General features: G+C 53.8%; 46 protein-coding genes and 1 other RNA gene (2 of these 47 running past the window's edge). 35 read left to right on the top strand and 12 right to left on the bottom strand.

The features are described 5' to 3' along the window. Positions 1 to 856: the 3' portion of a hypothetical protein gene (locus tag ACFO5Q_RS09030; protein ID WP_068151904.1), read on the top strand. 350 nt of this gene lie to the left of the window's left edge; 856 of the gene's 1206 nt are visible here — the last part of the coding sequence; the start codon falls outside the window, past its left edge; it ends in the stop codon at positions 854 to 856. A gap of 68 nt (positions 857 to 924) precedes the next feature. Here ACFO5Q_RS09030 and ACFO5Q_RS09025 read toward each other — a convergent pair whose 3' ends face one another. After that, the gene (locus ACFO5Q_RS09025) at positions 925 to 4065 is read right to left on the bottom strand and encodes an efflux RND transporter permease subunit (RefSeq protein ID WP_068151907.1); all 3141 of its coding nucleotides are present in this window, start codon (positions 4063 to 4065) and stop codon (positions 925 to 927) included. 12 nt (positions 4066 to 4077) lie between these two features. Next, positions 4078 to 5208, bottom strand: coding sequence for an efflux RND transporter periplasmic adaptor subunit (locus ACFO5Q_RS09020; RefSeq protein WP_068151910.1), 1131 nt, complete (start codon positions 5206 to 5208; stop codon positions 4078 to 4080). Positions 5209 to 5526: 318 nt separating this feature from the next. Between ACFO5Q_RS09020 and ACFO5Q_RS09015 the strand changes: the two genes are divergently transcribed. Continuing rightward, the gene (locus tag ACFO5Q_RS09015) at positions 5527 to 6189 is read left to right on the top strand and encodes a TetR/AcrR family transcriptional regulator (protein ID WP_197421273.1); all 663 of its coding nucleotides are present in this window, start codon (positions 5527 to 5529) and stop codon (positions 6187 to 6189) included. A gap of 74 nt (positions 6190 to 6263) precedes the next feature. On the opposite strand, the gene ACFO5Q_RS09010 is transcribed toward ACFO5Q_RS09015, so the two are convergent. Continuing rightward, positions 6264 to 6476, bottom strand: a complete 213-nt coding sequence (locus ACFO5Q_RS09010; RefSeq protein ID WP_068151917.1) for a hypothetical protein — start codon at positions 6474 to 6476, stop codon at positions 6264 to 6266. A gap of 118 nt (positions 6477 to 6594) precedes the next feature. On the opposite strand from ACFO5Q_RS09010, the gene rnpB reads away from it, so the two are divergent. The 3 genes from rnpB (at position 6595) to ACFO5Q_RS08995 (ending at position 11546) form a co-directional block, all read left to right on the top strand. Further along, positions 6595 to 6960: RNase P RNA component class A (rnpB, locus tag ACFO5Q_RS09005), an RNA gene on the top strand. Between the two features lie 188 nt (positions 6961 to 7148). Beyond that, positions 7149 to 8921: a DUF885 domain-containing protein gene (locus ACFO5Q_RS09000; protein ID WP_068152534.1), complete on the top strand. Its 1773-nt coding sequence runs from the start codon at positions 7149 to 7151 to the stop codon at positions 8919 to 8921. A 162-nt stretch (positions 8922 to 9083) separates the two neighbouring features. Then, complete coding sequence (locus tag ACFO5Q_RS08995; RefSeq protein ID WP_068151919.1) at positions 9084 to 11546, top strand: zinc-dependent metalloprotease; 2463 nt, start codon at positions 9084 to 9086, stop codon at positions 11544 to 11546. A gap of 626 nt (positions 11547 to 12172) precedes the next feature. Here ACFO5Q_RS08995 and ACFO5Q_RS08990 read toward each other — a convergent pair. The 3 genes from ACFO5Q_RS08990 to ACFO5Q_RS08980 all read right to left on the bottom strand — a co-directional run bounded on the left by ACFO5Q_RS08990 (position 12173) and on the right by ACFO5Q_RS08980 (position 16354). Then, on the bottom strand, positions 12173 to 12652 hold the full coding sequence (locus tag ACFO5Q_RS08990) for a GNAT family N-acetyltransferase (RefSeq protein WP_068152538.1): 480 nt from the start codon (positions 12650 to 12652) through the stop codon (positions 12173 to 12175). A gap of 355 nt (positions 12653 to 13007) precedes the next feature. Further along, entirely contained in the window at positions 13008 to 15071 is a 2064-nt protein-coding gene (locus ACFO5Q_RS08985; protein WP_068151922.1) for a hypothetical protein, read from the bottom strand. Between the two features lie 35 nt (positions 15072 to 15106). Continuing rightward, positions 15107 to 16354 carry an MFS transporter gene (locus tag ACFO5Q_RS08980; protein ID WP_231727330.1) on the bottom strand — a complete coding sequence of 416 codons (1248 nt, stop codon included), beginning with the start codon at positions 16352 to 16354 and terminating at the stop codon, positions 15107 to 15109. A gap of 163 nt (positions 16355 to 16517) precedes the next feature. Here ACFO5Q_RS08980 and ACFO5Q_RS08975 point away from each other — a divergent pair, with 163 nt between their 5' ends. Both ACFO5Q_RS08975 and pgmB read left to right on the top strand, forming a co-directional pair. Further along, complete coding sequence (locus tag ACFO5Q_RS08975) at positions 16518 to 18866, top strand: glycoside hydrolase family 65 protein (protein ID WP_156432054.1); 2349 nt, start codon at positions 16518 to 16520, stop codon at positions 18864 to 18866. Between the two features lie 20 nt (positions 18867 to 18886). Next, the gene (gene pgmB / locus ACFO5Q_RS08970; RefSeq protein WP_068151926.1) at positions 18887 to 19534 is read left to right on the top strand and encodes a beta-phosphoglucomutase; all 648 of its coding nucleotides are present in this window, start codon (positions 18887 to 18889) and stop codon (positions 19532 to 19534) included. Between the two features lie 18 nt (positions 19535 to 19552). On the opposite strand, the gene ACFO5Q_RS08965 is transcribed toward pgmB, so the two are convergent. Further along, positions 19553 to 20575, bottom strand: a complete 1023-nt coding sequence (locus tag ACFO5Q_RS08965) for a LacI family DNA-binding transcriptional regulator (RefSeq protein WP_082720058.1) — start codon at positions 20573 to 20575, stop codon at positions 19553 to 19555. A 240-nt stretch (positions 20576 to 20815) separates the two neighbouring features. Between ACFO5Q_RS08965 and ACFO5Q_RS08960 the strand changes: the two genes are divergently transcribed. Beyond that, positions 20816 to 23083, top strand: coding sequence for a TonB-dependent siderophore receptor (locus ACFO5Q_RS08960; protein WP_068151929.1), 2268 nt, complete (start codon positions 20816 to 20818; stop codon positions 23081 to 23083). A 487-nt stretch (positions 23084 to 23570) separates the two neighbouring features. After that, positions 23571 to 24724, top strand: a protein-coding gene (locus tag ACFO5Q_RS08955; RefSeq protein WP_380084332.1) for an IS3 family transposase whose coding sequence is annotated in 2 segments (ribosomal slippage) — positions 23571 to 23826 and positions 23826 to 24724 — 1155 coding nt in all. Because the reading frame shifts where the segments join, the coding sequence is not laid out codon by codon here. 55 nt (positions 24725 to 24779) lie between these two features. On the opposite strand, the gene ACFO5Q_RS08950 is transcribed toward ACFO5Q_RS08955, so the two are convergent. After that, on the bottom strand, positions 24780 to 25856 hold the full coding sequence (locus tag ACFO5Q_RS08950; RefSeq protein WP_156432055.1) for a FecR family protein: 1077 nt from the start codon (positions 25854 to 25856) through the stop codon (positions 24780 to 24782). After that, a complete protein-coding gene (locus tag ACFO5Q_RS08945; RefSeq protein WP_197421277.1) occupies positions 25841 to 26467 on the bottom strand; it encodes an RNA polymerase sigma factor in 627 nt (208 codons plus the stop codon). The genes ACFO5Q_RS08950 and ACFO5Q_RS08945 overlap by 16 nt, the downstream gene beginning before the upstream one ends. 286 nt (positions 26468 to 26753) lie before the next feature. On the opposite strand from ACFO5Q_RS08945, the gene ACFO5Q_RS08940 reads away from it, so the two are divergent. From ACFO5Q_RS08940 to ACFO5Q_RS08925, 4 genes are all read left to right on the top strand, one after another. After that, complete coding sequence (locus ACFO5Q_RS08940; RefSeq protein ID WP_197421279.1) at positions 26754 to 29966, top strand: TonB-dependent receptor domain-containing protein; 3213 nt, start codon at positions 26754 to 26756, stop codon at positions 29964 to 29966. A 79-nt stretch (positions 29967 to 30045) separates the two neighbouring features. After that, entirely contained in the window at positions 30046 to 31086 is a 1041-nt protein-coding gene (locus ACFO5Q_RS08935; protein ID WP_068151952.1) for an osmoprotectant NAGGN system M42 family peptidase, read from the top strand. Further along, a complete protein-coding gene (locus ACFO5Q_RS08930) occupies positions 31083 to 32852 on the top strand; it encodes an OPT family oligopeptide transporter (protein WP_068151955.1) in 1770 nt (589 codons plus the stop codon). Before ACFO5Q_RS08935 ends, ACFO5Q_RS08930 begins: the two co-directional genes overlap by 4 nt. 223 nt (positions 32853 to 33075) lie before the next feature. Next, positions 33076 to 33867, top strand: coding sequence for a metallophosphoesterase (locus ACFO5Q_RS08925; protein ID WP_068151958.1), 792 nt, complete (start codon positions 33076 to 33078; stop codon positions 33865 to 33867). Between the two features lie 118 nt (positions 33868 to 33985). Here ACFO5Q_RS08925 and ACFO5Q_RS08920 read toward each other — a convergent pair whose 3' ends face one another. Both ACFO5Q_RS08920 and ACFO5Q_RS08915 read right to left on the bottom strand, forming a co-directional pair. Continuing rightward, positions 33986 to 34774 carry a metallophosphoesterase gene (locus ACFO5Q_RS08920; RefSeq protein ID WP_068151962.1) on the bottom strand — a complete coding sequence of 263 codons (789 nt, stop codon included), beginning with the start codon at positions 34772 to 34774 and terminating at the stop codon, positions 33986 to 33988. A gap of 89 nt (positions 34775 to 34863) precedes the next feature. After that, positions 34864 to 35121, bottom strand: a complete 258-nt coding sequence (locus ACFO5Q_RS08915; RefSeq protein ID WP_068151963.1) for a hypothetical protein — start codon at positions 35119 to 35121, stop codon at positions 34864 to 34866. A 126-nt stretch (positions 35122 to 35247) separates the two neighbouring features. Between ACFO5Q_RS08915 and ACFO5Q_RS08910 the strand changes: the two genes are divergently transcribed. The 5 genes from ACFO5Q_RS08910 (at position 35248) to ACFO5Q_RS08890 (ending at position 39688) form a co-directional block, all read left to right on the top strand. Beyond that, positions 35248 to 35598, top strand: coding sequence for a helix-turn-helix domain-containing protein (locus ACFO5Q_RS08910; RefSeq protein WP_068151966.1), 351 nt, complete (start codon positions 35248 to 35250; stop codon positions 35596 to 35598). A 393-nt stretch (positions 35599 to 35991) separates the two neighbouring features. Then, positions 35992 to 37593: a Mu transposase C-terminal domain-containing protein gene (locus ACFO5Q_RS08905; protein ID WP_068151970.1), complete on the top strand. Its 1602-nt coding sequence runs from the start codon at positions 35992 to 35994 to the stop codon at positions 37591 to 37593. After that, complete coding sequence (locus ACFO5Q_RS08900; RefSeq protein ID WP_068151972.1) at positions 37593 to 37826, top strand: Mu transposase C-terminal domain-containing protein; 234 nt, start codon at positions 37593 to 37595, stop codon at positions 37824 to 37826. The genes ACFO5Q_RS08905 and ACFO5Q_RS08900 overlap by 1 nt, the downstream gene beginning before the upstream one ends. A gap of 9 nt (positions 37827 to 37835) precedes the next feature. Further along, positions 37836 to 38711 (top strand): TniB family NTP-binding protein, encoded by an 876-nt coding sequence (locus ACFO5Q_RS08895; protein ID WP_068151974.1) that lies wholly within the window; start codon positions 37836 to 37838, stop codon positions 38709 to 38711. Further along, on the top strand, positions 38708 to 39688 hold the full coding sequence (locus ACFO5Q_RS08890) for a TniQ family protein (RefSeq protein WP_068151975.1): 981 nt from the start codon (positions 38708 to 38710) through the stop codon (positions 39686 to 39688). Before ACFO5Q_RS08895 ends, ACFO5Q_RS08890 begins: the two co-directional genes overlap by 4 nt. Here ACFO5Q_RS08890 and ACFO5Q_RS08885 read toward each other — a convergent pair. Then, positions 39642 to 40679, bottom strand: coding sequence for a tyrosine-type recombinase/integrase (locus tag ACFO5Q_RS08885; RefSeq protein WP_197421281.1), 1038 nt, complete (start codon positions 40677 to 40679; stop codon positions 39642 to 39644). The genes ACFO5Q_RS08890 and ACFO5Q_RS08885 overlap by 47 nt on opposite strands. 282 nt (positions 40680 to 40961) lie before the next feature. On the opposite strand from ACFO5Q_RS08885, the gene ACFO5Q_RS08880 reads away from it, so the two are divergent. The 17 genes from ACFO5Q_RS08880 to murB form a co-directional block, all read left to right on the top strand. Beyond that, entirely contained in the window at positions 40962 to 41525 is a 564-nt protein-coding gene (locus tag ACFO5Q_RS08880; protein ID WP_068151981.1) for a 7-cyano-7-deazaguanine synthase, read from the top strand. Further along, entirely contained in the window at positions 41506 to 42504 is a 999-nt protein-coding gene (locus ACFO5Q_RS08875) for a hypothetical protein (protein ID WP_068151983.1), read from the top strand. Before ACFO5Q_RS08880 ends, ACFO5Q_RS08875 begins: the two co-directional genes overlap by 20 nt. After that, the gene (locus ACFO5Q_RS08870) at positions 42504 to 43439 is read left to right on the top strand and encodes a CBASS oligonucleotide cyclase (RefSeq protein ID WP_068151984.1); all 936 of its coding nucleotides are present in this window, start codon (positions 42504 to 42506) and stop codon (positions 43437 to 43439) included. The genes ACFO5Q_RS08875 and ACFO5Q_RS08870 overlap by 1 nt, the downstream gene beginning before the upstream one ends. Next, positions 43432 to 43986: a hypothetical protein gene (locus ACFO5Q_RS08865; RefSeq protein ID WP_068151987.1), complete on the top strand. Its 555-nt coding sequence runs from the start codon at positions 43432 to 43434 to the stop codon at positions 43984 to 43986. The genes ACFO5Q_RS08870 and ACFO5Q_RS08865 overlap by 8 nt, the downstream gene beginning before the upstream one ends. Before the next feature lie 3 nt (positions 43987 to 43989). Beyond that, complete coding sequence (locus ACFO5Q_RS08860; RefSeq protein ID WP_068151989.1) at positions 43990 to 44655, top strand: hypothetical protein; 666 nt, start codon at positions 43990 to 43992, stop codon at positions 44653 to 44655. A gap of 404 nt (positions 44656 to 45059) precedes the next feature. Continuing rightward, positions 45060 to 45527: a division/cell wall cluster transcriptional repressor MraZ gene (locus ACFO5Q_RS08855; protein WP_068151991.1), complete on the top strand. Its 468-nt coding sequence runs from the start codon at positions 45060 to 45062 to the stop codon at positions 45525 to 45527. After that, positions 45524 to 46531, top strand: a complete 1008-nt coding sequence (gene rsmH, locus ACFO5Q_RS08850; protein ID WP_068151993.1) for a 16S rRNA (cytosine(1402)-N(4))-methyltransferase RsmH — start codon at positions 45524 to 45526, stop codon at positions 46529 to 46531. Before ACFO5Q_RS08855 ends, rsmH begins: the two co-directional genes overlap by 4 nt. Then, on the top strand, positions 46531 to 46923 hold the full coding sequence (gene ftsL / locus ACFO5Q_RS08845; protein WP_068151996.1) for a cell division protein FtsL: 393 nt from the start codon (positions 46531 to 46533) through the stop codon (positions 46921 to 46923). The genes rsmH and ftsL overlap by 1 nt, the downstream gene beginning before the upstream one ends. Further along, on the top strand, positions 46920 to 48602 hold the full coding sequence (locus tag ACFO5Q_RS08840) for a peptidoglycan D,D-transpeptidase FtsI family protein (protein WP_068151999.1): 1683 nt from the start codon (positions 46920 to 46922) through the stop codon (positions 48600 to 48602). The genes ftsL and ACFO5Q_RS08840 overlap by 4 nt, the downstream gene beginning before the upstream one ends. Before the next feature lie 10 nt (positions 48603 to 48612). Beyond that, positions 48613 to 50076, top strand: a complete 1464-nt coding sequence (locus ACFO5Q_RS08835) for a UDP-N-acetylmuramoyl-L-alanyl-D-glutamate--2,6-diaminopimelate ligase (protein ID WP_068152003.1) — start codon at positions 48613 to 48615, stop codon at positions 50074 to 50076. Between the two features lie 49 nt (positions 50077 to 50125). Further along, positions 50126 to 51529: a UDP-N-acetylmuramoyl-tripeptide--D-alanyl-D-alanine ligase gene (locus ACFO5Q_RS08830; protein WP_068152007.1), complete on the top strand. Its 1404-nt coding sequence runs from the start codon at positions 50126 to 50128 to the stop codon at positions 51527 to 51529. After that, entirely contained in the window at positions 51519 to 52595 is a 1077-nt protein-coding gene (gene mraY / locus ACFO5Q_RS08825) for a phospho-N-acetylmuramoyl-pentapeptide-transferase (protein ID WP_068152016.1), read from the top strand. Before ACFO5Q_RS08830 ends, mraY begins: the two co-directional genes overlap by 11 nt. A 7-nt stretch (positions 52596 to 52602) precedes the next feature. Continuing rightward, complete coding sequence (gene murD, locus ACFO5Q_RS08820; RefSeq protein ID WP_068152018.1) at positions 52603 to 53967, top strand: UDP-N-acetylmuramoyl-L-alanine--D-glutamate ligase; 1365 nt, start codon at positions 52603 to 52605, stop codon at positions 53965 to 53967. After that, entirely contained in the window at positions 53964 to 55115 is a 1152-nt protein-coding gene (gene ftsW / locus ACFO5Q_RS08815; RefSeq protein ID WP_068152020.1) for a putative lipid II flippase FtsW, read from the top strand. Before murD ends, ftsW begins: the two co-directional genes overlap by 4 nt. A 5-nt stretch (positions 55116 to 55120) precedes the next feature. Then, the gene (gene murG, locus ACFO5Q_RS08810; RefSeq protein WP_197421284.1) at positions 55121 to 56227 is read left to right on the top strand and encodes an undecaprenyldiphospho-muramoylpentapeptide beta-N-acetylglucosaminyltransferase; all 1107 of its coding nucleotides are present in this window, start codon (positions 55121 to 55123) and stop codon (positions 56225 to 56227) included. Beyond that, on the top strand, positions 56224 to 57633 hold the full coding sequence (murC, locus tag ACFO5Q_RS08805; protein WP_068152024.1) for a UDP-N-acetylmuramate--L-alanine ligase: 1410 nt from the start codon (positions 56224 to 56226) through the stop codon (positions 57631 to 57633). The genes murG and murC overlap by 4 nt, the downstream gene beginning before the upstream one ends. Positions 57634 to 57655: 22 nt before the next feature. Next, on the top strand, positions 57656 to 57671 hold the 5' portion of the coding sequence (gene murB, locus ACFO5Q_RS08800) for a UDP-N-acetylmuramate dehydrogenase (protein WP_231727334.1). 902 nt of this gene lie beyond the right edge of the window; the window shows 16 of its 918 coding nt (coding positions 1-16); the start codon lies at positions 57656 to 57658; the stop codon falls past the right edge of the window.

The raw sequence follows: 57671 nt of genomic DNA, 5'->3' as shown, positions 1-57671 counted from the left end.
GGGGGATGGTGCTGGCGCTTTGGCTTTGGCCGAGGAACTTCAAAATGACGGCATCCGTGATACGGTGCTGGCCAAGATCGCCGAAGAAGCCATCTCGGCGGGTAAATTGGCTGATGCACGCGTGGCGCTTGGCCAAATGACCAATCAGGTGAAAGCCTTCTGGCGGGAACTGTCGCTGCTGCCCCGGGCGCCACGAGAGGCTCTCGCAATCGTGGATCTCGCGGGTCTGGAAGCTAAGGTTCAGGAAGTGACGGTTCCTGACCAGCGCTATCTGGGTGTTATACAGCTTGCGATCATTTCAGACCGTATGGGCCGCCCTGGGGACCGGAATGCGTATCTCGCAGAAGCAGAGGAGCTTTTCAGCAGCATTGTCGGTATTTCCTCCCGTGCCACCATTGCGGCACAACGGGCTCGCAGCATGTTTGATGCGGGAATGGACGAAGCGTTCGTACAGGAAAGTTACGAACTTGCCCTGCTGCATGGTGGGCGGCTCAGAAACAATATGGCGCTTGTGGATTTTGCCAAGAAAGTTGGCGTGATCGAAGCAGCTCGCGGTGATCTTGAAACCGCCTTGTCACGGCTTGAGTATTTTATCGCTGTGGATGAGAAAGCGCAGTATCTCGCGTCACTGAGGGCCGGGTCCAACCAAAGCATTTTTGCTGCCGAAATGCGGGAGCTGCTGAATGAAGTTGAGGAACTGCAGGGGGCATATGAACGGGACCTCGTGCGGTTGACCCTTCTTGAGGGCGCGCTTGGCAATTCAGACATGTATCTGGCCCGCCACGTTGTGGAAGCCATGGAAGACGACGACAACCAGGCCCTTGCGCTTGCCTTGATGGCGCCGCTTCTTGATTAGACCTGGCGGACATCGCCTGAAATAGAAAGGCCGATCCCATGTGGGTCGGCCTTTTTATTTATATCTGATCAGTTCCCTGAAGGTGCCTTTGCCGGTGCGGGAGGTTCTCCGCCCGGGGCGGTCACCGGCTTGTAGCGGGTTATCCAAAGGAAGGCGGCAGGGGCGAAATAGAAGCTCACAATCATTGAAAGGAACGCGCCGCCTGCTATTGCCACAGCAAAAGGCGGCCAGAAGGCGCCGCCCGCCAGTATAAGGGGGGTGAAGCCGCCCACGGTAGTGATCGTTGTTGATACGATGTGCCTGCCCGTGCTCATCACGCCCTCAACCACAGCATCTGGATCACCGGCGCGCGCGGCCTTGATGCCCCTAAGCTCCGACTGGATTACGATGGTCGCGTTGATGGCCAGGCCCACAAGGCCCATCAGGCCGAAAATCACAACGAAGCTGAGTGGAAAATTGAAAAACCATAGGGAAAACAGGCCAAGACCCGCTGCCTGAACAGCTGCTGCGAAGGTTACAAACGCCATACGGAAGCTGTTGAAGGTCAGGACGATCGCAAGAAGCATCAGCACCATCAAAAGGCCCGCGGTGCCGAACAGTTTGGTCATGGCTTCATTGCGCTTTTCCGATTCACCGCCGAATTCGATCTTGTATCCCGGCGGGACTTCCAGGGGCTCGTTTTCAAGCGCCTTTTTCAGGGCTTTGAAGGCGGTATCCGGCAACACACCGAAGTCCAGGAAAGCCTGCACCTTGTTCAGGCGAACACCGTCATGGTGCTCGATGGTGCCTACCTTCGTCGTCAGTTCCACGTCTGCCACGGCAGAGACCGGAAGGTCGGTCAGGCCCCGTGAGGATGTGCCCTGAAGGGGGCGCCCGGTCAGGCTCATGTCGGCGATCGAACTGATGTTGGACCAGTTGGCCCGATCCGCGATCAGGCGTACCGGCACCTGTTGGGTTTCTTCAATCACATAGGTGGCAACTATGCCGCCAGTCAGCGCCTGAAGCTGTGCCTCCACCTGGCTGAGCGTCAGGCCGGTGACGGACACATCGTCTTCCCGGGCTCTTACGTTGATCATCGGGCGCCCGGCCTTCAGCGTGGTCTTTGTGAAAGTCACGTTTGGCAGGCGGCTGACAATAGCACGCATGTCTTCACCAAGGCGTTCAAGAACAGCCAGGTCTGGGCCCTCAATGCGCACCTCAAGCGGGGCGGCGATTGGGGGGCCGGTGCCAAATTCGCGTACAAGCACTGTCGCTTCGGGCAGCAGCGTTGTCAGCTCAGTTTGCAGTTTGGGAATCAGCCTTGGGATTTGGTCGAATTCTTCAACGGTAACAACAGCTTCTGCGGCATTCACGAGGCCATCGTTCTTGGCCATCATGCTGTAATAGAACTTTGCGGCCCGCGTGCCGATGAACCAGTGGGTTGTCTGAATTTCCGGGTTGGTGCGCAGGTCCATATCCAGCTTTTCAACCACACGGCGGGTTTCCTCGATGGACGTCTGGGCGGGCATCTGTATCTCAACACGGAACTGGTTCCGGTCGCTTGTGGGGAAAAACTGTTCGGTCAATTGACCAGCCAGTAAGAAGCCTAAAAGCGGAATGGCAGTCGCAACCACCATCGACCGAACCGGGCGGCGGACGGACCATTCCAGGCTTTTCCGAAACGGCGTGGACAAAAGCTTGCCTTCAACACCGTCCCGCCACCAGACGCGTTTGATCGGCCCGGCATCCGGCGCGCGCCCTTCCACCACACGCCCTGCAACAGCAGAAATGATGGTGAAGGCGATCACGTAGGAGGCGATCAGCGAGGCAATTACAGCGGCCGGTACGCCGATCAGGAAGTCACCAGCATTGCCTGGCATCAGCACAAGCGGCATGAAAGCAATAATGGTGGTGAGAGTGGACCCCAGCAGTGGTAGCCACAGCTTGCGTACCGTTTTCGCAACGGCGACAGACCGGCGTTCGCCCTTGAGACGCAGGTGCTGGATTTCGTCTGTGATTACGATGGCATTGTCCACCATGATGCCAAGCGCCACAATCAGGCCCGTTACCAGAACCTGTTCGATCCTTTGACCCATGGCGTCAGTAATGGCCAGTGATGCCAGAAGCGTCAGCGGCAGGATGGAGGCAGACACAAGAGACGCCCGCCACCCCAGCGACACCAGAAGCACCAGAAGTACCACCAGCGCCCCCTCGGCCAGGTTGCCCATCAGGCCATGGAGGCGCTCATCGGCATATTCGCGCTGATCGAAAATGCGTTCCAGATGCACACTCGAAGGCAAGGTTCCCTTTGCGTCTTCAAGCAATGCACCCAATTGTTCGGACCAGGCATCAATGCGGTAATCTTCGAACATGCGGGCGGCGATAACCACACCGTAGTGGCCGTTCAGATAGGTCAGGCGGCTGGGCGGGTTTTCAAACGCGCGCTCCACCTTTGCCACATCGCCAAGGCGCAGGCTGGCACCGGAGGCATCCAGCCCCAGGGGAATGCGTCGGATGCGGTCGAGGCTGTTGAGCGCGCCTGAAACCTGCACCACCATGCGGTTCCTGTCATCGGATACCACACCAGCTGCACCCCGTGCGTCGGATCCCCGAATACGGGCGGCCACGTCTTCCATTGTCAGGCCGTAAGCCGCGAGTTCCGCGTCATCGATGCTGACCCTGATTTCCTCCTGTGGCAGGCCCAGGACATCAACGAAATCCGTACCCGAAAGGTTCCTGATCTGGCTTTCGATTTCGCGGGCATGACGGCCAAGAATGGCATAGTTGATTGGCGCATCCGCGTGCCAGGTGAGCGCCATGATGGCGGAATGGGCATAGATGCGCGTATCGGAAAAGTCGGGTGCCAGGGCGCCTGTGGGCAGGTCGGTTACTTCCGATACCTTGTCGCGCAGGCGTGCGGTAATGGGCTTGGCGTCATCGACCCGGTCTTCCAGTTCCACAGTAATCAGCGATACCCCGGGGTTGGAGACGCTCCAGACTTCTTTTACTTCCGGTATTTCGCGCATCTTGCGCTCGAGTTTTTCGGAAATTTCCGCTTCAACCCGCTCGGCGTCCGCGCCGGGATAGAAAGTCGTCACCTGAATGACACGGCTTTGCATGTGCGGGTCTTCAAGGCGCGGCATGGTGTAGAAGCTGTTGAAGCCGGCGATCACGATCAGAAGGAGGATCAGCCAGACCACCCGTGGGTGGTTATAAAGGGAACCTTTCATCTGACGTCTTCCTTAACCGCGGGGTTCTGGGCTTGAGGGCAGGATGGTCACGCGCTGCCCCGGGGCCAGGCGTTCAATTCCGTCGGCGATGACTTGATCACCAGCTGAGATGGTGCCGGTAACAAAGACACGGTTATTGTCCGTGTAGAGGATCTGGACATTTTCGAACTGCACATGGGGCCCTTCGGGGCCGTCTACAATCTTGTTGACGCGCCACAAACCACGTACGTCCGAAGACAGGGCGCGAAGGGGTAGCCATGCGCCTTTCGCCTCTTCCCAGTCGCTTACAACAGCGGTGATTAGTTCACCTCGCGCGGCGGTGCCTGTCGGCAGGTCGAACGTGACCATCATTGTGCGGGTTTGCCCCTCGATCGAGGGTACAACGGATCGGAGGGTAGCACCGCTGATGGTGTTGCGGCGTCCATCGCGGAGTTCTATCGGTGCGCCGTCCCGTGCCGCCTGGGCATATTTGGGCGGCATGCCGACATGGGCTTCCATCCGTTTGTTTTCTGAAATTTCAACTATGCTGGTGCCTGCAGCCACTACCGTGCCCTCATCCAGGAAGCGGGCGGTGATAACGCCGTCAAACGGGGCGGTTATGCGCGATTTGGTCAGGTCTACGTCGAGTGCGGCGATTGCGGCTTCCAGTCGCTTCTGATTTGCCCTGAGCGAGATGGCGTTTGCTTCGGCTTCGTCCAGGTTTTGGGCTGATGCATGACCCTGTGCATAGGTTTCCTGCGTCCGCTTCAGCGTGCGTTCGGCAAGATCGAGGCGGGCTTTCACTTCATCTTGCTCCGCCAACAGTTGCGCCCGTTGGGCAGCAAGGCGGGCGGTGTCAAGCGCGGCCAGCGTGTCACCCTTCTTGACGCGCGAGCCAAGGTCGACCGCGATGGCGCTTACGCTGCCGCCTAGCTCGAAGGCCATCTGGCTGATCCTCCCAGGGACCGCGCGACCGGTGAAGGTTCGTTTTGCGTGGTAGCCGTGTTCCAGCACAACCTCCGTAGTGCGGACCGGCAGTGAGCGGCTCTGCCCGCTTTCAGGAATGCTCTGCGCCGTAATTCGAGCGGCAAGGATGCTGCTGAAGATGCCTACTGCGGCCAGAATACCTGCCGCCTTGAAGATTTTCGCACGCTGTACTGTCATCTTGTGTCCTGCTGTCGCCCCTCGGGCCTTATCTTGCAACTGCCTGATCTTGCAACTGTCTGTCAGGCTGCTTTTCCGCTTGTATATATAAACTAGACTGCATAGTCTAGTAAATTATCGAGGCAATGGTTCCGTAACGTAAAATTATGCCCGATGCGTTTGATAGCTTGCATATGGGGCAATTGGTTTGGTATTTGTAGACTATCTAGTCTAAAAAATATGCATAGCTGACTTGTCAGAAATTTGCATGTTCGGGAGTGAGGGGCTATTGAAGCCCAAATGGACTGGAAAGTCGGAACAGAAAAAAGGCTGATAACCGTGTCGAATACCGCACTGGCGCAAAAGGGCGCAGAAGATCAGAGTAAGCCCTCGCGCGGGCGTCCACGCGATGTGGAAAAAAACAGAGCTATTATAGATGCCGCGAGCAGGCTGTTTCTTGAGAATGGTTTCGACGGTACCAGCATGGATGAAGTGGCGAAAAGGGCCGGGGTATCCAAGCAAACTGTCTACAGCCATTTTTCGTCGAAAGAGCAGCTGTTCGGTGAGTCGATCCACATTACCATCGAGAAATATTTCCCAGATCAGGCATTGCAGGAAGTGCGCAGTCATACGCTGGAGGCCGACTTGACAGCCGTGTCTATGCGTTTCGCTCATCTGTTAATGAGCCAGGATGCCATGGCTATGCACCGTGTGCTGGTGTCTGCTGCACCGCGGGGGCCGGAACTTGCCCAGATTTTCTGGGAAGCAGGGCCGGCCGAGATGATCGTCAAGCTATCCGCGTTTCTCAAATACTGGGTGGACAAAGGCGAGCTGGAAATCGATGATCTGGAAAAAGCTGGCGCGCGCCTGATCTCGCTTTTGAAAGGCAAGCCTCATTTCGAAATGGAAATCGGTCTGCGTGATAGTGTGAGCGATGATGTCCTTGAAGCCCATGTAGTTGACGTGGTGAAGTGCTTTATCAAACTATATCGTAAAAGCTGACGGGGCGATCACCCCATAGAAAAAGCCGCCTGGTCAAACCTTGGGCGGCTTTTCTTTTGATATCTTTGGGCGTCTTATTCGGTGCCGTCGGTCGATTCCATCCCGGCGCCCTTCAGGTCCTCGCTTGAATAGCGGGCGTTGTCGCTATCGCCCTTCAAGTTAGACGGCAGGCTTTCCACCTGCGCTTCGGTCCGTGGGCCAAGCGTTGTGTCGAACACGATTTCATCGCCATCGCTGGAGCAGGCCGCAAGGGCAAACAGGGCTACAGCTGGGATCAGTTTTTTCATGGGTACGTCCTCAATCATGATTTGCGGCGGACTTTGCCCTAAAATTATGGCGGCTTCAAGCCCGTGTGCGTGCTTATTTTCTTGACCCCGCAGGGCGCTGGTGCTTGAGTGCCGCCCGGCAGATGGCTGGATGGCCGCCGCTACCTCAGGGTAGGGGAGGAAAGTCCGGGCTCCACGGAAACACGGTGCCGGTTAATGGCCGGCGAGGGCGACCTCAGGGAAAGTGCCACAGAAAGCAAACCGCCTGATCCGTCAGGTAAGGATGAAAGGGTGCGGTAAGAGCGCACCGCGTCCCTGGTAACAGGGATGGCAGGGTAAACCCCACCGGGAGCAAGACCAATAGGGATGGTTGCCTTTAGTGGCAGGCGAGTTTCTGCGCCACCGTCCGGGTCGGTTGCTTGAGCGGCATGGCAACATGTCGCCTAGAGGAATGGCCATCACCAGCTTGCTGGTACAGAACCCGGCTTACACGCCATCTGCCGCTATTTCCTCAGCGTTATACTGTTGCGTAAAATTACTGTTTTACGATAATTTGTCGCAAAGCATGCACGGCCTGTCGCAATTTGCTGTCGGGGCCCCTATCTATTTCTATGGTTTAACCCAGCGGGGCAGGGGTGTGATGTGTTTGTCCCGGTGAAACAAGAACAACAAATCAACAGCGAGGATATCCTGATGAAATTGAAATCAGTTGCCAGAAATGCGCTGGCGGGCGCCAGCATGCTTGCCATGTCTCTTTCCATGTCGACCGGCGTGTTCGCCGAAACTTGGGTCGAAAAAAGCAATGAATACTCCCAGCAGCTCCTGAACCTGATGGGCAAATATCAGCCTGAGTTCGCGGCCCAGGTGGGCGTGACCGGCGTTGAGGCGAATGTCTTTGACCTCAAGGAAAACGTCGTGGACCGTTACCGTGCGGACTCGATGGAAATTGTCGCCACGCTGAAGGCTCAGATGGCCAATGAAACTGATCCCGCGCTTTTGCAGGATATGGCCATTATGGTGAAGGCACTCGAAGACGGTGCCAAAACACTTGAGCTACAGAATAGCGCGCAGCTGCCATACTTCAATGTGCCGCAGATGATTTTCGGTGGCTTCCAGGCGCTTCTGGGGCCCGGCAGCGATGCATCGCGCCACGCTCAGGCGGTCACGCGCCTGAAGCGCTATGCCGGCCTTGAGGACGGCTATACCCCGATCGTTGAGCTCGCGATGGCCCGCACGCGCGAGCGGATGGGCAACATGGAGCTGAAGGGGCCCTATATCAAGGAAGTCGAGCAGGACCTGGAACGTATGCCGACCTTCATTGATGGCATCGACAGCCTGTTTGAAGGTGCGGGCCTTGAAGGCTGGGAGGATGCCGTCGCGACACTGAAGGAACAGCTGGCCGACTACCGCGCCTTTATTGAGGATGAGATCAAGCCCCGTGCCCGCCAGAACGCGCGCCTGCCGCGTCCGCTTTATGAAGACGCCCTGAAGGCAACCTGGGGCGTGGATGCAAGCCCTGAGGAACTGATCGAGCTCGCCACCCTTGGCTATGCCAACATCAAGAATGAAATGAAGGCGCTTGCGGTGCTTGTCGCTGAAGAAAAGGGATACGCGAGCCACGACTACCGCGACGTGATCGCGAAACTGAAAGAAGACAATATCCCTGGCGATCAGTTGAAGGAATTCTATGAGGACGTCATCGCCAAGCTTGAAGAGATCGCGATCCGCGAAGGATTGGTGACGATCCCTGAGCGTGACGCCCAGGTGCGTATCATGACAGCGGCAGAGACGGCCCAGCAACCCGCGCCGAACCTGCAGCCGCCACGTTTTGTGAATTCCGGCCCGAAAGAATATCCAACCTTCCGCCTGCCGCTTCTGAAAAAGAACGAGGACGGTAGCTGGAAGGCGACCGATGAGACATTCCGTGCCAACGCCTGGACCCTTTCGGCCCACGAAGCGCGCCCGGGGCACGAGCTTCAGTTCGCATCCATGGTTGATAACGGTGTATCGCTTGCGCGTCAGCTTTACGCTTTCAACAGCACCAATGTGGAAGGTTGGGCGCTTTACGCTGAGGCAATCTCCAAGCCTTATATGCCACTGGATGCCCAGCTCGTATCGCTGCAGCACCGGCTTCTGCGTGCAGCGCGTGCATTCCTCGACCCAATGCTGAACCTTGGTCTGATCGATGCGGTCGAGGCCAAGCGCATTCTGACCGAAGATGTGATGCTGTCGGATGCGTGGGCACAGAATGAGATTGAGCGCTACACCTACCGCATCCCGGGGCAGGCGCCCGCCTATTTCTATGGCTACAGCAAGCTGCAGGCCTTGCGGACAGAGGTTGAACTGGCACTCGCTGACAAGTTCGACGCCAAGGCTTTCCATGACTTTATCCTGGCCCAGGGCCTGCTGCCGCCAATGCTTATGCGTCAGGCGGTGATGGAGCGGTTCGTGCCGTCCCAGCTTTAAAAGGCACAGGTACAAGAAATCAGCGAAGGGGTGGCCAGTGGCCGCCCCTTTTGCTTTGACCTGTCACAATTGTATACAATTGGCGCGATAGGTCTTCCAATTTCGCTTCTGCGCGCTACAGTCTCTCCTTGTCAGAATTCTTGCAAGTTTCAGGGGAAGTAAATGCGCCGATATATGTCCATGATGGTTGCGCTCGTATGGGTGGCCTTGGTGTCTGTGCCGTCAACTGCGGCTGAGTTCGCAGAAGAGATCAAGGGGCTGGAACATAAGCCTGGGTTGATCGATCTGTATGTCGATCACGCGAAAGCTCGTGCGCTTTTGGCGCTGGATGGGCCGGATGGAGACGGTCAGATGGGCCGCTATATCTACGCCACCTACCTTACAGGCGGGCTTGGATCGAACCCTATGGGTCTTGACCGCAGCGTGCCGAATGGCAGCGACATCATCCAGTTCCGGCGGGCCGGTGCAAAGGTCATGGCAGTGATAGAGAATACCCGTTTCCGGGCGACCGCAGACAATGTTGCGGAAAAGCGCGCAGTGGAAACAAGCTTTGCCAAGTCCATCATCTGGTCCGGCGACATCATTGCCACGGACGAAGTTTCCGGCAAAGTGCTGGTGGACATCAGCAGCCTTCTGATGCGTGACGCAACGGGCGTTGCAGCGCGGTTGGGTGATACCGGGCAGGGTAGTTTCTCCATCGATAAGGACAGATCCTATATCGACACGCGTGCAGCCTTCATGTTCCCTATCAATGGTGAGTTTGATGCCCATGTGACATTCTCGGGCAAGAAGCCTGGGCCGGAAGTGCAGGCGACAACGCCTGTGCCGGAAGCTGTGACCCTGATCGCGCATACGACCCTGCGTGAACTGCCGGCTGATGGCTACAAGACACGCCGCTACGATGCCCGTGCAGGCATTCTGAGCATGGGGTATATTGATATGTCTGCAGGCCTGGACGAGGATGTGGTGACCGTTCTTGCACGGCGCTACCGTCTTGAAAAAGATGAAAGCGGTAATGTCATCAACCCGATCGTCTTCTATATCGATAACGGTGCGCCGGAGCCAATTCGCAGCGCGCTTCAGGAGGGTGCAAGCTGGTGGGCCGATGCATTCGCGGCCGCTGGCTTCCCCGGTGGCTACAGGGTGGAGATATTGCCCGAAGGCGTGCACCCGCTGGATGCGCGCTATAATGTGGTGAACTGGGTACACCGGGCCACGCGCGGTTGGTCCTATGGTGCGGCATTATCTGACCCGCGTACCGGCGAAATCCTGCGCGGTGTTGTGCTGCTGGGCTCCTTGCGTGTGCGCCAGGATATCAAGATTTTTGAAGCGCTCGCGGGAGCCGGAAAAACCGGCACAGGTGTGGCTGACGATCCTGTGCAGATTGCACTCGCGCGTATTCGCCAGTTGGCGGCCCATGAAGTCGGCCATGCCCTTGGCTTTGCCCACAATATGGCAGCCAGCACCTATGGCGGTCGGGCCAGCGTTATGGATTATCCTGCACCTGATGTTCGCGCCAACCCTGATGGGACGCTCGATTTTTCAAATGCCTACGGCGTGGGCATCGGCGCTTGGGACAAATGGACCGTGAATTTCCTGTATGGCGATTACGGCAATCAGGATGACCAGGCAGCGCAGGCGGCCCTTGTGGCTGAAGCCGATAAAGCGGGGCTGATTTATGTCACTGATCCAGATTCCCGCTCTGTTGGCACAGGCAATATTCGTGGTGCCTTGTGGGACACAGGTGAAGATGCGCTTGAAAGCCTCGCGAACACCATGACTGTTCGCCGTATCGCGCTGGACCGCTTCGGTGACGGCAATCTGCGACCGGGTGAAGATGCGACAGCGCTTCAAACCAAATTCGTGCCGCTCTACCTCTACCACCGCTATCAGCTGCAGGCAGCGGCGAAGCTTATTGGTGGGGCCGATTTCGCTTACCGCGCTGAAGGCGATGGGCGAGCGCTTCCAGTGCGCGTGTCTTGGGATCGCCAGCAGGCGGCGATCGATGCGCTTCTGGATACACTGTCCCCGGAAACGCTTGATGTGACTGAGCCGGTTTTGCTTGCCCTGTCGCCCCTTGGATACGGCGAGGGCGATCCGCAGTTTGGCCGCGAAACTTTCACGTCCGCGACCCGGCCAATGTTCGACCTGATGGGCGCGGCATCCGTGGCGGTGGATCTCAGCTTCGACGCGCTTCTGGCGCCCCGGCGATTGGCACGCCTGCATCAGCAGGGGCTGTTGGCAGACTATCCCGCGCTTGAGCAGGTGATGGCAGACATCACCGGGGATATGTTGGGCAAGCATCGCTCCGATGCCCGCTCAGAAGCGCTCCGGCAGCTGGTTGTTGGCCAATATGCCGAGCGGCTGATCACCCTGACACTTGGTCCGGATATTGCGGTCGGGGTGCGGCAGGCAAGCCGCGCCGCGCTGATGGGTTTGAAGAGGCAGGTCTCCCGTGCCCGCCGTGCGGCTCCGGCCTTCAGTGACGGCCTAGTGGCGCGGATCGATGATGCACTGGCTCGTGCGCGTACCCCTGCGGTAAGTCAGCCTGTGGCGCCAACCATTCCGCCGGGAAGCCCCATTGGTGGGGCCGAGACCTGCTGGCACTGTGCGCCTGATCAGTAGGCGATGCATATAGTCGGACCGGATGAAGGAGCCTGCGGGCTCCTTTTTTGTTGCCCGGTGCGATGGCCTTGATGGTTCCGGGCTGGTTCAGCATGGGCCGCTGTCACGCGACAGTAATTATGTCCCAAAAACCTACCAGATGATGTAGCCGCGCCAATTCCGATACATATTCGATCAATTTGGAGCAACTGCACTTGGTGGAAAAACGACATTAATTCTGTCCTGAAAAAATCGGACAAAATTAGTGTCGTTCACGCATTTCGGAGATGTTAGCGTGTCCGCAAGGGCAGGGGAAGCGGACCTCTAGCTCTGGTGAGCTGAATGTCGGCCCATCGCCAAAAGCAGTCCAGATTCATTGTGGACCAAATAAAGATCGATTGCAGGACCCTATTGACTGGGATAACCGCAAAGCAGATCCTTGCGGCGTGGATTGTTCCCAAGAGTGGCCCACCCAGGAAATCTGTGAGACCGTGTCTGGAAGTCTTGTCATCCAAGCTAGGTAGAAACTGTCTGCGCAGTAAGAACTCCTGAATTTCCAGAAAGCATAGCTCGATTTAAAACTGGGCTTTTGATGTTTGGATCAACCGCATGGACTGCCGGATTATAGTGAGTAACTGAACGGCATCCTATGGGTTATTCGGCTTTCCGTCGCTCAATTGTCGTTCCATGAACACCGAAAGTGGATCTGCGGCATAGGGAGGAAATGCCTCCCGCTCATGATAGCCCTGACGCCGATATAGTCCGAGCGCCTCTGGCTGGCTCACTCCAGTCTCCAACTGAATCAATTGAATGCCTGCCGCGAGTGCGTCAGCTTCGATTGCATGAAGTAGGCGCCTGCCAATTCCTGATCCCCTAGCGGACGGAGACACGAACATTCGCTTAATCTCTGCAGTGTCTTGGCCGGTCTTCTTCCAGCCGCCGCAACCCACCAGCTTGCCATTGTCCCGCGCAACAAAGAGGCGAAAGTCAGCGCGCTCCAGCTCATCAATATCTATCATATGATTGCTCTCTGCTGGATACAGGCTTGCCATGTAAGCGTCAGATGCAGCTATGAGTTCTAGGACATCATCCTGGCGGGCTGGTTCAATTTGAATAACGATCACCACAAATTCCAATCTGTTTTTCGATTAAGGCTGTTTGCCAAGTTGAAAGATTCCATGGACCTCAATCGAAACGAAGGGGCCAATTTTAAACGCTTGTCGTGTGAAACCTAGACACGGGGCATCATCTTGGAAATGTACATACTGGCCACAAGACGTTCAATCCGGTGTCGACAGGTCGCGGCGCCGCATAGTGGGGCACCTGCCGCAAACGCTATCTGTTCCTTTGTTCCTCGATACCGTGCTCGGATCATCAGAACTATTGATCACTACATTTCGTTAAGGCGAACCCCTGTGTCCAATGGTTCACAACCGGCCACCAAAAAACAAGGGGGCTCTATGGCGTTAATGGGAGCCAATTCTATCTAGGTGGCGATATGGCAAGGAACACGGTACTCCAGAGTTGCGCAGCGTTTGACTCAGTCAAGTGCGCTTGTCCTTGGCCGTAGGGTGCTGGATGGAAGGTGCCGCCTTCGTAGTTCCAGGACCACAGTTCAGCAGTTTTAACAGGATGGCCATTTTGGATAGCTGTCCACAGTTCTTTTTGGAAGCCAAGTAGTTGGTCGCGTGTCGATTTTGGCAAGTCCTTACGGTTGATCTGGCGGTCTAGTCCAGCAGCCATCATGGCTTGTTGCCATGGCCATACTACTGGCCCGTGATAGTGGCCCTTAGTGAAGATCGATTGCACTTCCGCATCTGCAAAAGCCGGGTTAGATACCAGCATGCCGACAGGGGTCATAAGCCCGGCAGGAAACGGTTGCCGTATTTGAAAAATGACTTTTTCAAGTTGGTCAATTTCGGGATCACTGAAAAATAGGAGGAATGCCGGATCTGAGTGAACTACGGAAACCGGTTCACCGTTGGTGTCTAAAGATAGGGCTGGGAATTGTACCAGTCCTTCAGACATCGATTTTGCTGCGATTGAGGGTATGCCGTTTTCTTTGGCATATTCATCGATTTTGGCCTGTGCTGTAGAAGGCTGCAGTGAAACTTCAAACAACGCTGGCGCATGATCGGTCCAAACTTGGGCCATGACTGCGGCTCTTTCTGCCAAGCCTTCGTCAGCAATGAGATTAGCGCGAGCCAGGTCAGCTATAGCCTCCAACGCTGCAGGAACTAGTACAGCGTTTACATTATATGGGTAGCGGCCATTCCCAAGGCCTTCTTGACTGTCGCGCCATTCGCCAACTCGGGAGCCATCCTTGATCCGAATCAAATTCTCGAAAACAGGATCATTCACAAAAGGCTGGGCGTGGTTTAATACATATTCCACGTTGCGCGCAAAAAGGTCGCTAAAAGTTGCTCCACTTGGAGATTTTTGGATTAGAAGTTCTTTTAGATGAGCAGCCTGATGTTCCCCCATAGCCATATACTTGGCCAACATAGGGGCGAGCAAGTAGCCCTCGTCGATCATGGCATAATCATAGACAGGATCTGCAGCGGCATGACCTGTTTCGTCCATGTGTCGCATGACAGCAAATTCTGCGATCTCTTCTTCGTGTGCCACTTGCCCATTTGGCGCCAGCCGGTTGAGGACCGAGATAATGGCGGCGTCTATTCCTTGGGGCTTGAGCGTCGGCATTAGAAGGGATGTAGACAGAAGAGTGTCTCGACCAAAGTATGTGTTGAACCGCCAGGAACCTGCGAGCATTTTCTCCTTATATGTGAGAAACGCAAGTATGTTGCGGGACAAGGGATCGTCTGCGGCTGTAGCGTTCAGCAGTTCCCCAGGCGCAATGGGTGTGAGAGGGGTATCGCCGGTGAGTGCCTGCATCTGAAATCGGATCAGAGAATCTTTGCCTGCAATTAATGTAATCCGACCGTCGTCTGCATGGCTAATTGAACCCGAAAGCATCTTAAGAGATAGTGCATATCCGCCCAAGCCGTCCAGCCGTTCACGAGACCAAACAATATCGTTAGCTTGCTGCTTCACTGAAGGGGTCAATCGAGAGTCAACCGTGGCCTCATGCATATATGTGCGAATGGCTCGGATATTGCCTAGGACAGCACGATTTATGGTCAGGGAGGAGGCTTGAGCCGTAACTGTGGCTTCGATGCCATATAGAGGTCCCGCAGGCGTTTCTTTGCTTATTGGCGAAATAAACTCTAGCGGACGCCAGTTTGCCGCCTGCTGCTGTTCATCGAACCATAGGCTTACGCCACTATTTCCGGCAGGAAACGCGACAATCAGCCGTGGTTTTGTGCCAGATGTCAGCACTGTATGCGCTGCCGATGAGCCGGAGCGATAGAACTCGTTGTAGATTTTGCCCTCGGTAACGGAAAAATGTAGTGGTGCCTCTTGGGGCTGGCTGGATGGCGATAGAGGCTGTTCCGCCATTGCAGGATCGGCAACGCAAGCCAACCCGGCCTGAGATAAAGCAAGTGCAAAAAATGCTGCGGATAAATGCTGAGGTATTCTTATCATGAAAATTTCGTCCTTAAATCCGATTGCAGCTCATTCTAGTGGGCTTCAATGATTGTAGTGGTGCTTTTACGGAACAGAAAAAGCGTGATCAAAAGCAGCGTCATTGGAACGAGGGACAGGTAAAAAGCCTGGGTCCCGCCTACTGCTTCGAAAACAGCTCCCGTGATCAGGGATCCGGTCGTGCCGCCCAAAGCGGAAAAGATGACAATCAACCCAGTCATTTCAGAGTGCTGGTACGTCGGAAGCGCTGTCAGTACGGCCGAATTGATCGCCGGATATATCGGCGCCAGAAAAAGCCCGATCAGCGGAAAGATATAGGTGGCCGGTGGCGCGTCAAACCAGGTGACATCCACGTTGGGGACGACACCTTCTGCCATTGGCAAGCTGATTAGAACCAGCGCACCCACGGCCAGGACACAGACATTCAGAACCGGGTACCAGTCAAACCGCGCCATCAGGGCCCCTGCGGAAAACCGCCCAAGCGCAAGGCTTGCGGCAAAGATGCTGGTGGCCTGAATGCTCATGCTGGACGGCAGGTGCAGTACCTCTCGGTTGAAGGTTGGCAGCCATGTGCCGATACCCTGTTCGATCAACACATAAAGGAAAGCCGACATAACGAAGATATAGCCAATGGGGCGGATCACGAGCCGTAGCATATCCATGAAATCCTGCGCAAGCGTGCTGCCCTCATGGTGCGCGCCGCTTTCATCAAACGGCGTCAGGTGAATAAACAGAATGCTAAGCGCCGTCAGACCGGCTAGCCACCAGTAGACATCAAGCCAAACAGGCGAGCCAGGCGCTGCATCATCGACGAAAGAACTGAACAAGGCGTAGCCCACCAGGACGCCGACCATGAACATGCCCTCAAGCGTATTCATGAAACTGGCGTGTTCCTTCCGGCTATAGGTGATCAGCCCGACGGAGGAGTAGACCGACACTTTCACGAGGGCGAACGACACGCCCACAGACAGGAACAGAATCTTGGTGGTCAGGAATGCAGGCACCAGCGGCATAGCGAGGCATGCCAGCGTTACGATACCAAGCCCCGTCATCATCGAGTTGCGGAAACCGAAGCGCGGCAGGAAGGATGCAACCAGAAAGGAGACGATCGCGATCGGCAGATCCTTGAAGCCTTCAAGAATGCTGGCACCAACCTTGGAAACGCCAAACGATTCCTGAACTTGGAGGATTACGGTCCCAACGCTGTTCAACAGAATGGCGAAAACAAAATAAACCAGAAACAGAGCAAACTTGATTCGCCAGTTATGCGTGAAACCTCCCACGGAACTCTCCTGTATTTCTCTTGCATGGTTTTTTGACATGCGCACTACAATAACAAGCTTGCAATCGATTGCAAGCTTGTTATTGTAGTGCGCCTCTTCTTCCGCCTCACGGTTCGTAGCGGAAGAATGCAAAAGGGATGCCGTAGTAAAGGATTGGAGTATTGTGAATTTGAAGCGCCTCAATAAACCGAATGCGCCAACGTTTCTGCCGGATGACTGGCGGCTGATGGAGAGCGGTTTCACGCCCAGCACCCAGGCTGTCAGTGAAACTCTTATGGCCCAGGCCAATGGCTATCTGGGCACCCGTGGCACCTTTGAAGAACCTGTGGCACCCGGCACCCATTCGATCGAGGGCACTTATCTGAACGGTGTCTACCTCAGGGAACCTATCCACTATGACGAATCCGCGTTTGGTTTCGCCAGCCACAACAACAAGATGATCCTAGTGCCCGACGCCAAGCGAGTGACCCTGACTGCCGGCGGCGAGACATTTGTTCAGGGCGACAGTGAACTTGACGGCCAGATGCGCGTCCTTGATATGCGCGACGGAATGCTGACCCGCACTAGCCGCTGGGTGACGCCGAATGGTATGCTGAAGATCAACTGTCGTCGTTTTGTATCGATGGCTGAACCTGGGCTGATGGTCATTGACTATCAGGTCAATTCTGTCGACTTTGTAGGGCCTGTCTCGCTGACCACGGGCGTCGGAGCCAACTATGGTGGCGCGCGTGAGGGCTTTGATCCGCGCGCCGGCGCCCTGTCTGTAGGAGCGTGTCTCGACAATCCTGTTGCTGACAAGAAGGCGGGTACGACGCTCGTCCTTCATGATGTGCGCGACAGCGAGCACGTCGTTGCCTCAGCATATCAACTGAATATCGAAAGCGATGCCGAAATCCTTGAATCGAAAAGCTGGCGCGAAGATAGTTGGGCAACGTGCCTTGAAGGTGTGCTGTCCCCCGGCCAGTCGCTCCGCGTGATCAAGTTTGTTGGTTATGGTGACTTTGACAAGGCCTCAAAGGAAAGCAACACCCAGCGACTAATTGCCAATTTGACCAACTGGGCAAGCACCGGCTTCGACACACTTTACCGGGCGCACAAGACCTGTTTTGACAGCTTCTGGAGTGGCGCTGACATCTCGGTGGACTCCGATGACCCGGTCGAGCAGGGCATCCGGTTCGGCCAGTATCATTTGTTCACCAGCGTTGGCAAAGACGGCAAGCGGGCCTTGGGTGCCAAGGGGCTGACTGGCCCCGGGTATGATGGCCACTATTTCTGGGACACTGAGATTTATGCTGTGCCTTTCTTTGTGTTTACCGACCCCGCTGTCGCCCGCTCGCTGATTGAATATCGTATCGGCACACTTGATGCCGCCCGCACCCGCGCCCGTGAGATGGGGCACAAAAGCGGTGCTCTGTTCCCCTGGCGCACCATCGGGGGGGAGGAATGCTCAAGCTTCTTCCCGGCGGGCACAGCGCAATATCACATCAATGCCGCCATCGCCTATGCCGCCATCCAATATGTGCTGGCAACCGGCGATAGTGACTTGTGGCTTGAGGGCGGTGCCGAGCTTTTGTTTGAAACCGCTCGGCTTTGGATGGGCCTTGGGCACTTCAGCGCCCACAAGGGCGACGCCTTCTGCATCCATGAGGTTACAGGGCCGGATGAATATACCGCCATGGTAGACAACAATCTATATACCAACATGATGGCCCAACATCACTTGCGCGAAGCTGCCGAACTTGCGGGACACATGGCGCAAGAAACGCCAGATACCTACAAGGCCCTTTGCAAGTCCATTGGTCTCACACAGACTGAAGTTCAAGCCTGGTTGCGTGCGGCTGACGCCATGTATCTGCCCTATGACGAGACCCTGGGCATTCATGAACAATGTGACGGCTTCCTCAACCGCCCCGAATGGGATTTTGACGGAACACCCACCGAGAAATACCCCCTGCTGCTGCATTATCATCCGCTGGTGATTTACCGCCATCAGGTTTTGAAGCAGCCGGACGTGGTGCTGGCGCAGGTCTTGCTGCCACACCTTTTCAACGAGTCTGATAAGCGTCGCAACTTGGCCTATTATGGGCCGCGCACCACACATGACAGTACGCTGTCTGCCTGTATGCATGCTGTGGCACACGCGGAAAGCGGTGACCGCAAAAAGGCCTATGCTTTCTTTGAAGAGACCTACCGCATGGACCTGGAGAACCGTCACGGCAACACCCACTATGGCAACCATATGGCCTGCATGGCGGGGTCCTGGATGGGGCTGACCTATGGATTTGCCGGCATGCGGTTCGTGGGCGGGAACCTCTCGTTCCAACCCTATCTGCCCGATGGCTGGTACCACTATGCCTTCAAGGTGCAGGCTGCAGGTACCACACTAAAAGTTCTGGTCACCGAGGATGAGACCCGATTTGACAATGAGGGTGCCGCCGAGCTTCGCTTCACCCACTATGGCAACACCGTCACCTTGCGGGGCGGCGACAATATCGCCCTGCCTAATGCATGAGTTTTGTTTGGAGTATCCACATGGCACAGAAAGCCTGCATCTTTGACCTGGACGGCGTGATCACCGACACGGCGCATTATCATTTTCTGGCCTGGCGGCGCCTGGCACAGTCGTTGAATATTCCTTTCGACGAAGAGGACAATCACCGTCTCAAAGGCGTGGGACGGATGGAATCGCTCGCCTATATCCTCGACAAAGGTGCGCGCACGGTCTCGGATGACGAGCTCGCCAGCCTTGCCCACCAGAAAAATAAAGACTACCAGGACCTGATCACGGGCATTTCGCCTACAGATCTGCTGCCCGGCATACTGGACGCTTTCGCATGGCTGAAGTCACATGGCTGGCTGGTCGGGTTGGCCTCCGCTAGTCGAAATGCGCCACAGGTGTTGGCAGGACTAAAGATCACCGAACAGTTCGACTATGTTGCCGACGCCGGTGCCATCCCGAACGGCAAACCCGCGCCCGACATCTTCCTTGATGTAGCCAAAGCCTTCGGCCTGTCCGCCAGTCAGTGCGTGGGCGTGGAAGATGCTGTCGCTGGCATCACGGCCATCAAGAGCGCAGGCATGTATGCTGCGGGCATTGGTGACGCAGCAGTCCTCACTGAAGCCGATATTGTGCTACCGACGCCCGAGGGCCTGCCGGAGCAGGTGTTTTCAATATTCTAAAGGTGGGGACGCCGGGCGTTAGCCTGACCCGCATGTGTCGCGAATTACGAGTTCCGTGGGCATAGCCACATGCTCGACTACCTGGCCGTCAAGTATTTTGATCAGGTTCTGCACTAGCAAGCGTCCGCCCTCGCGTACATTCTGCCTGATGGACGTCAGCCCCGGCATGCTGAAAAGGGCAGGTGGATTGTCGTCAAATCCCACTAGGGCAACGTCATTGGGTACCTGGATACCTAATTCTGCAAAACGCTTTAGTACACCGAGCGCGATATTGTCGCTGACGCAGAACACTGCGTCGCACACCGGCCTTCCATTACTGGTTAAGGATTCCGCTTTTCTGTAGCCGTCTGATTGAGAAAAGTCTGTTGGCACCACAAGCGCATCGTCAAGAGGAAGGTCTGCTTCATCATGTGCCTTCTTGTAACCCTCCCAGCGTTGCTCCATCTCCGGATGACGAACATCACCCATAAAGGCGATATGGCGGCGACCATTCTGTACGAGGAGGCTGGTGGCGTCATAACCGCCCTTCCGGTTGTCGCTGCCCACGGTGAAGTAATTGTGGCCTGCTATCTCGGCACCCCAGACAATGAAGGGAGCTTTGGCGTCTGCCAATCGGTCGAGTCGCGGGTCGTTGCGGCCTTGGCCAATAATAATTAGGCCATCGGCGCGCTTCGATTCGAGAAAGTAAGTATTCAAATCAGCTATGTCCTGCTGATTGGTTGACAGCAGAAGATCGTATCCGTGATGTGCGGCTTCATCCGCGATACTGCCCAGAAGAACCATCATGAAGGCGTTCGACAGGTCGTGACCCCATTCTCTATCAACCAGTAGCACAACCGCCAGCGTGTGTGTTTTCTTGGTGCGGAAGTTGCGCGCTGCAGCATTGATTTCATAGTTGTTCTCGCGCGCGATGCGCTGCACCTTTGCCCGAGTGTCCTTATTGATCAGCGGACTATTCCTGAGTGCGCGCGACACGGTCGCTTCGGATACACCGGCAAGCTTGGCGATATCCGCCATCGTTAGATTTTTGTTTTTTTCCATTTAGTTTTACTACATGCGTCAACATAGCTTTGTCGAGTTATATTACAAAATTATGCAATCGATTGAAATTTTGTATTGCAAACGATTGCAAAGCAGCGTAGAAACGAATCCATTCACCGCTTTGATGTGAGTGCAGACACGTGTGTGCGACTACAGCCGCCACACAGTCGGGGTGGAAGCCGGCTTGTTGAGCATCGCTTAAAAGCATACATTTTTGTGAAGTGTGGGAGGGCCAAACACATGCGTTTTACACTGAACCACCTAAAATCCAGTACCGCCCTGGCGACATTTATCGCTTTTTCGGCAACAGCCGTTTCAGCACAAGATACCAGCGCCGATACTGAAACTGACAACATGGCATTTGAAGAGATCGTAGTTCTGGGAACACCAGGCGGCGCCGGCGTTGCTAAGCAGGATGCCAGTTTCGCCATTACGACAATGAACGAGGATGCGATCGGTCTAGCCGGCACCAAAAGTACGGCGGAGTTGTTCACGCTCGTACCCGGTGTGTGGGCTGAAAGCTCCGGCGGTGTGGCTGGTGCGAATATTGACGTGCGCGGCCTGCCAGGTGGAGGTGATGCCCCTTTTGTGACCATGTCCATCAACGGCTCGCCAATCTACGGAACAGAGTCTTTGTCTTTCTTTGAGCAGAGCTCGATTTTCCGGATCGATGAAACCATCGCCAGCGCAGAGGCACTGCGTGGTGGCCCGAACGCCGTCTTCTCGAACGGTGAGCCCGGTGTAACGCTGAACTTCAATCTGAAGAAAGGTGGCGATGAGACCGAGGGTCGCGTCAAATACACCACCTCTGACTATGACCTGCAGCGCGTTGATGCGGTAATGTCCGGCCCTCTTGGCAATGAGCTTTATTATATGGTCGGCGGTTATGTTCAGTCATCCCCGGGTGTGCGCGACGCCGAATTTAACTCTGAAAAAGGAAAGCAGGTAACCCTGCAACTGACCAAGATTCTTGAGAATGGCGAGATCAACGCCTGGACTCGGGTGACCGATGACCATGGCCAATGGTACCTACCGATGGCGCTGTTCACTGGGAATGACTTGGGCGATTTCTCGCAACTTGGGAATGCCACGCGCTTCCGCACCCTGCAGGTGAATAGTAACGGCGATACCGAAACCTTCGACTTTGCTGGTGGGCGCGGCTGGGACGGTAGCGTCTCTGGTCTGAATATTGACTTTGATCTGGGTGATGGCTTCGCCGTCCGTAACAACATGTCCTACACTAAGGGTAACGCTGATACATATGGCCTTGTGCCGGATGGTAGCCCAATCCAGGTGTCAGCTCTTGGGCTGGCCTCTGTGTCTACACTGGGCGGTGAGGCTTTGTCCGATAGCGACTATATCCAAAACTATGGCCACTGGGTTGTCCAGAAAGATCTGGAGTCCTTCACCAATGACCTTAGCCTTTCGAAAGAATTTGGCGATCATGAGGTGACCGTCGGTTATTACAAGGCTACATGGTCTTCAGACGATTTCTGGACACTCGGTAACTTTACGCCAGTTCACAACGTGGCAAATGGCGATTTTCTCGAGGACAGCATTGCTTGTGCTGATTTGCAAGCCGCTGGTTCAGGTTCAGGTTGCTGGGCATACGGCATCAGCTCTGCCGGCGACGCCTCCGCTGACGCGCTCTACTTCGCCGACAGCTGGCAAGCTACGCCTGACCTTCGCGTCGATTTCGGCCTACGCGAGGAATGGCTCGATATTGATTATGTCCTTGATAGTGGCCCAGGTTACCCTGACGGTGTGCGCGATATGTCAACCAACCTCAAGGACAATGCCTTTTCCTACACGGCTGCCGTGAACTATGACATCAATGACGATCTTGGTGTATTCGCTCGCTATTCGAAAGGCTCTCTGTTCCCCAACTTTGACGGTGTGCGGGAAAGCAGGCTCAATGTGAATGGCATCAAGCAGCTTGAAGGCGGCGTGAAATATTCGGGAGACCACTTCGGGTTGTTTGCTACTGCCTTTTACAACAAGAACGACAGCTTCTCGAGCACTGTTGGCAGTGTAGTTTCTGCTGCAGCTTTCAAAACGCGTTCGCTTGGCGTCGAGCTTGACGGACGCTATACTTACAATGCATTCGATCTCGCCTTTATCATCACGTTGCAGGATGCAGAAATTACTGACTCGACAACCACGAGTGACATTGGCAACCGCGTGCATCGGCAACCGAAATACCAGTTCCGTATCAGCCCAAGTTACGAATTCGAACTTGGTGACATGACAGCTACTCTCTATGGAGCCCTGCAAGTGGTAGGTGACCGGTACGGTGATCGCGGCAATACAGTTGAACTTGCTGGCTATGAGAAAATCGATGCTGGATTGCTCGTAAATACCCCCTCAGGTCTCTTCTTCCAGATCCATGCTGATAACTTGAATAACAGCCATGGTATCACGGAAGGTGACCCCCGTAACCCTGCTGCACCAAACGGTCGCCCCATCCTGGGCCGTTCGGTGAAATTCAGCATCGGCTACGACTTCTAAGTCCCGAGTAAAGGCCCGCCTTTCCTCCCCTTGAAGTAGGCGGGCCTCTTCCCCTCTAAACAATAGATTTCCCATCCAAGTAATTGGGGCCTAGGGCGTTTCCGGAAGCATCCGGAGGCGCCCTCTTTTTCAGAGGACGCATGCCAAGAAACTGCGGACAGTAGCGCGGGTTGAAGTTTAGCTTTGGTTGTACTCTACTTCGAAGGTGCCAGCTTTCGGCCGGGCAATTAAATTGTCAGTCTGGTCGTGTGACTTCCTTCTTCGTCCCCCTCTATAACGGCTTCTGAAACACCGACTTTTGAGGACACTACTCGCGAAATGCAGTGATATTAATAGCGAGCGCCTAGGCCAAGCTCGCTGCCTGATACTGTGTTTTAAATCGCGGAAGGTAAGTTTCCCCAAAAAAGTAGTAGGCGAGAAATAAGATTGAATAGCCCCTAGATTTCTAGACACCTTGCTTGGTAAAAATGAAGCAAGGAGTTCAAGTATGTCATCAGGTGTTCGTTATACGGAAGAGTTCAAGCGTGACGCAGTCGCGCAGGTGGTTGATCGAGGCTATTCGGTGCTTGAGGTTGCGACGCGGCTGGGGATCAGCACCAAGTCGCTTTACGATTGGAAGAAGCGCTATCACAAGCCGGAGCGACAGATCAGACAGGAGGCTGCGGAGACGGCCGAGATACGTCGCTTGAAGGCGGAACTAGCCCGGGTTACCGAGGAACGGGACATCCTAAAAAAGGCCACGGCGTACTTCGCAAGAGAAGCCAAGTAAAGTACGCCTTTATCAAAGCGCACCGGGGCCTGTTCCGGGTGTGCGTGATGTGCCGCGTGCTGCTGGTGCATCATAGCGGCTTCTATGCCTGGCTGCGGTCGCCCTTGAGTGACCGGACGAAGGATGACAGACGGCTGACCGGATTGATCAAACAGGCCTGGTTGGAAAGCGGCTGTGTCTATGGCTACCGCAAGATTCATGATGACCTGCGGTCAATCGGCGAGACCTGTTCACCGAACCGGGTATGGCGGTTGACCCGTCTGGCTGGTATCCAGGCGCAGGTTGGCTATCGTCGCCGACCCGGCAGCTATGGTGGGGCGCCCGCCATTGTGGCCCCCAATCAATTGCAGCAACAGTTTGACGTAGCACAGCCTGACAAAGCTTGGGTGACGGATATCACCTATATCAAGACCCATGAGGGCTTTCTGTATCTAGCTGTCGTGATTGATCTCTATTCCCGGCGCGTCGTCGGTTGGTCGATGCAGTCCCGCATGCATATGGATCTGGTTCTGAGCGCGCTTCTGATGGCTGTCTGGCGGCGCAAGCCAAGGTCGAAGGTCATCATCCATTCAGATCAGGGCAGCCAGTTTACCAGCCATGAGTGGCAGAAGTTCCTGCAGACCCACAATCTGGAAGCCAGCATGAGCCGGCGGGGGAACTGTCACGATAATGCTGTCGCCGAAAGCTTTTTCCAACTCCTCAAGCGAGAACGGATCAGGCGAAGGACGTATCGGGACCGCACAGAGGCTCGGCAGGACGTGTTTGACTATATCGAGTTTTTCTACAACCCAAAACGCAAGCATGGTAACAACGGGATGCTGTCACCCGTCGAGTTCGAACAGCAGCAAAATTGGAAAGCCCAAGGTGTCTAAGAAACTAGGGGCTATTCAGATAGCTGTCCTGACGCACCTGTGAGGTTAGTACATATTACTTATTTTTCTTGTAGGTTAAGACGTAGCCTTTGTCGGTTTCGATGTGCTGAATAGGGTAAAGCACTTCTATGGCTTTGATAAAGCTATCGGTATCGTCAAGTCGGAAAGAACCGTATATTGGCAGTGGTTTCAGCCTCACGTCTGAAATGGCGATCTGCTTCTGGGATTGCCTATTGATACGGTCAATTGTCGTGCTGAGAGGTTCACCATTGAGGTGTAACACTCCGCTCCGCCAGGAAGAGAAATGGTCGGGGGGACTTGTCTCTTTTTCCAGGATATAGACCCCAATTCTCTGATTCATACCCACTTCTTCTTCGACGCTAGGTCGGTGAATAGTAGGAACAGCCTTTCTAATGGCTATCTTCTCTCCAACAGTCGCATAAAGCATTGGGCTTCTTTGGTCAGTTGGGAGTTGTGCCTCGTCAGCTACACCTATTCTTACAGTTCCCTCCGTTACACTGACCGTCACGTCGTTGTTTGTGTAGTCAATGTTAAAGGCCGTTCCCACGGCTTGAACCAAAACACCACCTACTTCCACGATAAATTCGCGCTCTTTGTCTTTAGCAACCTCGAAGAAGGCTTCTCCTTCATCAAGGACAAGGTATCGTTGGTCTTTCTGATAACTAACGGTTACCAGTGAGTCGCCATTTAGGTGTACTTTAGAGCCGTCTTCCAAGGCTACATTCCGTATTTCACCGATGCCGGTTTGATAGTTTTGGCTGTCAGGTGCAAATTCCAGAAAATATCCAAACATGAACAGCGCTAATGTGGCAGCAACTAGTCCAAATGTCCTGATTGGGGAAGTAATCCACATTCGGCGAGTTGTTGTTTTCCAAAGATCAGATGGCCTATCGGGAGCGTGAATGATTTCCTCTGCAGGTCTCACATTGCCGATAGTTTCATAGAGGTTGCTTAGTTCCTCCATTTCATCAAGTTTTTCCGGGTTGTCTACCGCCCAGTCCATCAATTGACGTAGGTCATCTGCCGTAGATTCACGTGTTTCCATACGGATATATAATTCAGCCACATCCTTTGAAATATGGCTTTTTCTTCTTGTTAATCTTCGGAACACCGTTTTCCCCCCTTCAGGTCAACAGCAAGGTGACGTAGAGCATTTCTTAGATGTTTATAGACCATTCGCTCTGACATGTTCATTCTGTTGCTAATATCTTGGATCGAATGTCCCTCGTAACGCCGATAATAGAACACCTGCCTCATTTTTCTGGGCATTTTTAACAGGGAGGCTTCGAGGGATACTTTGGTTTGGTTTAAGATTGCTTGGTCTTCAGGCGAGGCATGGGGACTTTCTATCTCGTCTTCCTGAAAATCCCTCTTCTTGTCAAAGATACCCCGGATGTCTCGTCTGATGAAGTCAATGGACAAATTAGACGCCGTACGAAACAAATAGGCTCTGGGGTGGGCAATCACTTTTTCGTTCTGCTTTTTCAGGAACTTCAAATACGATTCCTGGGTAATTTCCTCGGCTACCTGTTCACATTTGACAGTTGTCATGACAAACAATTTCAGGGCCTTGTGATATCTATTATACAGTGCGATCAGATCCTCAGCGCTCTTGGCACGCTGCTGCTGTTCTTTGCTTTGGACTACAGCTTGCGGGGAAGCGTCGTTAGGCAAAGCGTCATCCTGATTTTCCAGATTTCTTTTTTTAAATGAAATAATCATTCCTAGCTCTGGCTGTTCGATCCATATTTTGTGTGCGGCATACAGACCCGCACTTCTACCCATATTTTCATATAACGATTCAGCGAAACAAACCTGAACCCAAATCCATGAAATTTTTTAGTTGGCTCAGATATCCGCTCCAAAATGAAGTGGATATCTCAAATTTGACCATTCATTTTATCGCCTAGATGAGGTGGGGAAATTAAATTTTTAGTTTGGGGTTCAGGTTTTTTGCATCCATTCGTTAACGGGTGGCAGAGCGCAAAAGTTACGAATGGAGGAAACCGTGATAAAGAATAAGTCTGCCCGTTTTAGCCTGTTGACAGCAGTCAGCATGATACCGCTACTAGCCATCCCAAATCTTGTTTCTAGTCCGGTAATGGCCGCCCAAGTTGCATCACAGGAGAAGTATCAATTTGACATTTCTGCCCAAAATTTGGGAGAGGCGCTGCAGGTGTTTACAGATGTCACTGGAATTCAGCACTTGTTTAGTGACGGCATGATCGCGAGGGAGGCGGTTGGGAGTTTGCGTGGAGCCTACACGGCGGAACAGGCACTGGACATATTGCTGGAAAAAACAGATTACGCGGCGACTTTTACAGGCGCCAAAACAGTTGTCATTAGGCGCAGAGGAGCTTCCGGCGCGGTACCCGCAGCTAAAGAGGCCCGGGCAAATCCCAGTGTGACAAGAACCGAGGCTGAGCCCGCCGTTACGGAATTTGATGAAATTGTTGTTACTGGTTCGCGTATTCGGCGCTCAGGCACCACAACGCCAACGCCTGTTACCATATTAGACTCTGAAGCTTTGGCGCTAAATGGTGATACCCGACTGGCGGACACATTGAATGAATTGCCTGCCATTCGGGCGACACAGACGACTGGCAATGTGAATACAACTGATGATGCACAAGAGGCGGGTACGAACTTTCTAAACTTACGCGGCTTAGGCATTGACCGTACCCTTGTACTTGTCAACGGGCGGCGTCATGTGGGAAGCCGACCAGGTAGTGCAGCCGTTGATACTAATACTATTCCATCTGCTCTCGTTGACCGTATCGAGGTTATCACCGGTGGTGCATCCGCGGTATATGGTGCCGACGCGGTTTCTGGTGTCGTGAACCTTATCCTGAAGGACGACTTTGAAGGTTTGGCGGTCGATGGTCGCTTTGGCGTTTCGGATAAAGGAGACGGTGAGACCTATTCTTTGTCTTTAACTGGAGGGACAAATTTTGCTGACGACCGGGGGAACATTTACGTAAATGCGACCTATGATAAGTCATCGGTAATCCGTGCCAGCAATAGAAGCTATGCGAGGGAAAATCTTCGCTTCGCGCCAAACCCAAATAATACAAGTTCATCAGACGGCATTGCGGACCAGATTCTTTTTGAAAACACTGGATTCATCGGTACGCCTGCAGGTGGGCAAGTAGTTGGACCAAACTTTGAATCATTTTCCGAGTTTGGTGGTCCATTCACCTTTGATTCAAACGGCAATATTGTTTCCCAAGACATGGGAACACTTGTCTTGTCCTATCTTTCGCAAGGTGGAGGGTTCGTTGACTTGTCGGCGTATGACCTCCTTGCTGTTCCTGTTGAAAGGATGATCCTGTCAGGTGGCTTTAAGTATGATCTTTCAGATGACATGCGGTTCTTCTTCGATGCCAAATATGCCCGCAACGAAAGTGAAACTGATGGACAACCCACTTTCGGACTTGCTGGTGACTTTACGGGAATTCCTGGATCTTTTATTCTTGCCGACAACCCGTATGTTCCAGAAGCACTAAGTGATATCCTTGCGGCTGATGGCCTAGACGGATTTTATGTAACCCGAACCAATGTTGATCATGGCGGTCGTCAATCACGGTCACAGCGCGATACAATCCAATTATATGCAGGTATTGAAGGCCGTCTGTCAGATACTCTCGACTATACTTTTCACTATCAGTATGGCCGATCTGAAAACACAACAGAATTCATCAATGAACGAATTAACAGCAGATATCTGCAGCAGATTGATGCCATTTTGGACGCTGATGGAAATATTGTTTGTCGTGACGCCTCTGGTGGTTGTGTGCCCCTGAATATATTGGGGCCAAACGCCGCAACATCGGAAGCCTTGGCCTTCAGCCATGTAGACTTCCTTACCCAAGGCGAATTAACGCAGCATGTAGTCAACTTTACTGTAACTGGTGATACTGCGGGAGCTGTGGAGCTTCCTGGAGGACCAGTCGGGTTCGCATTTGGTGCAGAATATCGTGATGAAAGTTCTTCTACGGAAGAGGGAGCCCTTCGTAACAGCGGCGACCTGTTCGGTATCTCGCCTGTGGCAGATACTGTGGGTAGTTATGATGTCTGGGAGCTATTCGCAGAGGCAAGTTTGCCAGTCTTGAGGAATGTTCCCTTCGCTCAGGAGTTTAACCTTGAGGGCGCTGTGCGTTACGCAGATTACAGCACCATCGGTAGCGCAACCACATGGAAGATCGGTGCTGATTGGACACCTGTTTCAGATGTCCGTTTCCGTGCTGTCCTTTCACAGGCTGTGCGAGCACCAAATATTGGAGAGCTGTTTGCCGCGGTTGAGCAAAGCAACGTCTTTTTGAACGATCCGTGTGATGTTGATTTTATTAACGCCGGGTCCGCAACTCGGGCTTCCAATTGTGCGGCGCTGGGTATTGCTCCTGGTTTTCAATCCAACACGGATGCTGTGACAACAGCTATCCTCTCTGGTGGAAACGAGAACTTGCAGGAAGAAACTGCGGATACTTTAACCTTGGGGGTTATTGTGACGCCGTCCTTTATTCCGGACCTCAGTCTGACGGTAGACTATTGGAATATCGATATTAAAGACGCAGTAAATGCTTTTCCTGCTCAGGTTCTTCTGAATGGTTGCGTAGATGGCGATTCAATAGACAACCCTCTTTGTGCATCTGTAAGTCGTGGTAACGATGGGAACATTCAGTCGGTATCCAGCCAACTGATCAACGTTGCTTCTTTTGAAGCCGCTGGTTTTGATTTTGAGATGCGCTACCGTTTGCATCTGGATGAAGCGTTCAAAACCGATGGTATGCTCGATTTTGCGCTAACCGCGACTTACCTCGACAAGCTGAACTTTTTTGCTCAGGAGGGCCAGTCACAGCCGGATAGAGAGGCAGGGGAGCTTGGTGATCCGAAATGGATAGCGAACCTTCGGGCCACCTACCGAAATGACCGCCTGACGGTAAGTTTGTATGAACGCTTTTTCGGGAGCCAGGTCTTTGACCTTTCTGAACCTGAAGAATTTCACGATCCAAATCGGACCGGTAGTGAATTTTACACCGACTTGCAGGTTCGGTATTCCTTTAATGACCGGACCGATTTCTATGTTGGCGTGAACAACGTGTTCGACAATGCGCCTCCGCTGTTGGCTCGTGTGCCTGAGACCCGTGCCTTTGGGGATGATGCTGTGATCTATGACCAGCAAGGGCGCTTCTTCTACTTCGGTGTGGGTATGAAGCTCTAACAGACCACTTACTACTGTGAAAGAAACCAACATTGGCGCTTATTGAAAGCGCCAATGTTCTCTTGGGTTAGAGGCTTTTATGAAGATTGATCAAACCTACCTTGTCGCGCAACTTAGAGCCATGCTGGCTATCCCTTCGCCAGTGGGGATGGTGGAAGACATGTGTGAATATATACGCCGAGAACTAGATAGTCTTGGTGTAAAATGGCAACAACAACGCCGAGGGACAATTGTAGCGACGCTTGATGGTGCGCAAACAAGCCCCGATCGTGCCATCTCCGCGCATTTGGATACCTTGGGTGCAATGGTTGTGGGCATCAAACCAAATGGTCGTTTGAAGATACGGCCTTTGGGGCACTGGTCGTCCAGATTTGCTGAAGGCGCACGTGTCACGGTCTATTCTCAAAGTGAAAAGTATCGGGGTTCTATTCTTCCGGAAAAGTCAGCAGGGCATGTATTTAATGAGGCTATTGATAAACAGCCCGTTGACTGGAATATGATTGAACTACGCGTGGATGCCGACTGTCATTCAGCTGAAGATGCCCGTGAACTAGGATTGGATGTAGGCAATATAGTTGCTCTCGACACGGATTCAGAGTTCCTACCAAACGGCTATATTTATTCGCGGTATTTGGATGACAAGGCAGGGGTTGCCTGCTTGTTGGCAGCGATGAAAGCCGTAAGAGAATTAGATCGTACGCTTGCCGTAGAATGTCATCCTATTTTTACGGTAGCAGAGGAGACAGGATGTGGGTGCTCGCACGCGCCAGATGCCGATGTTGGCGAGCTTGTGGCTGTTGATATTGGCCCTGTAGCCGTCGGACAAAACTCCAGTGAACACACCGTCAATTTGGGTGTTCTCGATACAAGTGGAATTTATGACCGTACACTACTAAACAAGCTTGAAAGTCTATGTGTCGAAAACGAAATTCCCTACAAATTTGATTCTTATCCGTTTTACAAAAGTGATACGCATTCTGCCCAAGTTGCAGGCTTAGATTTAGTGAATGGGCTTATCGCGTTCGGAACAGAATCGACCCACGGCTATGAACGTACCCACATAGATTCGCTTGTAGCTACTGCAACTTTAATTGCTCACTACATGGCGAGTGAAGCATGAGCCAGGCAGCGACACCCAGACGGGAACTGACGACGCGGGCTATTTCAACAGGCATTGTTCTGGGCGCCATTTTAACGCCCTGTAATATTTATTCCGGCCTCAAGATTGGCTGGTCTTTCAATATGTCCATCACGTCTGCTTTGCTAAGCTTTGCTTTCTGGAAATTCATGCAGTCTGCAGCATTGGCCAAGCCTTGGGGGCTTCACGAAAGCAACATCAATCAGACAACTGCTTCTTCTGCGGCTTCAATTATCTCAGGCGGTTTGGTCGCTCCTATCCCGGCACTCGCACTTGTCAGTGGAATAGAGCTGCCGTGGTACCAGCTCATCGCATGGGTGTTTTCCGTTAGCTTTCTTGGCATATGGGTGGCGTTTTTTTTGCTAAAACCTTTCTTGGTTTCCTCACCTTTGCCCTTTCCTGCGGGTGTGGCGACGGCACAGGTCATTACCGATATCTTTGCCAAGGGGAAGGAGGCCCTTAGGAGGGTTTATATGCTTGGAGGTGCCGCAGTTGTCGCCTCGTTGATAAAATCAGTGGATACATATTGGTATTCACTGCCGCGCATCTCTCTTCCTGCCAGTTTTTCTTTGAAAATTGCGGGTGCTAGCAAGAGCACTTTTGTTTCCTTAAAGAACTTAACCTTTTTCCTGGACCCTTCACCCTTGTTGGTCGGTTTCGGCGCTATCATTGGTATCAGAATAGGTATGTCGCTCTTGACAGGTGCTGTACTGGCATGGGGCATGATTGCGCCATTTGCGATCAGCCGAGGCTGGATACCTGTGGAAGCTTTTCCCACTGATTCAGTGTGGTTTGCTGGGGTGGTGGAGTGGCTCTTGTGGCCTGGTGTGGCGTTGATGGTTTTTGCTTCGATCACGTCTTTTGCTATCCTTCTTTTTAAAAAAGACGTGACAGCAGGTCAAACTGACGGTGCCAGCCTCACCCACTATAAACCCGGAAGGCTGGTTTATGTTGGCTTGGCCATTGCCAGTGTTTTGGTGGTCGGGGCGCAAATGGTCTTGTTTGATACAGCTTGGTGGTTGGCTCTAGTGGCACTCCCTATGGCTTTTGTTTTTGGTGTTGTCGCCGGGCGTGTGGTAGGTGAAACCGGTATCCCACCTATTGGCGCGATTGGGCAAATCACTCAGCTAAATATTGGTGTTCTCGCCCCAGGGCAACTGGTGCCCAACTTGACGGCGGCAAATGTTGCAGGGGGAACAGCAGGGCAATGTGCCGATTTGTTGAACGACTTTAAGACTGGTCAAATTATTGGGGCCAATCCGCTGTTTCAGATTGTTGCACAATGCTTTGGCGTGTTCACGGGTGCCATTGTTGGCTCCCTTGTATATCTAGCCCTTATACCTGATCCCACCACTATGTTGATTACGGAAGAATGGCCGGCCCCGGCCGTCTTAACCTGGAAGATTGTTGCTGAGACTTTGCAGCAGGGTATGAGTTCGATCCCTTTCCATGCGCAGGTTGCTATGGCAGTTGGGGGCATATTAGGTATCTTGCTGGCACTGACTGAAAGATTCGGGCCCCGCAAACTGGTTAAATATTTGCCAGCTGCTCCTGCTATAGGATTGGCGTTTGTAATTCCTGCGTCTATTTCGATTGCAATGAGTTTTGGCGCAGTTTTAGCGTTCTGCTTGCAAAAATATGTCCATGCTTGGAGTAGCAGATTTCTAATTGCTGCGGCGTCTGGCCTTGTTGCCGGGGAGAGTATTACAGGCGTTATATCATCAATTGTCAGCGTAGCTTTTGGTTAGGGGAACAGTGTTCTGACGACGGACAGTATGCGTAAACTAAACAGATAAAATTTGTTATATTCTTCTGCTGTGCCTGAGATTTTTGTCCGTTGTCTGCAAAGGGTCAACTCGAGGCATAGCTTTCAAGTTCGCCTGCGGCTGCTATTGCTCAAACAGCAGTCCTTGTGTTCCCAAAGCCACAACTGTTACTCTCCTTCTGAGTATTGGTCAGTCAGGCAATAAGATGAAGATAGCATTTGGCAGCGATCTGCATTTTGAGTTCGGTGGTGCTCGACCGTCATTGGAGGCTATCAGGGATGTTGACCTGTTGGTGCTTGCAGGCGATATCGCAAAAGGCCGTGGAGGGCTCCACAATGAACCTCTTTTCATTGAATATGCCAAGTCCTACGCGGATGAACTCCATATTCCCGTCGTAACTGTTCTTGGCAACCACGAGCTTTACGGTGAAGAGTATCATGCTTTTTTGAAGGCTAGCCAATCTGCGGCAGCAGAGCAAGATTTGGTGCATTTCCTAGAGAACAACGCTGTTGTGTTCGATGGCGTCAGGGTTTTGGGCTGCGCTCTGTGGACGGACTTCAAGCTTGGCGATAATGAGGCGATTGCACGTCAAGAGGCCTATAACACGGTCAATGATTACAAGCGGATTAGTATCCGCAACAAGGGCGGCGGAACGCGTTCTCTTACCCCTGCTGAAACGGCGGGGTTTAATGAGGTTAGTCGCATATTTCTTGAAAAGGAACTGGCAGTGCCTTTTCAAGGACCGACAGTTGTTGTTACGCATTTTCCACCTATCTTTATGAGTGATCCTCAATATGAAGGGGATGCTTTGTCGCCCTATTTTTGTAATGGATGGCAGGAGAAAATCGAGAGCGGCGTGTTATCCCCAGATGTTTGGATCGCCGGGCACACCCATTATTCAATGGCGGTGACGATAGGCCGAACCCGGATAGTTTCACGACAAGGTGGCTATCCTGGAGAGCTTGAACCGTTTGAATGGGGTGTCATTGAAATCTGACACAGCCGCTCGGGGATTATCGGAGACGGATTAGTGTAGGTTAAGCGGATATGGGACTTTCGTCCAGCAGGGCGTAGTACTCGCTCTTGGCCTCGGCAGATGGAATGTTGCCGATTAGTCAGCCCATTGGGTAGTCGCCAACCAGCTCAAATATTATGTCGGGCCGTTCTCTGGCCTCGTTTTGGGCAATTTGGCGCTCGATGTTTTGGTTCAATTCTTCAAGCGAATTGCCAACTTCAATCACCGTGAGATAGCCGTTTTTGAATCCCGATCCGGTATCCAAAAATCTGACATTGCCCAATTTGACTATGTTCCGGTTGGAGGTGTGTCCCGCAAGGACAAGATCAACATTGGCCACGCGACGGCAGTTTTGGTTCCTGATCCTGTTGCGCCCCCAAAGTGCTTCCATTCGCGGTTGCTTGCCGGTCATTGCGTCATGCCAATCCGCCGGCGCATCTGCATGTATGAGCCCGATGGTTGCTCCATCGGCTAGAATGAGGGTCATGCTGATGGGGAGTCGCTCGACGTAGCGATCGCAAATAGCTTGGACTTCTTCCTGTTTCGTTTGGCTGAGGAGATCAAACCAACCGCCACCATTCGCGCGCCAAAATGCCTTTTCAGATCTTGGCGCGACTGAGTTAGCCATCATCTCGTCGTGATTACCAAGGACAGCATAGCACCACGGCTCAGCGAGCAAGCCTACGCATTCATAACATTGCTTGCCACGATCTACGATGTCGCCGAGGATGAGGAGCTTATCTTGTTGGATGTTAAAATCGACGCGGTCTAATTCATGCCGCAATTCGTCATATGAGCCATGCAAATCACCCACCACAAAAGCCCGTCCAGTTTCAGTCAAATCTATAACTTTATGGCTGGAATGAATGTGGCACGGCAATTTGCCCATTATAGCTGTAGTCCTTGTTGCATATCGTGGGGCCGTTTTGAGGCTTCGCAAAGAACACCAACTAGGGTTCGCTTGTCGATATTTAGAGTTTATTGGCCTTGATGCCCACGAATAGTGGAAAGAGCCAGGTCGCTGGTCATTTCTAAATAGACTTGTTGCGCGAAAGCCATTCGAGTTTGGGCAGTCATGGTTGACCCCTTGGTCAGAGTGATGCAGGCTCGAAAGGCAGCATTTAAGCCAAGACCCGCGCGCTCGTCGTCTTCATTGACATAGTCGAATACTTCATTAATCAGCCTTTGCTCTAACTCATGCGCGGCGGCGATCTTTTCTGGTGTGTTGTCAAACATGGCTACCTCTTCACTTTTTGTGCACATGCACCGACGTGATAAATATTGTATATATATGCTAGTTTTTATCGTCAAATAGTAACTCTATATATTCTATGAATTCTATCCTAGTAGCAAATTACTAGGATGAAGAATCCAAAGATAGAAATTGGGCTGCGGATTCGCGCTCAGCGAAAAAAGCGTACCTGGTCGCAAGAAGAGTTGGCTGCCAGATCAGGGCGATCAGTATACACTCTTTCGCTCATCGAGCGCGGCGTGAACCTTCCGAATCTATTGACACTTATCGATTTGGCGCAGGCATTTGAGTGCAGTCTCGATGATCTCATATGGGACGGGACTGATGCGAGTGGTGTATCGAAATCGGCGGAGCAGAGAGCAATCGAAGCGCAGATTTTTGCGGAGATTACCTCGATGAACCTGAAGACGTTGAAAGCTGCGCAGGGTGCGATCAAAGCGATCCTTGATGCCCAAGGTTGATAGGTCGGCGTTGCGGCTTCATTTCTCGACAACAAGGAGTCCGAAGACAATGTTGATGTAGTTGCATCGTTGATTAGCTATGGTCTGGTCAGTCGCGGTAGTTGATGGTTTAGGCTGCTAAATGATTGTGCATCTCACAAATCTAAAAAAAATCCTAAAATATAGAAGTTATAATTATTTATAATGTGATTTTAATATAAATGGGTGCATAATAAATATTATTGTGCATCAAATATTGAATAGTATATATTTTCGAGTCTACTACATATAGTATGTCTGGTTACTACTTCCTCATCGCCATAAGTTGTTCAATAAATTGAACTTTTCCTGTCAATATGGACTCAAATATTTGTAAATGCTCTCTTTTTCTATATTTAGGAAAAGGAGGCGAGGGTGACTAACTCCCAAGACAAAATTCATATTATGCAAGAGCGGGTCAGAATTATCCGGCCCTTGGCAATGGATCCAAACAGGAGTGTTGCCGACATTGCAGTGGCTGCTGCATTACTTGGGAAATCCGAGCGGACCATTCGAAGGTGGATACAGGATTTTCAGACCGCGCCCGTCGCAGATAGCCTCAAGCCCGGCCACAGGGCCAGTCCAGGGCGTAAGCCCAAATTTCCGTCTGAAACACTGGACATTATTTCGCGGGTGATAAAGTGGCGTCTTAGGAAGAAGGAGAAAATTCCTGCCAAGCGCCCTTATCGACTGGTAAAATGGTTATGCTTGCGACGGAACCTGAGATATCCGTCGCTACGATACATGCAGCGGAAAATTGGGGAAGTCTCCGAGATCGCAAAAGCCAGAGCGAAAATGATCTCCAAGGAGCCGCGGGATTTACGGCTCTATCCGAACCATCATGAGGTCGCATGGCCGTTGGACCAAATTCAGATCGATCACACCAGGATGGACTTGATCGTTGACCTGACGCTCTTTGGCATGGGGAAGAAGAGGGTCTGGCTCACGCTGGCGATCGATGTCGCTAGCCGGATGGTGTTCGGCTATTACATCGGCTTAAAGGCACCATCTGCGCGCAGTGCTGGATTGGCCATGTTGCGAGGGGTTCTGCCGAAAGGCCCCCTGATTGAGGCTATGGGGATTGACCTTGAGGAATTTAGGGCGCTTGGCATCCTTGACCCCTGGCCCATATGCAATGTCCCTATTTGGGTTGGGTGCGATCATGGCGCTGATTTCAAAAGCTATGCATTCAGAGCAGGCTGCCTGCTACTTGGCGCCCAGGTCGAGTTCCGGAAAATTGTAAACTATGGCGGCCATATTGAGCGGTTGCTTGGCACCTTCATGCAGGAGCTACATGGCCTTTCCGGAACGACGTTCAGCAATACGCGTGAAGTGCAGGGGTATGACGCGGTAAAAAACTGCGTCTATACGCTGGAAGACGTCGAGTTATGGGTTGTCACCACAATCCTTATCTATCATGTCACTCCCCATTCCAAGTTAGGGGAAATGACCCCGCTTCAAAAATTTCTCGACCTTCAGGCGAGGCGCCCAGTCGCTACCCGGCTGGTGCCAGACAAGGTGCATGTCCAGTCAGCCTTCTTGCCGTCGGTGAAGCGGGCGGTAACCAAGCAAGGTGTTCGATTTCAGAACCGCCAATACAGCAATCCCCAGCTGGCGCCACTTATCGGCCAGCATATCCAAATCAAATATAATCCAGGTAATTTAGATATCGTGCATGCTTGCCTTGACGGCATCACGCCTTCCTTTGATTTGCATCTTATTGGGCGGGCGGGGAAAAGTCGCCACATGGATGCGCCTATCGACAATATGCCCACTTTAGCCGTGAAAGAAGAGGCGAAGCGACAGAAAGACATTGCTGACGGTCTCGCAGTGCAAAGAGACTTGCTGTTTGATCGCATCAGATCCCATCGGAAAAATGGGGCCGCCACGCCATCGTTGCCTCCGGCTCAGTCGGTGCCGAATCTTCCTGTTAGTGCCGGGCGGCCGCTTCCCTTTGAACCTCGGGAGGGACGGTGATGGCTGCCAGTCGGATGAGAGCTGTGATGCGTCAGGGCGTGCGTGTGATGGGGAAGTGGTATCGGCATCCTGGCCTCCGCAATTTGGTCGGGCAGAGGGTTCAGGTTTATGGCGTTAAAGATAGCGATGCGATCACCATTGTTGCTGAGGATGGTCGAGTTTTCAAAAGCCTTCGTCCTGTCGGCAGTAGCTCGGGGGCAATGCCTGGCCAAGCTGGTGTCAGATCGTTCTAGGAGCGGCGTATGGTGAAGCAACCGAACGATATGGGGCATCTGATCAATGATGAAGTCCGGGAAATTGCCACACGTTCCCCCAGGGAGAGGCAGGCCTTTATCGATCAAGATCAAGATTATAATTTGCCCTATGTCAACGACCTTATGGAGATGCTGGACCAGTTAAAGGCAGTCGGTGCGGGGCGAACGCGCCCACCGTGTCGGCGGATATTGGCACCTACTGGCATGGCGAAGAGTTTTATCCTGGAGCTCTACGAACGACGAAATCCTAGTAGATTTGATCGAGTTACCAAAACGACAGTATGGCCGGTCGTGTTTTTGAAAATACCCAATGAGCCCTGTTCAGATTCCGTCATCAGGATGCTTCTGAGGCGTCTAAATGTTCCGGTGCCAAGTTTGAAGCGTTTCGCACTTCAACTCCATGCGGCCACGATCCTGTCAGGATTAAGGCCTCAGCTCCTTTTGTTTGATGAGCTGCAACGCATCATCCAAGTGTCGGGCGATCAAGCGGTGCGCGTTCTCGAGCTTATCAAGTGGTTCTCCGATGAGCTCAAAATCCCTGTGGCTGTAGCTGGTGTGGAAAGTATGGAAAGTTTCTTTTTGGCGGACGACCAACTGGGCACGCGGTTTCGACCATATACATTGTCGCCGTGGCAGAATGACGAAAATTTGCAACGGTTTGTCAGCACGCTGCTTTCCTATATGCCACTTCGAGAGGCTCCGGATGAGAGACTTTTTAGCTTCGAAGCGGGTGCAATGATTTTAAAAAATGCCGGGAACACGACCGACAATATCGTCACCTTCTTCAAGGAGATTGCTAGGCGGCAATTTCTGGCGGGCCACGAAAAGATTAGGTTAGAAGACGTCCAGGAATTCAAGCTGTGAGCTATCTGGATACTGGGCGTCGCCTACCGGTGATTGTTGCGCCGGAGCAAGGCGAGAGCATGACCAGTTGGCTTGAGCGATTGGCAGAAATCCATCAGTTTCCTAGTGTCCTACAGTTCTTACGCGCCGCGCCGATTAATTGGCGGGGCCCCATTCCAAGGGATTTTGATCGGCGTGCTAGAGGAGAACTTCGAGACTTGCTCTCCAAGGTAACGGGATTGGAGCCTGAGGAGCTTCCCAAAATCTTGCAGGATAAGTATTACCTGATGCGGTACAACCTGAGAAAAGTCGCCTGCCTGATGTGCTGGCTGGAGGATATGGACCAGGGCAGGCCACTATACCGACGCGGCGAATGGTCACTCGTTTTCGAAACTTGCTGCCGCCGTCATCGCTTCCCGCTTCTGGATTTGCCTGTGTCTTTGAAGGGGCAGAAAAAATTCAAGCATTTGGTGCGCAGAAAGTTTGGCGAGTTCAAGGCTGTTCAAAAAGACAATAAAGAAATCATCGATACCCTCATTCGCTTCTCGGAGGGCATGAGTTGGTTTGATCGGTCGGATACAGACCAGTGGTTGCTGCTCGAATATCTTTCGGAAGTATTTTTTGAGATCAACGAAGATCTGCGTGGGTGGGCAAGCGACGGAATAGGAAGGGTCAGGCTCGGTATCTATAAGCTGATTGAGCGGGGTATTCTGACCCGTCCCTATGTTTTCGCCTCTCCTTTGCGACCGGCCACGCAGCTTCGAGAACGATTTCAGCACGATCAGACGATGGGGATTTGGCGCCTGGCACCTGACGGCATTCCCTATATTGGTTTCCGTAGACAAATATTCTTTGCCGCCATTGTGGCTTTTGCGGGAGCCGGAGCGCCGAGGCATCAAGGCATGCAGTATCATGCTGGCGTGACCAGGCGGGTATGGATGCCGGAGCATTTCAATACGATGATAGGGATTTCGCGAAAAGCGTTGCAGTTAGACTAGCGCGCCGCCGTTCGCTGTCGCGCACATAGGTCATGGCCTGCTGGGCGCTCCTGAGGCGCGTCTGGCCCATGATGGCCTTGAGGTCGCAGCCAGCGTCGGCCGCGGATGTGGCGAGGCCAGCGCGCAAGCTGTGACCGCTATAGGCGCTTTCGTCCACCCCTAGCGTCTTCATCGCCGCCTTGACCACCCTGTTGACGGTGACCTCGCTGATGCCCATGTCTCTAAAGGTCTCGTTCCGGTTGGCGCGCAGGAACAGGGCGCCGGCCTTCTTGCCCCGATGCTCGATCCAGTCCTCGACGGCGGCTACCGGGCAGAGCCGCTTTGTTGGGTGGCGCGCCACAAAAATTGTCTCGCCCTGGCCGAGGCGATCGGCCTTGGAGCGGGGCAGGGTGAGCGTCAGACCGTCTTTGCCTATGTTGATGTGTTTAAGCTCGATATGGGCAATCTCGCTGCGCCTGAGGGCGGCTGCGAAGCCAAGGAGCACCAGAGCCTTGTTCCGGATGCCGAGCGGCGTGGCCTCAAATACATCCACCAGCGCCGGCAGGATCGAATAATGCAGTGGCCGCGCCTGGCGGACGGGGGCAAGGCCTTTCTCGCGGGCGGCCCCGCGCATGATCAGGCGGATGGCTTCGTGACTAGTGTCGAGCTTGGTGCCGGCCAGTCGGTGCGCGACCGATATGGCGGCAAGGCGCGCCTTGAGGGTGGTGGGGCGCACCTTTTGCGACAGGACAGAGAGATAGAGCGCCACCGTGCCGGGGTCGCCCGAAAGCGGCTCGACCCCGACGCCGCGACACCAGGTCTCATACTGGGTGAAGGCAGTGCGGTAGGCCCGGCGCGTGTTCTCCGAGCGCGCCATCTTGGTGAGTTTCTGGGCGCGTGCGTAAACGGCATCCAGCTCGGCCTTGAGGGCATTCTGGACCGGCAACCAACCCATCAGGACGGCGGCTTCTTCGTCTGCCGCGGAGAAAAGGCCAGCCTGTTGCTTTTCCAAAGCTTTTTTGGAGGAGGGGGCTTTTTTGCCCGATTTCCGCGATTTTGGGGGCTGGGCCATGCATCCATATACCACATTTATGATCGATAAGCATAAGTTATCGGACATAAAAACGAGAGCCAAAAAAAAGATGTGTTGGCTAAATTGCACATCCTAAATAGAGCTTGCGCAAAGAAAAGTCGTTTGGGACGATAAGCGGAGGCATTGCCTTTAAAGTAGTATTCGTCGACTGGCTTATGGTGTAGCTTTTAATTGTATAGCTTATTCTGTTTAAGGGGTGGCATGAAACGGAAAGCTCTTATTCTCCTAAGCGGAGGTGTAGACTCCTTCGTGTCCGCAGATTTTATGCGTAAGCAAAATAGGGACATTTCTTGCCTATTTGTTGACTATGGCCAACCGTCTGCAGGCCAAGAAAGAAAGGCTGCAAATGACGTTTCAGCCTTCCTGGGAGTGACCCTTCACAAGGTTAATGTCGCGGGTATTGCGATCCCAAACCAAGGCGAAATTCCTGCCCGTAATATGGCATTGATCTCCATCGCATGCATGTACTCAATGGCTGCGTATCATGAAATCGTGATGGGAATACATGGTGGTGTTAGCTATTATGACTGTAGTGAGGATTTTTTCATAAAGATAAGATCCCTAATAATGGAAATTTCTCTCGGCAAAACAAGTTTTGTGGCGCCATTGTTAAAGTGGGATAAGTCAGAAATATTTAATTATTGCATTCATCAAAATATTCCGATTGAATTAACCTATAGTTGTGAAATTGGGGCAGATGTGCCGTGTGGAAAATGTCTGTCTTGCAAAGATAGGGGGATGTTGGGTGAGGGCGGCAAGGCGTAGTTTTATTGTTGGTGAGCAACCATTCAGTACTCCCATGATTGTTCCATCTTTTTCCAGTCGGGGGTTCCCCGATATTAAAAAAATTATTGATGGGGCAAGGGAGTACGTAAACGATCAAGCGCTCATAAGTGCCTACGATCTTCACTACAAGCATATCCTAAAGACCAATTGGAATTTCTCGGAGTTACTTTTTGTAGATAGCGGCGGTTATGAATTTGGGAAAGAAATTGATCTGAGTGATGCAAATATGGAGGACAACCACCAAGGTAGCCGCACCTGGACCCCGGAGCAGCATCTTGAGACCTTGCGGCACTGGAAGTTTCCAAAGGCTACGGTCCTTGTAAGTTACGACAATCCGAACAGAAGGCTAAATATTGGTGCTCAAATCAATAGAGCCCGGCGATTGTTCGAAGAGTTTCCTAACGCTGGTTCCGATATACTAATTAAAGCGGAAAGGAGGGCCTCTAGAGGCGATCAGCGAGCAGGCTTTGTTTGGCCAGATCAAATTGCGCCTTATGTTGGGGATCTTGCGGAATTTGATATAATCGGCTTTACGGAAAAGGAATTAGGGCGCTCTATCAATGAACGCGTTGAAAAAGTGTACCAATTTCGCGCATTGTTCGACAATGCTGGCTTGGATAAGCCGATTCACATATTTGGTAGCCTAGACCCGATCTCTTCCCATCTCTATTTTCTGGCGGGTGCTGACATATTTGATGGCCTGACTTGGCTTCGATATGCATACCACAACCATCTGGCAATTTACCGGCACAATTTTGCGGCGTTGGAAATAGACAGGAATACGATAGAGTCTTCGATAAATTCCCACGTACACCAGAGAAATTGTAATTATCTGATGACTATGCAGTCGCAGATGCGACGTTTTCTAAATGCTGAGGACTTCGGGGTGTTCGATGGTTATGATGGGCTGTTTCGGAATTGCATGGACGACCTAATGGCGCGAGTTGGAGGTGTATGATGGGTGGTGGTGGAGGCGGATACTATTCGGAATATTCCGGTAGTCAGATTCAGAAGAAGATTGAGCAGACCACAGATGAACTTGCGAAGGGATTTGGTGAAGAGCTCCAGCGGCTATTGAACGAAGTTTTGCCGGGTATTAATGACCGAGATGCCGATGGGGATATGGCGATAAGAGAGGAGCTGCGGGGGATTATTTCCGAGGCTATTGATAGCCCGTTGATCAGATTGAGATTTGGTGGCTCTGTATCCAAGAACACTTATGTTGAAGGGCTTAGTGACATCGATGCCCTGGCCGTGTTTCGCAATCTGACCGTTAAAGATAGTAACCCAGCGAATTTGTTAGCAAGAATTGCCGCGAATATTAATGCAAAGTTGGAGGGGTGCGAGGTTCGTGTTGGTGCTGTGGCGGTTACGGTTACTAGGCCTGATGGAAAAGAATTCCAGATAATACCGGCCGTCCGCGACGGAACAAAGCTTCGGGTTCCCAGTTGGGATGGAAAGGGATGGTCCGGGATCGACCTTCGGAAGTTTTCCAAAACCTTGTCCAAGTACAATGCCAACTTGAATCAAAAACTAATTCCTACGATCAAGCTCGCAAAAAAGGTGCTAGCGGAATTGCCGCCATCTAGGCATTTGTCTGGATATCATGTGGAGGCGTTGGCTGTTGACGTATTCAAGCGATACAAGGGTGAACCCAGCACATCCAGTATGCTGCCTTATTTTTTCGACCGTGCCAGCAAAGCAATACTTCGACCGATCACTGATAGTTCGGGGCAGTCGGTACATGTGGATGAGTATTTGGGGGCTCAGAATAGCGTTAAGAGGAAGGAGATGAGCCACTTGCTCAACCGTATATCAAAGCGAATGATGAATGCCTCCGCGTTCCAGTCGCGGGATCGATGGGAAGACATTCTGGGCGTTAGTTATGAATAATGTTGAAAAGCTTCAGAAGCTGTGTGGGCTGATTGATCAAATGATATCTCAGCATGCGTGGTTGAGGGATCGATATGCTCGCCGGGCATCGACGCTGGATGTAATACTGTTGGTTCTGAGCGCATCTCTTTCCGCTTTGGCTTTTGCGGATATTAAAGGAATAGTCGGCGGACTTGTCGATGTGAAGTTGTGGTTGGGGGGCTTGTCATTAACTGTGTTTGTGGCATCAGTAGTAAGCTGGAAAGTCGACTGGAAAGGTAAAGAGAATAGCCACGGGCAAACCGTCGATAACCTATCCCAGCAAAAGCGAGAAATTCTTGCACTTCTGGATCAGGAGGACGGTATCAACAGCGATACGGTGGCCGCCGTAAATGCGAGCTATGCCGTAATTTCTGACAAATGTGCTAAAGTCCCAGAAAGTCTTTTCTTGAAGACCAAGCAGTATCACAAAAGAAAGGTGGCTCTCAGTAGGGCTCTGGATGTTTCTCCCGGAACCTTTCTTTGGGTGATAAAGCTAAAACTTTGGTGGCAACATACCAGGAAATAAGGTATGCGCCTTTTTGGTTTGGAGGGGGCCAAAATGATTGCGCACAATAGCCTGACAGATTTTTACGCTCATGCCCGGCAGATAGTTTTATCAGCTGGTTATTCATGGGAGCGTGATTGGCAGTGTCAAATTGAAGATGGTGGTTATGACGAAACCGCGTTTTTGAGGGAGGCTGCTTGGGTCATTTTGTGCTCTGGATTCAAGGAAGCCCATATCCGAAAAATTTTTGATTGCTACTCATTGGCGTTTTGTGATTGGGAAAGCGCGGCAGAAATTGTTGATGCAGGCAATACTTGTATTGGATTGGCCTGCGAAGTATTCCGTAATCGACGTAAAGCTGAGGCAATATTCGAAATTGCGAAAAAGGTAGATGTTACTGGGTTTTCTGCAGTTCGAGCGGAGATTGACAGGGCGCCACTAGTCTATATTGAAAAGTTGCCGATGCTTGGGCCTATAACAGCAAAACATCTTGCCAAGAACCTTGGTTATCCAATCGCAAAAAACGACCGTCATCTGGTTCGTTTGGCGGAAGAGCAGGGTTTTCGGTGTGTCGACGCCTTTTGTGAGGCGCTCTCCAGCATGGTGGGTGAAAGTATCCCTGTCGTTGATATCACTCTCTGGCGATACGGTGTTTTGAGATCGCAAAATACTTCCTCATTTGCCGCGTAACATTATTTCCCATTTTTGAGAATTTGTCCTGAAGCCGATTTTCGAATGTTGCGCGGATGCGCAACTTTTGAGTCTAACGGCGCCGGCGGACAGATTTACTGTCGCGTGACACTAGGCGCTTCATCAAACTCAGCCTTCCGACTTTCCTTGTTTCAGGGGGCGTCCCAAATCGTTTTGAACCTGGAACAAAAGATAAACAAACATGTCTATTGCATTGATTTAAATGAATTTTATCAACTTGTTTTGCCGAGTTTGGTGTCCAAGAAAGTTCACCATTTCCCATGCAATCCCATTGACCAACCATGTTTACCCATGATATCCCAAATAGGTTCGGATGACGATCCGAATGCCTGTCTATCGTTTGGCGGCGAGCGGCGGGGGGAGAAAACGGGGACCGATGGGCAATGGCATTTTTCCTGTCCACATTTAAAAACAAGGTCGACAAGAAGGGGCGAGTGTCCGTTCCTGCGCCTTTCCGTTCGGCTGTCTCCGGTGGCCATTTCCCTGGTGTTGTCGTGTATCGTCCGCTTAACCTCCCGTGCATCGAAGGCGCGGACATGTCCTTCCTTGAACAGCTGTCTGACCGGCTCTACGGCGACTTTGGGCCCTTCAACCCCGACCAAATGTCTGTCGCCACCGCCATTCTTGCCGGTGCCAGCCAGCTTCAGTTCGACCCCGAAGGCCGTGTCATGTTGCCCGCCGAACTCCGCGAATTTGCTGGTATTGATGGTGCGGCTACCTTTGTAGGGCTTGGCCGCAAGTTCCAGATCTGGGACACGGCGGCCTATGAGGCGCACCAAAAAGAACAGTTGGCGCTGGCGTCTGAGACTGCGCCCAATTTGCCGCCCTTCGGCGGCGGGGGGCAGGCATGATTGCCGCCTCCAGCACAGCTAATCATCACACCGGACATATCCCTGTTCTTTTAAACGAAGTTGTTGAGGCGCTCGCGCCAAAAGACGGCGAAGTGTATGTGGATGGTACCTTCGGGGCTGGCGGCTATACGCGCGCAGTTTTGAATGCAGCCAACTGCAAAGTAATCGCCATTGACCGCGATCCCGATGCCATCAGGCGTGCCGATGCCTTCAAGGCCGAGTTTGGTGACCGCTTCGATATCCTTGAGGGCTGCTTCGGTGACATGCGCGCGCTCTTGAGCGCTGCAGGCGTGGAAGCCGTTGATGGCGTGATGCTGGATATTGGTGTGTCCTCCTTCCAGCTTGATGAGGCAGAGCGTGGGTTCTCCTTCATGGGGGATGGGCCCCTTGATATGCGGATGGGCATGTCGGGCGAAAGCGCGGCTGATGTGGTCAATACATATGAAGAAGAGCGCCTGGCCAACATTATTTATGAATATGGCGAGGAGCGGAAATCCCGCCGTATTGCGGCTGCGATTGTAAAAGATCGTGTCAATGAACCTTTCACGCGCACCAAGCAACTCGCTGACATGATCGAGCGGGTTATCGGCCGCCCGCCACAGCGCAAGGGGCAGAAAACTGTGCATCCAGCCACGCGGACGTTCCAGGCGCTGCGTATCCATGTGAACGACGAGTTGGGGGAATTGGCGCGCGGCCTTGAAGGGGCAGAGCAGGTTCTGGCGTCCGGTGGCCGCCTTGTTGTGGTGTCTTTCCATTCGCTTGAAGACCGCATGGTCAAGAATTTCATGGCAGAGCGCAGTGGCCGCATGAGTGGCGGTAGTCGCCATCGTCCGGGGCCGGTGGCCCAGGGGGCTGCGCCAACATTTGAACAAAAGAACAAGGGAGCGGCGAAGCCAGGAGACGCAGAGCTGGAAGTTAATCCACGCGCGCGTTCCTCCCGGCTTCGCCAAGCTATTCGTACTGAAGCGCCTGCAAGGCAGGTGGCTGAACGGGGGAGGGGCTGATGCGTCGGATGATTACCATTTGTGCGGCTGTAACGGCGCTGGCATCTGGCGCGGCCGTGTTGCAACTGAAGCTGGCGGTTCAGGAGAAGGCCGAGATTGTCGAGGCGCTGGCGCAGCAGATACACGAGGACCGTGAGGCGATCCGGGTGCTGGAGGCCGAATGGGCCTTCCTGACCACACCGCGGTCGCTGCAGGAAAAATCCATCCGCTTTCTGGCGTTGATGCCGCCAAGTGCAGAGCAGGTGGTTACAGACATCACCCGCATCCCGTTCCGGCCGAAGGGGATTGAGGCGGGGGAGGACCCAGGGGTGCTTCTGCCTACCAAAGCACAGCCTGAAGAAAACAAGAAACACGACAAGACAGATAAGGACAGGAAAGGACAAAGTTTGTGAGTGCGACAACGGCATATCAGCGTCTGTCCCTTGAAGGGGAGCGCAAAAGCGCGCTTGATGTTGCCCGCAACCGCCTGATGGTTGCGGTTCTGCTGTTTTTTGCGGCCTTCGCTGTGATGGTGGTGCGCACCATCGAGCTTGGGTTGTCGACGCCTGAAACCAAGCAGGTGGCTGAGCGCCAGATCGTGATCCCGCCGGTGAAGGTGGCGCGCGCGGATATTCTGGACCGCAACGGCGAAGTGCTTGCAACCAACCTTGAAACTTCGTCCCTTTATGCCAATCCGTCCAAGGTGAAGAACCCGGCTGAAGTGGCGGCGCGCCTTGTTGAGGTGCTGCCGGACCTGAGCCTGTCTGAAGTTGAAGAAAAGCTCTCGTCCGAGCGTAAATTTGTTTGGCTGAAACGAAAGCTGAGCCCGCGCGAAAAGTGGCAGGTAAATGCTCTTGGCGTACCGGCGCTTCAGTTCCAGCGCGAAGAAGAGCGTGTTTACCCTCATGGCCGCCTGGCAGCCCATGCGCTTGGTTATGTTGATGTGGACGGTAACGGTCTTGGGGGCGTTGAATATTTCTTCAACGACCGCCTGAATGATGCAAATCGCACGGACGAGCCGATCAAGCTGGCCCTTGATATCCGCGTTCAGTATGCCCTGACAGACGAACTTGAAGCTGCGATGAGCGCGCACCGCGCCATTGGTGCCGCGGGTATCGTGATGGATGTGAATACGGGCGAGGTGATCGCGCTTGCGTCCCTGCCTGACTATGACCCGAACGATATTCGCGGTGTGGCGAACCAGCAGCGCTTTAACCGCGCTACCCAGGGCGTGTATGAGCTTGGCTCCACCTTCAAGACTTTCACTTTTGCGGCAGCTCTTGATCAGGGCATTGCCACGCTTGAGGATGGCTATGATGCCACCAAGCCGCTGCATGTGGCGCGCTTCACGATCCGCGACGATCACCCGAAGGCGCGCTTCATGTCGCTGCCGGAAATTTTCGCTTACTCTTCTAACATCGGTACGGCGCAGATGGCGCTCGACTTAGGGGCAGAGAAACAGCAGAATTTCCTGCGTGAGCTTGGTTTCCTTGACCCAACAAACATTGAGCTCGCGGAGGTGGGAAGCCCGATCTATCCGGCCACTTGGCGCAAGTCGTCCACCATGACGATTTCCTATGGTCATGGCATTGCCGTCAGCCCTATTCAACTGGTGAATGGCATTGCCGCAATGGTGAACGGCGGAAGGCTTATTCCTGCCACACTCACGCACAACGATGACAATTGGCGGCAAGGGCAGCAGGTGATTTCCCAAAACACCAGCCGCAAGATCCGGCAGTTGCTGCGTCTTGCCGTCACCAAGGGGACTGGTGGCCGGTCTGAGGCTGTTGGCTACCGCGTGGGCGGCAAGACGGGGACAGCAGAGAAAGCGGTCGCTGGCGGCTATGACAGAAAAGCGCTGATTTCATCTTTCGTTGGCGTGTTCCCAATGGACGATCCGCAATATGTGGTGTTCGCGCTTCTGGATGAGCCGCGCGGCACGAAGGAAACTTTTGGCTATCGCTCGGGCGGTTGGGTTGCAGCCCCCGTGGTGAAAAATGTGATTTTGCGCTCGGCTCCGCTTCTTGGGGTTGCGCCGAAACGGGAAGACGAAGGCCTGTATCAGCAGGTCGCCCTTATGATCGAGGAGTAGGGAAGGGGCAATGACAGTAACGCTTGCACAACTGCTTGGCGGACGCCGCGTAGCCGGGGATGTCACCATCACCGGCATGACGGTGGACAGTCGCCGCGTGCAGCCTGGCGATCTGTTTGTTGCTCTGCCCGGAACCAAGGTGGATGGTCGCAAGTATATCGCTGACGCGATCAAGGCCGGCGCATCTGCAATATTGACCACAGAGGGAACAGCGGTTGAAGGTGCGGGCGTTCCCGTTATCGAGGATGCCAATCCCCGCCGCCGCTATGCAGAGCTGGCGGCGCGTTTCTATGGTACCCAGCCGAAGACGCAAGTAGCCGTGACCGGAACAAACGGCAAAACATCGGTGGCTGATTTCACCCGGCAGATCTGGCAGGCGCTTGGCTTTGAAGCAGCCAGCATCGGTACACTTGGCGTGCGTTCGGGTGTGGTTAAGCGTCCTGGCGGGCTTACGACGCCTGATCCCATGGGGCTTCATGAAGTGCTGGCGGAATTGGCGAAAAAGGGTGTCGATCATGCTGCGATTGAGGCTTCCAGCCACGGTCTGGACCAATACCGGCTTGACGGCGTGCGGCTTTCGGCTGCGGCTTTTACAAACCTGACGCGCGACCATATGGATTATCACCGCACAGAACAGGGCTATTTCTACGCAAAAGCCCGTTTGTTCGGCGAGCTTCTTGGGCCTGGCGCGGGTGCGGTGATCAATGTGGATGACCCGTGGGGGCTTATCCTTGAAGATATCGCTTGGGCGCGTGGCTTACGCATATTGACGGTGGGCTGTCATGAAAAAGCTGTGCTTCGCCTGTTGAATCAGGAAGTTACGGCAACAGGGCAAATCATCGAAGTTCTGTTTGGTGGGCACAGGCATACAATTAATCTGCCCCTTGTGGGCGCCTTCCAGGCCCATAACGCCCTTGTGGCAGCAGGCTTGGTGATCATTTCCGGCGGCGAGCCAAGGCACGCGTTGATGGCGCTTGAAGACCTTGAAGGCGTGCCGGGCCGGATGGAGCTGATCGGCGAAAGTACCACTGGTGGTGCTGTGTTCGTGGACTATGCCCACACGCCTGACGGCCTGCGCACGGTCTTGAAGGCCGCCCGGTCGCACAATCCAAACAAACTCAAGGTCGTATTCGGCTGCGGTGGGGACCGCGATGCCGGAAAACGGCCGCAAATGGGGGCTGTCGCCACCGAACTTGCGGACGAAGTGTACATCACTGACGACAATCCGCGCTCGGAAGACGCTGCTGCCATTCGGTCTGAAATCAAGGTGGCCTGTGCGTCAGGCATCGAGATTGGTGACCGCGGAAAAGCGATCGAAACTGCGATCGCATCGCTCGAGGCCGGTGACATGCTGATTGTTGCCGGTAAAGGACATGAGGAAGGCCAAACGGTTGGGGAGACCGTGCTGCCTTTCTCCGACATTGTGACGGTCAGGGAAATCCTGGTCGCTCAGGGTGCAGGAAACGGGGGCTGAGAGGGTGTTTATTAAAGAGCCATTATGGACATCAGCGGAACTGGGGGCAATGTGTGGCGGCCTTAATGCGCGGCCATGGTACGCGGATGGTGTTCAAACTGATAGTCGTGAAGTCATGCCGGGTGATCTCTTTGTAGCGCTCAAGGGCGACCATGAAGATGGTCACAGCTATCTGGCCGACGCCTTCGCGCGCGGTGCTGTTGCCGCACTTGTGAGCGAGAGCGTGGACGGTTTCGACCAGGGGGATACCCGCCTTGTGCACGTGGCGGACACACTTGAATCACTGCGCCTGATGGCAGGCGAAGCCCGGCGCCGAGCGCCTGCGAAAATCATTGGCGTGACGGGCAGTGCGGGGAAAACAAGCGTTGTTCACGCACTGAGGAAATCCCTTGAGCGTGTTGACCGCACGCATGCCAGCATCAAAAGCTATAACAACCATGTTGGCGTGCCGCTTTCGCTGGCGCGTATGACCCGGGCAAGCCGCTTCGGTGTTTTTGAGCTTGGCATGAGCGGTCCGGGCGAAATTCGCCGCAACGCAACGCTTGTGCGTCCTGATGTGGCGATTGTAACCGGCGTGGGGGCAGCGCATACGGCAGCCTTCAGCAGTGTGGAAGATATCGCCCGCACAAAGGCGGAAATCTTTGAAGGTCTGACAGATGGCGGTGTCGCGGTGATCAATATCGATCATCCATATGCTGACATTCTCGTTGATGCGGCCAAAACGCTGGGACACCAGGTTCTGACCGTCTCTGTTACTGGCGCGGCGGATGTGCGGCCGCTTCGGATGACCGAACATCATACATGTACGTGCCTGACCGCAGATATCGCCGGTACGCCAATCACTTACAAGATTGGGCAACCTGGTCGTGAGTGGGTGCAAAACAGCCTTCTGGTGCTGGCGGCAGTGAAAGCTGTGGGTGGAGACCTTGGGCATGGGGCGATGGCGTTGGCGTCACTGGAAGCTGAACCCGGCCGCGGCCGGACCCATACGCTGAACCTGCCGTACGCACAGGTTACCCTGCTGGATGACAGTTATAACGCCAACGCGCTGAGCATGAAGGCTGCGCTACGCCGCCTGTCGCTTGTGCCACTTCGGCAGTTCGGCCGCCGGATTGCCGTGCTGGCGGATATGCGCGAGTTGGGTGATGACGCGAAAGTCGTGTATCAGGCGCTGGCGGCAGATATCGCCAAATTTGGCGTCTCGAAAATCTATTCTTTCGGGCCCGAGATTACAAATGTTGCAAGGAGAGCTGGCGTTGATGTAGTTGCGTGCAAGTCCATTGCCGATGGTGCCGATGAGCTGATCCGGGACCTCAGGGATGGTGACGCCGTTATGGTGAAAGGCGCCAACAGCGCAGGCCTTTCAAGCATCGTCAATAAGCTGCTTGAGCAAAACGATCAGGAAATTCAGGAAAACGCCACCAGAGTGGCGGGAGTAGCCAATGCTTTATAACCTGCTTGCCCCATACGCTGACCAGGGTGGCTTCTTCAACCTGTTCCGGTACCTTACTTTCCGGAGTGGTGGTGCTGTGGTAACGGCGCTGATCATCTGCTTCATTTTCGGGCCCATGATCATTCGCTGGCTGAAGGCAAAGCAGAAGAAAGGGCAGCCGATCCGCGAAGACGGCCCGCAAAGCCATATTGTCGCAAAAGCAGGCACGCCGACCATGGGCGGTTTCATGATCCTGCTGGCGCTTGGCATCTCCACTTTCCTGTGGGCTGACCTGTCGAACAAATATGTATGGGCGGTGATGATTGTTACCCTCGGGTTTGGGGCCATTGGTTTCGTGGATGATTACCTCAAGGTGACAAAGCGTTCGAGTGGCGGTGTATCTGGCAAGATCAGGCTGCTATTGGAATTCGCTATCGCAGGTGGGGTGGCTTGGTGGCTCTCTTCGGCTGACGGCACGGAGCTTGCGCTGCCTTTTGCCAAGAACTTCCTTGTGAACCTGGGCATTTTCTATGTGCCGTTCGCCATGCTGGTAATGGTTTGGGCAGGCAATGCCGTGAACTTGACCGACGGCCTTGACGGCCTGGCGATTGTGCCGGTGATCATTGCCTGTGCGGCGCTTGGCTTCATCGCTTATATGGTTGGCAGCACGGTCTATAGCGACTATCTCGGCATCCCTTATGTTGGCGGTGCTGGTGAGCTGACCGTCCTGTGCGCTGCCATGATTGGCGCGGGGCTTGGGTTCCTGTGGTTCAACGCGCCGCCAGCCATGGTGTTTATGGGCGACACCGGCTCGCTGGCACTCGGCGGCATGCTGGGCAGCATAGCCGTTGTGATCAAGCATGAGATCGTGCTTGGCATCATCGGTGGCCTTTTCTGGCTCGAGACCATTTCCGTGATTGTGCAGGTAATCAGCTTCAAGCTGACAGGCAAGCGCGTGTTCCGGATGGCGCCCCTGCATCACCACTATGAAGAAAAAGGCTGGGCGGAGCCGACAATTGTTATCCGCTTCTGGATCATTGCCATCGTGCTGGCCCTGGCGGGCCTGGCAACATTGAAGCTGAGGTAAGGGCGACTTGATTACGGCACCAACATATAAGGACAAGACAGTGGGCGTGTTCGGCCTGGCCCGGACTGGTGTGGCCGCTGTTGATGCCCTTGTGGCCTCGGGCGCCCGCGTCATGGCGTGGGACGACACAGTTGAGCGTCGCGACCAAGTTGGCAGCCATGCCAGGGATCTTTACCGCGCTGACTTCACTGACATGGAAGCCTTGATGCTGGCACCGGGTGTGCCGCTGACGCACCCTAAGCCTCATGCGCTGGTGGAAAAGGCGAATGCCGCCGGTGTGCCGCTGATCAGCGATTTCGATATTTTTCAGGCTGCGCGGGAAAGCCTGCCAGCGCACCGCACAGTGGCCATCACTGGCACCAACGGTAAATCCACGACGACGGCCCTGATTGGTCACATGATTGAAAGTTGCGGCCTACCTGTTGCCATCGGCGGCAACATCGGACGTGGCATCCTGTCCTTGGATCCACTCGCGGAAGGCGGTGTGTATGTGTTCGAGATGTCGTCTTTCCAGTTGGACCTGACAAAAGACTTCAAGGCTGACGTTGCGATCCTTCTAAACCTGACACCGGACCACTTGGATCGTCATGGCGATATGGCGGGCTATACGGCTGCCAAAAAGCGCCTGTTCGAAATGCAGGCAGAAGGTGCCGTTGCCATTGTGGGGCAGGATGAAGCCGCCACACAGGCGCTTGCTGAATCTCTGGCCGCGCCCATTGTGCGAATTTCCAGCAGCAGCCAGGTGCCAGGCGGTGTGTATGCCAAAGATGGCCAGCTGATTGATGATTCAGACGGTAACCATAAGGTTGTGGGTGACCTCAGGAGCCTGCCGACCCTCAAGGGTGCGCACAATTGGCAGAATGCAGCTGCCGCCTACGCTGCAGGCCGGGCACTTGGCCTGAAGGCGGAAGATATCTTCAAATCCTTCACCACCTTTCCCGGCCTTGCCCATAGGCAAGAGCTGATCGGCGAAGCGAATGGTGTTCGTTTTGTGAACGATTCCAAGGCCACGAATGTGGATGCCGCCAGCCGCGCGCTCGCGTCTTACCGCAATATTCGCTGGATCGTTGGCGGTCGCCCCAAGGACAAAACTTTCACCGCACTGTTGCCTTTCACTGCAGAAGTGAAGAAAGCCTATCTTCTGGGCGAGGCCGCGGACGCGCTGGTGCATGACCTGGGAGAAACCATCCCGTATGTCGATTGCCGCGATATGATCGATGCAGTTGAAAAGGCCACTGCCGACGCAGAGCCCGGCGATGTGGTGCTGCTGTCACCGGCTTGCACCGCCTTTGACCAATTCACGGATTTTGAAGCCCGCGGCGAGGCCTTCCGTCTTGCGGTGCACGCTCAGATGCAGGGAGACGCGAAATGATTGCCTTTTCCCGCACCGATAATTCCGTTCTGTCCCGCTGGTGGTGGACTGTAGACCGCTGGATGCTGGCGCTTGTGCTGGCGCTGGCGGGCGTGGGCATCTGGCTCACGCTGACAGCAAGCCCAGCGGTGGCTGAACGTCTTGGCCTGGACGCTATGCATTTCGTCAAGCGTCAGGCTGTGTTCATGACACTGGGGCTTGGTACTGTATTTGCCGTTTCGTTGATGTCCGCAACCATGGTGCGCCGAATGGCTGTGCTGGGCCTGCCGGTGATGCTTCTGCTGATGATAGCGACTCTGGTGATCGGGCCGGAGATCAAGGGCGCGACCCGGTGGTTGCAGATTGGCAGCTATACGCTGCAGCCCAGCGAATTCATGAAGCCATTCTTCATTGTGTCCACGGCCTGGGTGCTGTCGTCGCATTTCTCGGACGAAAAGATCCCGGCCAAACAGGTGGCTTTTGGGCTTTACCTGCTGGTGGTCAGCCTTTTGATCCTGCAGCCCGACTTCGGCCAGACAATCCTGATCAGCACTGTCTGGTTCGCCCAGATGGCGCTTGCTGGCCTGCCCATGATGTGGATGGTGCTGACGGGTTGTGTGGGCGTATTGGGCCTTGGGCTTGGTTATGCGTTGCTGCCTCACGTGGCCAGCCGGATCGACCGTTTCATCAACCCTGCCAGTGGCGATACCTACCAGACAGACAAGGCTATGGAAGCCTTTGAAGCTGGCGGCATGCTGGGCAAGGGGCCGGGCGAGGGCGCTGTGAAGCTGCACCTGCCGGATGCCCACACAGACTATATCTTTGCCGTTGTTGGCGAAGAGTTTGGTGCCATTGCCTGCGTGCTTCTGCTGGTGCTGTTTGCGGGTATCGTGGTGCGAGGCCTTGCGCACCTTCTGGAGGAAGAAAATCCGTTTCGCCTGTTGGCAGCTGCAGGCCTGATCATGCAGTTCGGTTTGCAGACCCTGATCAATGTGGGCGTGAACTTGGCCCTGCTGCCCTCCAAGGGCATGACGCTGCCTTTCATTTCCTACGGTGGGTCTTCGATGCTCGCGCTTGCAATCGGCATGGGCATGATGCTGGCGCTGACGAAACGAAACCGTTTTATCCGGCCGGGTTCTGACCCCATGGGGTGGAGGGCCGCAGAGTAATGCTGATGCGTGCACCAAATATCGTCCTAGCAGCCGGTGGTACCGGCGGTCACATGATGCCCGCTGAAGCCGTGGCTGACGTGTTGGTACGGGACGGCTATCAGGTGTCGCTGGTGACCGACACACGGGGTGACGCCATTTCGAATGCTCTTGCGGATATTGACCGGCATGTGCTCAAGACCGCGAGCCATATGGGTGGCGGCATTCTGGGCAAGGTCAAATCCATTATCAGTATTTTCAAAAGCATGCTGGGCGTGCGCCGTCATTTCAAAAAGATCCAGCCGACGGTGGTTGTTGGCTTTGGCGGCTACCCGAGCTTGCCGACCATTCTGGCGGCGCGCAGCATGGGCATTCCTTTCGTATTGCATGAACAGAATGCCGTGCTTGGACGGGTGAACCGTTTTGTGGCGGAAGATGCGCGTGTGCTTGCGCTTTCGGTTCAGAATACAGCAAAGGTTCCCGTTGGTGCCTATACAGAGGTCACAGGTAACCCGGTTCGCCAGTTAATCGCGAAGCTTTCGAACATCGCGTACGCCGTGCCGCTTGGATTTGGTGATGTGCGCCTTTTGGTAATTGGTGGCAGCCAGGGTGCGCGCATTCTGTCTGATGTGGTCCCCGCAGCCCTCGCCCTTTTGCCGGAAGAAATCCGCCAACGGATTGATATGACCCAGCAGGCCCGTCCAGAAGACGTTGAGCGAGTGACCAAGGCATATAAGGACATGGGTGTCCGCGCCCGGGTGCAGGATTATTTCGACGATGTCGGGTCGCTTCTTTTGAGGGCCCAGTTAGTGATCTGCCGGTCCGGCGCATCAACGATTTCTGAGCTGGCGGCCATGGGCCGGCCTGCCATCATGGTGCCGCTCAAGATCGCGGCAGACGACCATCAAAGTGCAAACGCGGCGGCCATTGAAGAAGCAGGCGGCGGCTGGGTGATGCGGGAAGACGAATTCACGCCGGAAGCCCTGGCGAAAAAGCTTGAGCATCTGTTGACCGACATGAGCGACCTGAGGAATGCCTCCGAAGGAATGCGCATGGTCGCGCGTCTGGATGCTGCGGAGCGCCTGGCTTCCATTGTTGTCAGTATCAGTGAAGAAAGTGAGGCGCCAAAATGAAGGGCATACCGTTCGACATTGGCATGGTTCATTTCGTAGGTATCGGTGGCATCGGCATGTCTGGCATCGCGGAAGTGATGCATAACCTGGGTTATAGTGTTCAGGGCTCGGACATCAGCCAAAACGCCAACGTGCAGCGCCTGCAGAATATGGGCATCGATGTGAAGATTGGCCAGCGCGCCGAAAACGTCGAAAGCGCCCAGGTTCTTGTCGTTTCAACCGCCATCAAGGCTGACAACCCGGAAGTGATTGCCGCGCGCGAACGCACGATCCCTGTGGTGCGCCGGGCAGAAATGCTGGCGGAACTGATGCGACTGAAGTGGTGTGTGTCGGTTGCGGGTACGCATGGCAAAACCACCACGACGTCCATGGTGGCGGCGGTTCTGGAGGCGGCACAGTTCGACCCGACGGTTATAAACGGCGGCATCATCAACAGCTATGGCACCAACGCGGTGCTGGGCGAGGGCGATTGGATGGTGGTTGAGGCCGACGAAAGCGACGGAACCTTCGTGAAGCTGCCGGCGACGATCGCTGTTGTAACCAATATGGACGCAGAGCATCTGGACTTCTACGGCACGTTCGAGGCTGAAAAAGAGGCCTTCAAACAGTTCCTGGACCGCGTCCCCTTCTATGGCGCCGCGATCCTGTGCGTGGACCACCCGGAAGTACAGGGCCTGATCAGCCATCTTCAGGGGCGCAAGTTCATAACCTATGGCATGTCGGCGCAGGCGGATGTGCGTGCGGTGAATATCTCCGCAGCGAAAGGCGTTGCCGCATTCGACGTGGCGGTGCGTGACCGCGTCACAGGCGAGGTACATGTGATTGAAGGCTTCAGTCTGCCGATGCCTGGCAACCACAACATCCAGAATGCTCTGGCGGCGATTGCTGTGGGCCTTGAAATGCAGGTGGGTGAGGAAACGCTCCGCAAGGCATTCAAGACATTCGGTGGCGTTAAACGGCGTTTCACCAAGACCGGCGAAGTGGGCGGGGTGACCATCATCGATGATTATGGCCATCATCCGGTTGAAATTGCAGCTGTGCTGAAGGCGGCGCGCGAAAGTTTCGACAGGCGTGTCATCGCTGTTGTACAGCCGCACCGATACACCCGTCTCAAGAGCCTGTTTGAGGAATTCTGCACCTGCTTCAACGACGCCGACACGGTGATCGTGACGCCTGTCTATGAAGCGGGTGAGCAGCCCATCGAGGGGGCTGATCGCGACAGTCTGGTGGAAGGCCTGCGTGTGCATGGTCACCGTCAGGTAGATGTCATTGATGGAGAAGCCGACCTGGCCGCAGCAGTGAAGCGCCACGCGTCTGAAGGCGACGTGGTTGTGTGTCTGGGGGCTGGTTCCATCAGCAAATGGGCCAATGACCTGCCAACCGCCCTAAAAGCGCTGGAGAAGTAACATGATTGCTCAGGAAAAACACATGCCGTTCATTGACA

It is taken from the genome of Kordiimonas lipolytica (assembly GCF_042651265.1).
Taxonomy (GTDB): Bacteria; Pseudomonadota; Alphaproteobacteria; order Sphingomonadales; family Kordiimonadaceae; genus Kordiimonas; species Kordiimonas lipolytica.
Note: the sequence above shows the minus strand (reverse complement) of the source record. Positions and strands in the feature narration are given on the sequence as shown.

Coding starts and splice junctions, on each gene's coding strand:
- ACFO5Q_RS09025 (WP_068151907.1), bottom strand. CDS start 4,065: ATGAAAGGTTCCCTTTATAACCACCCACGGGTGGTCTGGCTGATCCTC.
- ACFO5Q_RS09020 (WP_068151910.1), bottom strand. CDS start 5,208: ATGACAGTACAGCGTGCGAAAATCTTCAAGGCGGCAGGTATTCTGGCC.
- ACFO5Q_RS09010 (WP_068151917.1), bottom strand. CDS start 6,476: ATGAAAAAACTGATCCCAGCTGTAGCCCTGTTTGCCCTTGCGGCCTGC.
- ACFO5Q_RS09000 (WP_068152534.1), top strand. CDS start 7,149: ATGAAATTGAAATCAGTTGCCAGAAATGCGCTGGCGGGCGCCAGCATG.
- ACFO5Q_RS08995 (WP_068151919.1), top strand. CDS start 9,084: ATGCGCCGATATATGTCCATGATGGTTGCGCTCGTATGGGTGGCCTTG.
- ACFO5Q_RS08985 (WP_068151922.1), bottom strand. CDS start 15,071: ATGATAAGAATACCTCAGCATTTATCCGCAGCATTTTTTGCACTTGCT.
- pgmB (WP_068151926.1), top strand. CDS start 18,887: ATGGCACAGAAAGCCTGCATCTTTGACCTGGACGGCGTGATCACCGAC.
- ACFO5Q_RS08965 (WP_082720058.1), bottom strand. CDS start 20,575: ATGGAAAAAAACAAAAATCTAACGATGGCGGATATCGCCAAGCTTGCC.
- ACFO5Q_RS08960 (WP_068151929.1), top strand. CDS start 20,816: ATGCGTTTTACACTGAACCACCTAAAATCCAGTACCGCCCTGGCGACA.
- ACFO5Q_RS08945 (WP_197421277.1), bottom strand. CDS start 26,467: ATGATTATTTCATTTAAAAAAAGAAATCTGGAAAATCAGGATGACGCT.
- ACFO5Q_RS08935 (WP_068151952.1), top strand. CDS start 30,046: ATGAAGATTGATCAAACCTACCTTGTCGCGCAACTTAGAGCCATGCTG.
- ACFO5Q_RS08930 (WP_068151955.1), top strand. CDS start 31,083: ATGAGCCAGGCAGCGACACCCAGACGGGAACTGACGACGCGGGCTATT.
- ACFO5Q_RS08925 (WP_068151958.1), top strand. CDS start 33,076: ATGAAGATAGCATTTGGCAGCGATCTGCATTTTGAGTTCGGTGGTGCT.
- ACFO5Q_RS08920 (WP_068151962.1), bottom strand. CDS start 34,774: ATGGGCAAATTGCCGTGCCACATTCATTCCAGCCATAAAGTTATAGAT.
- ACFO5Q_RS08915 (WP_068151963.1), bottom strand. CDS start 35,121: ATGTTTGACAACACACCAGAAAAGATCGCCGCCGCGCATGAGTTAGAG.
- ACFO5Q_RS08910 (WP_068151966.1), top strand. CDS start 35,248: ATGAAGAATCCAAAGATAGAAATTGGGCTGCGGATTCGCGCTCAGCGA.
- ACFO5Q_RS08900 (WP_068151972.1), top strand. CDS start 37,593: ATGGCTGCCAGTCGGATGAGAGCTGTGATGCGTCAGGGCGTGCGTGTG.
- ACFO5Q_RS08895 (WP_068151974.1), top strand. CDS start 37,836: ATGGTGAAGCAACCGAACGATATGGGGCATCTGATCAATGATGAAGTC.
- ACFO5Q_RS08880 (WP_068151981.1), top strand. CDS start 40,962: ATGAAACGGAAAGCTCTTATTCTCCTAAGCGGAGGTGTAGACTCCTTC.
- ACFO5Q_RS08870 (WP_068151984.1), top strand. CDS start 42,504: ATGGGTGGTGGTGGAGGCGGATACTATTCGGAATATTCCGGTAGTCAG.
- ACFO5Q_RS08865 (WP_068151987.1), top strand. CDS start 43,432: ATGAATAATGTTGAAAAGCTTCAGAAGCTGTGTGGGCTGATTGATCAA.
- ACFO5Q_RS08860 (WP_068151989.1), top strand. CDS start 43,990: ATGCGCCTTTTTGGTTTGGAGGGGGCCAAAATGATTGCGCACAATAGC.
- ACFO5Q_RS08855 (WP_068151991.1), top strand. CDS start 45,060: ATGGCATTTTTCCTGTCCACATTTAAAAACAAGGTCGACAAGAAGGGG.
- rsmH (WP_068151993.1), top strand. CDS start 45,524: ATGATTGCCGCCTCCAGCACAGCTAATCATCACACCGGACATATCCCT.
- ftsL (WP_068151996.1), top strand. CDS start 46,531: ATGCGTCGGATGATTACCATTTGTGCGGCTGTAACGGCGCTGGCATCT.
- ACFO5Q_RS08835 (WP_068152003.1), top strand. CDS start 48,613: ATGACAGTAACGCTTGCACAACTGCTTGGCGGACGCCGCGTAGCCGGG.
- ACFO5Q_RS08830 (WP_068152007.1), top strand. CDS start 50,126: ATGTGTGGCGGCCTTAATGCGCGGCCATGGTACGCGGATGGTGTTCAA.
- mraY (WP_068152016.1), top strand. CDS start 51,519: ATGCTTTATAACCTGCTTGCCCCATACGCTGACCAGGGTGGCTTCTTC.
- ftsW (WP_068152020.1), top strand. CDS start 53,964: ATGATTGCCTTTTCCCGCACCGATAATTCCGTTCTGTCCCGCTGGTGG.
- murG (WP_197421284.1), top strand. CDS start 55,121: ATGCGTGCACCAAATATCGTCCTAGCAGCCGGTGGTACCGGCGGTCAC.
- murC (WP_068152024.1), top strand. CDS start 56,224: ATGAAGGGCATACCGTTCGACATTGGCATGGTTCATTTCGTAGGTATC.